The sequence below is a fragment of the Blastococcus litoris genome, from assembly GCF_003075095.1.
GTDB classification, from domain to species: domain Bacteria; phylum Actinomycetota; class Actinomycetes; order Mycobacteriales; family Geodermatophilaceae; genus Blastococcus_B; species Blastococcus_B litoris.
Genome location: NZ_QCZF01000006.1, coordinates 328413 through 384442, shown reverse-complemented (window position 1 = coordinate 384442; position 56030 = coordinate 328413). Strand labels below are relative to the sequence as shown.

At 73.2% G+C, this 56030-nt stretch carries 55 protein-coding genes (2 of these 55 cut by a window edge); 30 read left to right on the top strand and 25 right to left on the bottom strand.

From position 1 onward, the window contains the following. On the top strand, positions 1–318 hold the final stretch of the coding sequence (locus tag DCS98_RS15435) for a Cache 3/Cache 2 fusion domain-containing protein (protein ID WP_241038071.1). 768 nt of this gene lie to the left of the window's left edge; the window shows 318 of its 1086 coding nt (coding positions 769–1086); its start codon lies beyond the left edge, outside the window; its stop codon occupies positions 316–318. Between the two features lie 7 nt (positions 319–325). Here DCS98_RS15435 and rpsD read toward each other — a convergent pair whose 3' ends face one another. Beyond that, positions 326–928: a 30S ribosomal protein S4 gene (gene rpsD, locus DCS98_RS15430; RefSeq protein WP_116452226.1), complete on the bottom strand. Its 603-nt coding sequence runs from the start codon at positions 926–928 to the stop codon at positions 326–328. Positions 929–990: 62 nt separating this feature from the next. Between rpsD and DCS98_RS15425 the strand changes: the two genes are divergently transcribed. Next, positions 991–1746, top strand: a complete 756-nt coding sequence (locus DCS98_RS15425; protein WP_116452225.1) for a DUF2470 domain-containing protein — start codon at positions 991–993, stop codon at positions 1744–1746. Between the two features lie 14 nt (positions 1747–1760). On the opposite strand, the gene DCS98_RS15420 is transcribed toward DCS98_RS15425, so the two are convergent. Together DCS98_RS15420 and DCS98_RS15415 are read right to left on the bottom strand one after the other, a co-directional pair. Continuing rightward, positions 1761–3167 carry a YlbE family protein gene (locus tag DCS98_RS15420; RefSeq protein ID WP_116452224.1) on the bottom strand — a complete coding sequence of 469 codons (1407 nt, stop codon included), beginning with the start codon at positions 3165–3167 and terminating at the stop codon, positions 1761–1763. After that, positions 3164–4648, bottom strand: a complete 1485-nt coding sequence (locus tag DCS98_RS15415; RefSeq protein WP_241038069.1) for an FdrA family protein — start codon at positions 4646–4648, stop codon at positions 3164–3166. Before DCS98_RS15415 ends, DCS98_RS15420 begins: the two co-directional genes overlap by 4 nt. 227 nt (positions 4649–4875) lie before the next feature. On the opposite strand from DCS98_RS15415, the gene DCS98_RS15410 reads away from it, so the two are divergent. The 6 genes from DCS98_RS15410 (at position 4876) to DCS98_RS15385 (ending at position 13091) form a co-directional block, all read left to right on the top strand. Continuing rightward, a complete protein-coding gene (locus DCS98_RS15410) occupies positions 4876–6315 on the top strand; it encodes a uracil-xanthine permease family protein (RefSeq protein WP_116452223.1) in 1440 nt (479 codons plus the stop codon). Positions 6316–6491: 176 nt separating this feature from the next. Continuing rightward, on the top strand, positions 6492–7367 hold the full coding sequence (locus DCS98_RS15405; RefSeq protein ID WP_116452222.1) for an FAD binding domain-containing protein: 876 nt from the start codon (positions 6492–6494) through the stop codon (positions 7365–7367). Continuing rightward, a complete protein-coding gene (locus tag DCS98_RS15400; protein ID WP_116452221.1) occupies positions 7364–7882 on the top strand; it encodes a (2Fe-2S)-binding protein in 519 nt (172 codons plus the stop codon). The genes DCS98_RS15405 and DCS98_RS15400 overlap by 4 nt, the downstream gene beginning before the upstream one ends. Next, complete coding sequence (gene cutA, locus DCS98_RS15395) at positions 7879–10299, top strand: aerobic carbon-monoxide dehydrogenase large subunit (RefSeq protein ID WP_116452220.1); 2421 nt, start codon at positions 7879–7881, stop codon at positions 10297–10299. Before DCS98_RS15400 ends, cutA begins: the two co-directional genes overlap by 4 nt. Further along, positions 10296–10973 (top strand): SRPBCC family protein, encoded by a 678-nt coding sequence (locus DCS98_RS15390; RefSeq protein ID WP_116452219.1) that lies wholly within the window; start codon positions 10296–10298, stop codon positions 10971–10973. Before cutA ends, DCS98_RS15390 begins: the two co-directional genes overlap by 4 nt. A gap of 90 nt (positions 10974–11063) precedes the next feature. Beyond that, positions 11064–13091 (top strand): GNAT family N-acetyltransferase, encoded by a 2028-nt coding sequence (locus DCS98_RS15385; protein WP_116452218.1) that lies wholly within the window; start codon positions 11064–11066, stop codon positions 13089–13091. Between the two features lie 1879 nt (positions 13092–14970). Here DCS98_RS15385 and DCS98_RS15375 read toward each other — a convergent pair. From DCS98_RS15375 to DCS98_RS15365, 3 genes are read right to left on the bottom strand one after another with little or no spacing between them, the layout of a single operon-like run. Beyond that, positions 14971–15906 carry an oxidoreductase gene (locus DCS98_RS15375; protein WP_116452216.1) on the bottom strand — a complete coding sequence of 312 codons (936 nt, stop codon included), beginning with the start codon at positions 15904–15906 and terminating at the stop codon, positions 14971–14973. Continuing rightward, a complete protein-coding gene (locus DCS98_RS15370) occupies positions 15903–16469 on the bottom strand; it encodes a hypothetical protein (protein WP_116452215.1) in 567 nt (188 codons plus the stop codon). Before DCS98_RS15370 ends, DCS98_RS15375 begins: the two co-directional genes overlap by 4 nt. A 34-nt stretch (positions 16470–16503) precedes the next feature. Then, positions 16504–17631: a serine hydrolase domain-containing protein gene (locus DCS98_RS15365; RefSeq protein ID WP_116452214.1), complete on the bottom strand. Its 1128-nt coding sequence runs from the start codon at positions 17629–17631 to the stop codon at positions 16504–16506. Between the two features lie 152 nt (positions 17632–17783). Here DCS98_RS15365 and DCS98_RS15360 point away from each other — a divergent pair, with 152 nt between their 5' ends. After that, the gene (locus DCS98_RS15360; RefSeq protein WP_116452213.1) at positions 17784–18428 is read left to right on the top strand and encodes an NAD(P)-dependent oxidoreductase; all 645 of its coding nucleotides are present in this window, start codon (positions 17784–17786) and stop codon (positions 18426–18428) included. An 18-nt stretch (positions 18429–18446) separates the two neighbouring features. Here DCS98_RS15360 and DCS98_RS15355 read toward each other — a convergent pair whose 3' ends face one another. Genes DCS98_RS15355 through DCS98_RS15345 form a run of 3 tightly spaced genes read right to left on the bottom strand, consistent with a single transcriptional unit; the run spans position 18447 to position 21336 of the window. Next, entirely contained in the window at positions 18447–19190 is a 744-nt protein-coding gene (locus tag DCS98_RS15355; RefSeq protein ID WP_116452212.1) for a thioesterase family protein, read from the bottom strand. Then, positions 19187–19885, bottom strand: coding sequence for an SDR family oxidoreductase (locus DCS98_RS15350; protein WP_116452211.1), 699 nt, complete (start codon positions 19883–19885; stop codon positions 19187–19189). The genes DCS98_RS15355 and DCS98_RS15350 overlap by 4 nt, the downstream gene beginning before the upstream one ends. Before the next feature lie 20 nt (positions 19886–19905). Then, complete coding sequence (locus DCS98_RS15345; protein ID WP_116452210.1) at positions 19906–21336, bottom strand: DHA2 family efflux MFS transporter permease subunit; 1431 nt, start codon at positions 21334–21336, stop codon at positions 19906–19908. Between the two features lie 85 nt (positions 21337–21421). Here DCS98_RS15345 and DCS98_RS15340 point away from each other — a divergent pair, with 85 nt between their 5' ends. Both DCS98_RS15340 and DCS98_RS15335 read left to right on the top strand, forming a co-directional pair. Continuing rightward, the gene (locus DCS98_RS15340) at positions 21422–21862 is read left to right on the top strand and encodes a winged helix-turn-helix transcriptional regulator (protein WP_116452209.1); all 441 of its coding nucleotides are present in this window, start codon (positions 21422–21424) and stop codon (positions 21860–21862) included. A 40-nt stretch (positions 21863–21902) separates the two neighbouring features. Then, on the top strand, positions 21903–22733 hold the full coding sequence (locus DCS98_RS15335; protein WP_116452208.1) for an SDR family oxidoreductase: 831 nt from the start codon (positions 21903–21905) through the stop codon (positions 22731–22733). 67 nt (positions 22734–22800) lie between these two features. Here DCS98_RS15335 and DCS98_RS15330 read toward each other — a convergent pair whose 3' ends face one another. Together DCS98_RS15330 and DCS98_RS15325 are read right to left on the bottom strand one after the other, a co-directional pair. Continuing rightward, positions 22801–23541 (bottom strand): SDR family oxidoreductase, encoded by a 741-nt coding sequence (locus DCS98_RS15330; RefSeq protein WP_116452207.1) that lies wholly within the window; start codon positions 23539–23541, stop codon positions 22801–22803. 53 nt (positions 23542–23594) lie between these two features. Continuing rightward, complete coding sequence (locus DCS98_RS15325) at positions 23595–24077, bottom strand: SRPBCC family protein (protein ID WP_116452206.1); 483 nt, start codon at positions 24075–24077, stop codon at positions 23595–23597. Positions 24078–24167: 90 nt separating this feature from the next. Here DCS98_RS15325 and DCS98_RS15320 point away from each other — a divergent pair, with 90 nt between their 5' ends. Then, entirely contained in the window at positions 24168–24665 is a 498-nt protein-coding gene (locus tag DCS98_RS15320) for a winged helix-turn-helix transcriptional regulator (protein ID WP_116452205.1), read from the top strand. 67 nt (positions 24666–24732) lie between these two features. Here the strand turns inward: DCS98_RS15320 and DCS98_RS15315 are convergent, their stop codons facing one another. After that, a complete protein-coding gene (locus tag DCS98_RS15315; protein WP_116452204.1) occupies positions 24733–25491 on the bottom strand; it encodes a hypothetical protein in 759 nt (252 codons plus the stop codon). A 50-nt stretch (positions 25492–25541) separates the two neighbouring features. Then, a complete protein-coding gene (locus tag DCS98_RS15310; RefSeq protein ID WP_116452203.1) occupies positions 25542–26414 on the bottom strand; it encodes an ABC transporter ATP-binding protein in 873 nt (290 codons plus the stop codon). 191 nt (positions 26415–26605) lie between these two features. Here DCS98_RS15310 and DCS98_RS15305 point away from each other — a divergent pair, with 191 nt between their 5' ends. The 6 genes from DCS98_RS15305 to DCS98_RS15280 all read left to right on the top strand — a co-directional run bounded on the left by DCS98_RS15305 (position 26606) and on the right by DCS98_RS15280 (position 35376). Then, positions 26606–27748 (top strand): sensor histidine kinase, encoded by a 1143-nt coding sequence (locus DCS98_RS15305; protein WP_116452202.1) that lies wholly within the window; start codon positions 26606–26608, stop codon positions 27746–27748. Next, positions 27745–28404, top strand: coding sequence for a response regulator transcription factor (locus DCS98_RS15300; protein ID WP_116452201.1), 660 nt, complete (start codon positions 27745–27747; stop codon positions 28402–28404). Before DCS98_RS15305 ends, DCS98_RS15300 begins: the two co-directional genes overlap by 4 nt. A 148-nt stretch (positions 28405–28552) precedes the next feature. Continuing rightward, positions 28553–31213, top strand: a complete 2661-nt coding sequence (locus tag DCS98_RS15295; RefSeq protein WP_116452200.1) for an FtsX-like permease family protein — start codon at positions 28553–28555, stop codon at positions 31211–31213. Positions 31214–31233: 20 nt separating this feature from the next. Further along, the gene (locus tag DCS98_RS15290) at positions 31234–33915 is read left to right on the top strand and encodes an FtsX-like permease family protein (RefSeq protein WP_116452199.1); all 2682 of its coding nucleotides are present in this window, start codon (positions 31234–31236) and stop codon (positions 33913–33915) included. Then, a complete protein-coding gene (locus DCS98_RS15285) occupies positions 33905–34735 on the top strand; it encodes an ABC transporter ATP-binding protein (protein WP_116452198.1) in 831 nt (276 codons plus the stop codon). The genes DCS98_RS15290 and DCS98_RS15285 overlap by 11 nt, the downstream gene beginning before the upstream one ends. Continuing rightward, entirely contained in the window at positions 34732–35376 is a 645-nt protein-coding gene (locus DCS98_RS15280) for an ABC transporter ATP-binding protein (RefSeq protein WP_116452197.1), read from the top strand. Before DCS98_RS15285 ends, DCS98_RS15280 begins: the two co-directional genes overlap by 4 nt. 25 nt (positions 35377–35401) lie before the next feature. On the opposite strand, the gene DCS98_RS15275 is transcribed toward DCS98_RS15280, so the two are convergent. After that, a complete protein-coding gene (locus tag DCS98_RS15275) occupies positions 35402–36022 on the bottom strand; it encodes a dihydrofolate reductase family protein (RefSeq protein WP_116452196.1) in 621 nt (206 codons plus the stop codon). Positions 36023–36148: 126 nt separating this feature from the next. Here DCS98_RS15275 and DCS98_RS15270 point away from each other — a divergent pair, with 126 nt between their 5' ends. After that, positions 36149–37357: a sensor domain-containing phosphodiesterase gene (locus tag DCS98_RS15270; protein WP_116452195.1), complete on the top strand. Its 1209-nt coding sequence runs from the start codon at positions 36149–36151 to the stop codon at positions 37355–37357. A gap of 3 nt (positions 37358–37360) precedes the next feature. Here DCS98_RS15270 and DCS98_RS15265 read toward each other — a convergent pair whose 3' ends face one another. Continuing rightward, positions 37361–37705 carry a thioredoxin family protein gene (locus DCS98_RS15265; protein WP_116452194.1) on the bottom strand — a complete coding sequence of 115 codons (345 nt, stop codon included), beginning with the start codon at positions 37703–37705 and terminating at the stop codon, positions 37361–37363. 20 nt (positions 37706–37725) lie between these two features. Next, positions 37726–38151, bottom strand: a complete 426-nt coding sequence (locus DCS98_RS15260; RefSeq protein WP_164704585.1) for a winged helix-turn-helix transcriptional regulator — start codon at positions 38149–38151, stop codon at positions 37726–37728. A 278-nt stretch (positions 38152–38429) separates the two neighbouring features. Between DCS98_RS15260 and DCS98_RS23940 the strand changes: the two genes are divergently transcribed. Continuing rightward, positions 38430–39452, top strand: coding sequence for a PKD domain-containing protein (locus tag DCS98_RS23940; RefSeq protein ID WP_116452192.1), 1023 nt, complete (start codon positions 38430–38432; stop codon positions 39450–39452). A gap of 65 nt (positions 39453–39517) precedes the next feature. After that, positions 39518–40180 (top strand): class E sortase, encoded by a 663-nt coding sequence (locus DCS98_RS15250; RefSeq protein WP_241038067.1) that lies wholly within the window; start codon positions 39518–39520, stop codon positions 40178–40180. Positions 40181–40270: 90 nt separating this feature from the next. Here the strand turns inward: DCS98_RS15250 and DCS98_RS15245 are convergent, their stop codons facing one another. The 3 genes from DCS98_RS15245 to DCS98_RS15235 form a co-directional block, all read right to left on the bottom strand. Beyond that, positions 40271–41167, bottom strand: a complete 897-nt coding sequence (locus DCS98_RS15245; RefSeq protein ID WP_116452190.1) for a GGDEF domain-containing protein — start codon at positions 41165–41167, stop codon at positions 40271–40273. A gap of 148 nt (positions 41168–41315) precedes the next feature. Beyond that, entirely contained in the window at positions 41316–42398 is a 1083-nt protein-coding gene (locus DCS98_RS15240; RefSeq protein ID WP_116452189.1) for an alkene reductase, read from the bottom strand. Positions 42399–42459: 61 nt separating this feature from the next. Beyond that, positions 42460–42954, bottom strand: a complete 495-nt coding sequence (locus DCS98_RS15235) for a MarR family winged helix-turn-helix transcriptional regulator (RefSeq protein ID WP_241038066.1) — start codon at positions 42952–42954, stop codon at positions 42460–42462. An 85-nt stretch (positions 42955–43039) separates the two neighbouring features. On the opposite strand from DCS98_RS15235, the gene DCS98_RS15230 reads away from it, so the two are divergent. Both DCS98_RS15230 and DCS98_RS15225 read left to right on the top strand, forming a co-directional pair. After that, complete coding sequence (locus tag DCS98_RS15230) at positions 43040–43450, top strand: nuclear transport factor 2 family protein (RefSeq protein WP_116452188.1); 411 nt, start codon at positions 43040–43042, stop codon at positions 43448–43450. Next, positions 43447–43911: an SRPBCC family protein gene (locus DCS98_RS15225; RefSeq protein ID WP_116452187.1), complete on the top strand. Its 465-nt coding sequence runs from the start codon at positions 43447–43449 to the stop codon at positions 43909–43911. Before DCS98_RS15230 ends, DCS98_RS15225 begins: the two co-directional genes overlap by 4 nt. Here DCS98_RS15225 and DCS98_RS15220 read toward each other — a convergent pair. Beyond that, positions 43860–45698: an ABC transporter ATP-binding protein gene (locus DCS98_RS15220; protein ID WP_277394620.1), complete on the bottom strand. Its 1839-nt coding sequence runs from the start codon at positions 45696–45698 to the stop codon at positions 43860–43862. The genes DCS98_RS15225 and DCS98_RS15220 overlap by 52 nt on opposite strands. Positions 45699–45766: 68 nt before the next feature. Between DCS98_RS15220 and DCS98_RS15215 the strand changes: the two genes are divergently transcribed. Together DCS98_RS15215 and DCS98_RS15210 are read left to right on the top strand one after the other, a co-directional pair. Beyond that, positions 45767–46183, top strand: a complete 417-nt coding sequence (locus tag DCS98_RS15215; protein ID WP_206340283.1) for a MarR family winged helix-turn-helix transcriptional regulator — start codon at positions 45767–45769, stop codon at positions 46181–46183. A 39-nt stretch (positions 46184–46222) separates the two neighbouring features. Then, positions 46223–47305, top strand: a complete 1083-nt coding sequence (locus tag DCS98_RS15210) for a winged helix DNA-binding domain-containing protein (RefSeq protein WP_116452288.1) — start codon at positions 46223–46225, stop codon at positions 47303–47305. 64 nt (positions 47306–47369) lie between these two features. Here the strand turns inward: DCS98_RS15210 and DCS98_RS15205 are convergent, their stop codons facing one another. Further along, the gene (locus DCS98_RS15205) at positions 47370–47879 is read right to left on the bottom strand and encodes a hemerythrin domain-containing protein (protein ID WP_116452186.1); all 510 of its coding nucleotides are present in this window, start codon (positions 47877–47879) and stop codon (positions 47370–47372) included. Between the two features lie 86 nt (positions 47880–47965). Here DCS98_RS15205 and DCS98_RS15200 point away from each other — a divergent pair, with 86 nt between their 5' ends. Further along, positions 47966–50038 (top strand): hydantoinase/oxoprolinase family protein, encoded by a 2073-nt coding sequence (locus tag DCS98_RS15200; RefSeq protein ID WP_116452185.1) that lies wholly within the window; start codon positions 47966–47968, stop codon positions 50036–50038. Then, a complete protein-coding gene (locus tag DCS98_RS15195; RefSeq protein ID WP_116452184.1) occupies positions 50035–51909 on the top strand; it encodes a hydantoinase B/oxoprolinase family protein in 1875 nt (624 codons plus the stop codon). The genes DCS98_RS15200 and DCS98_RS15195 overlap by 4 nt, the downstream gene beginning before the upstream one ends. A 37-nt stretch (positions 51910–51946) precedes the next feature. Here DCS98_RS15195 and DCS98_RS15190 read toward each other — a convergent pair whose 3' ends face one another. Then, the gene (locus tag DCS98_RS15190) at positions 51947–52519 is read right to left on the bottom strand and encodes an NADPH-dependent FMN reductase (RefSeq protein ID WP_116452183.1); all 573 of its coding nucleotides are present in this window, start codon (positions 52517–52519) and stop codon (positions 51947–51949) included. A gap of 110 nt (positions 52520–52629) precedes the next feature. Between DCS98_RS15190 and DCS98_RS23935 the strand changes: the two genes are divergently transcribed. Further along, entirely contained in the window at positions 52630–52764 is a 135-nt protein-coding gene (locus DCS98_RS23935; protein WP_277394619.1) for a hypothetical protein, read from the top strand. A 3-nt stretch (positions 52765–52767) separates the two neighbouring features. On the opposite strand, the gene DCS98_RS15185 is transcribed toward DCS98_RS23935, so the two are convergent. After that, positions 52768–53550, bottom strand: coding sequence for a helix-turn-helix transcriptional regulator (locus DCS98_RS15185; protein WP_116452182.1), 783 nt, complete (start codon positions 53548–53550; stop codon positions 52768–52770). 86 nt (positions 53551–53636) lie between these two features. Here DCS98_RS15185 and DCS98_RS15180 point away from each other — a divergent pair, with 86 nt between their 5' ends. Then, positions 53637–54056 carry a hypothetical protein gene (locus DCS98_RS15180; RefSeq protein WP_116452181.1) on the top strand — a complete coding sequence of 140 codons (420 nt, stop codon included), beginning with the start codon at positions 53637–53639 and terminating at the stop codon, positions 54054–54056. 12 nt (positions 54057–54068) lie between these two features. Continuing rightward, on the top strand, positions 54069–54437 hold the full coding sequence (locus DCS98_RS15175) for a nuclear transport factor 2 family protein (protein WP_116452180.1): 369 nt from the start codon (positions 54069–54071) through the stop codon (positions 54435–54437). 7 nt (positions 54438–54444) lie between these two features. Here the strand turns inward: DCS98_RS15175 and DCS98_RS15170 are convergent, their stop codons facing one another. Next, complete coding sequence (locus DCS98_RS15170) at positions 54445–55437, bottom strand: immunoglobulin domain-containing protein (protein WP_116452179.1); 993 nt, start codon at positions 55435–55437, stop codon at positions 54445–54447. Beyond that, on the bottom strand, positions 55434–56030 hold the 3' portion of the coding sequence (locus tag DCS98_RS15165) for a hypothetical protein (RefSeq protein ID WP_116452178.1). Its footprint extends 84 nt past the window's final position; 597 of the gene's 681 nt are visible here — the last part of the coding sequence; its start codon lies off the right edge, out of view — the gene reads right to left on this strand; it ends in the stop codon at positions 55434–55436. The genes DCS98_RS15170 and DCS98_RS15165 overlap by 4 nt, the downstream gene beginning before the upstream one ends.

The following is a 56030-nucleotide window of genomic DNA, read 5'->3' as shown; positions in this document are numbered from 1 at the left end:
GACGACGTCGTCGCGCAGGTCGGGGGCAGCTGCACGGTGTTCCAGCGCCTGGATGCCGCGGGCAGCATGGTGCGGGTGGCCACGAGCGTCGTCACGCCGGCCGGCAAGCGGAACGTCGGCACCTACATCGCACGGACGAATGCCGACGGCACCGCCAACCCGGTGCTCGCCGCCGTCCACGCCGGGCAGACGTACACCGGCGCGGCCACCGTGGCCGACCGGCCGTACTTCACCGCCTATGCCGGCCTGCGGTCCTCGGCGGGCGAGCTGATCGGGATGCTGTACGTCGGGATCCCGCTGGACTCGCTGCCCGCCTGAGGCCGGGTCAGCGGGAGTAGTACTCGACGACGAGCTGCTCCTCGCAGATCACCGGGACCTCGTCGCGGCCCGGCGTCCGCTCGACGCGCGCCACCAGGTCGGCCAGCCGCACCTCGAGGTACTTCGGAGCCTCGGCGTGCGCACCGGAGGCGGCGACGAGGAACGGCTCTTTCTTCTTCGACTTCTCCGCGACCTCGATGAAGTCACCAGGCGTGAGCCGGTAGGAGGGGCGGTCGACCCGCTTGCCGTTGACCAGCACGTGCTGGTGGGTGACGAACTGCCGGGCCTGGTAGATCGTCCGTGCGAAGCCGGCGCGCAGGACGGTGGCGTCCAGGCGTGACTCGAGGTCCTGGATCAGCGCCTCACCAGTCTTGCCACCGGAGCGCTTCGCCCGGTCGAACGCCGCCCGCAGCTGGGTCTCGCTGATGTCGTACTGCGCCCGCAGCCGCTGCTTCTCCTTGAGCCGGGTGGAGTAGTCGCTGTCCTTGCGGCGCTTGCGACCGTGCTCACCCGGGGGGTACGGCCGGCGCTCGAAGTACTGGACGCACTTCGGGGTGAGCGGGATGCCCAGCGCGCGGCTGAGCCGGACCTTGGGGCGGGGCGTGTTCACATGACCTCCGGTTTGGTTAGGCTCACCTTACTACTCGTTTCACCGAACCTCCGAGGTGGTCCATGACGGCCGGTCCGACCCACTCGTCCGCGACCACGGACCACCAGCCACCGGTGGCCGAGCGCGCCCGCACGGTCGCCGCCCGACCAGTGGCCTCGCTGTACTGCGCCGGCCTCGGCATCAGCCAGCTGTGGGGAGCCACCACCACCCGCGGCGGCGAGGTGCTGCTCGTCGTCCCCACGTCCGGCGAGGTGACGACGGCGCTCGGGCACTCCCCCGTCGGTGACGTGCCGGCCCGCCTGACGGTCACCGGCCGCGCACCCTTCCCGCTCCGGCACCCGGTGCGTGGTCTGGTGCAGCTCTCCGGGTGGGTCGCCCCGGTGCCGGAGGAGGACGTCGCCCGGCTGGTCCTCGACTTCGCCGACAGCCACCCCTGCGACAGCCTGTTCGACGTCGGGCTGAGCGCGACGCTGCTGCGGATGGACCTCGCGGAGGTGCTGCTGGAGGAGGCAGGCGTGTCGAGCGACGTCGAGCCGGAGGACTTCCGCGGCGCGCGGGCCGACGGCGTCAGCGCCTCCGAGATCGAGCTCGTGGCGGCGGAGCGCGGGCCGCTGGACCGCCTCACCCGGCGCGTGCAGTGCTGGGCGGGACGGCAGGACGACGTCCGCCTGCTCGGGCTGGACCGCTTCGGCGTCCGCTTCCGGGTGGAGAGCCGGAACGGCTGCTACGACCTGCGGGTGCCGTTCGCCTCGCCCCTGCCGTCGCCGGCGGACTTCGGAGCGGCGCTCGGGCACCTGCTCGCCTGCGGCCCTGCCTGACGCTCGTCGGCGGCTCAGGCCCTGCGGGTCTCCTCGGCGAGGGCGACGAGCGCCTTCTCGAAGCACTCCTGCGGCGGCTGCACGAGACCGGCGCCGACCTGACCGGTGCCGGCGATCCGGCCGGCCATCCCGGTGTTGATCTGCGGCAGCCAGCCGGTGCGCGCCACCTTGAGGACGTCGATCCCCGTGGGCGAACCACGGAAGCCCATGATCGGGATCGCCATGGCGGGGTTCTCGGCCAGCGTCACCTGGTACATGCGCTCGGTCGTGGCCAGGGCGTCGGGCACGGTGCCGCCGACGAAGCGCACGATCGCCGGGGCCGCGGCCATCGCGAACCCGCCGATGCCGTAGGTCTCCATGATCGCGGAGTCGCCGATGTCGGCGTTGGCGTCGTCCGGGCCGTAGTCGCCCAGGAAGAGGCCGACCGGGGTGTTGGCGGGGCCGGTGAACCAGCGGTCACCGGTGCCGGCGGTCTGGATGCCGAACTCGGTGCCGTTGCGGGCCATCACGGTGACCATCGACGAGCCCGGGACGTCGCGGGCGGCGTCCATCGCGAGCTTCGCCGTCGGCATGCCCAGGTTGAGGAAGAAGTGCTCGTTGCCGCCGATGAACTTCAGGACGGCGGCGATGTCCGACGACGGGGCGTCGACCTCGACCAGCGCCGGCGACAGCTCGCGCAGGGTCATCAGGGACCCGGCGCGGTTGCGGTTGTGCGCCTCGTCGCCCATCTGCAGCATCTGCGCGAGCACGTTCTTGACGTCCAGCGGCTCGGCCATCGACCGGACCGCCGTGGACAGGACGGGCCCGAGAACGTCGCGCATCCACGCCAGCCGGTCGAGCACCTCCTGGTTGAAGGCCCCGTAGCGCAGCACCTTGCCGAGGCCCTCGTTGAGGTTGCTGAACGCCTTGCCGCCGTGGACCGGGTCCTCGAGGTACCACATCCACATCGACGGCGAGGTCACCCCGGCCATCGGGCCGACGGTGCGGTGGTGGTGGCAGGGGTCGAGCGCGATGGCGCCCGACGACAGCAGCGTCTCCGCCTCCTCCACGTCGTCGGCCCAGCCCTCGAAGAGGCACGCGCCGATCAGCGCACCGCGCATGGGACCCGAGGCGGTCTCCCAGGTGAGCGGCGGGCCGGAGTGCAGCAGGGTGCGGTCGGCCAGGCCGATCACCTCGCGGGCGGGCCGGACGTCGACCAGCCGCGAGCCGGCGGCGAGGATCCGCTCGACGGCCACGCGGTTGGCGGCGTTCCGGCGCGGGTCCAGGGCGAGCGCGGCGAGGTCGGCCGGGTCGCCGAAGCCCGGCGGCCGCCAGTCGACGTCGTGCACGTCGGCGCCCTGGGCGCGCAGCGCGTCGGAGAAGACGTCGACGCCCGCGGCGACGATCGCCGGGGGCGCGGAGAGCAGTCCGCCGAGTGTCACTTCGAGGCTCCCAGCAGGTCGAGGGCGTACCGCGTGGCGGCGGCGTTGGAGGCGAAGACGGCGGCGCCGGCCTCCGCGAGGGCGTCGGCCTGGCGCGACCAGCCCTGCGGGTCGGCCTCGGTGCCGATCAGGGCGATCACCACCGGCAGGGTGCCTGCCCGGCGGGCCGCGGTCAGCGCCGGCACGAGCGAGTGGGCCGGATCGGGGTCCGCCCCGTAGCCGAGGACGACGTCGAGCAGCAGCACCGCGGGCTCGCGGCGGGCGGCCAGGTTGCTGATGGCCTCGAGCCGCAGCGTCGGGTCGATCATGGGGTGCGCGCGGCCCACGGTCAGGGCGTCGTCCCCGAAGTCGACGACGACGTGGCCGGGGGCGGACAGGTCCGTCCCGAGGTCCAGCTCGGGCTTCAGCGGCGTGTTGGAGCGGATGTCGCCGAGCACCGGGGCGGCCAGCAGCATCGTCTCGTCGGCCAGCGTCCCGCCGGAGTAGAAGCCCTTGAGCACGGCACCGGGCACCGCGGCCTCCGCCGGCCCGGGCCGCGACGGCCAGACCGGGACGTCGAGGCCCATCTCGGTGAGCAGGCCCTCGACCGCGACGGTCAGGTCGGGCGTCCCGGGCGAGAGGACGGCGCTGCTGACCGGCACCGACAGCTTCCCGGCGGCCTCCGCCACCGTGGCGGCGACCGACGGCGCGGGCGGCTTGGAGACCACCATGACCCGCTCTGTGCCCTCGTCGGCGTCGAGCGCGGCGAGGGCGTCGAGGGTGGCGAGCCCGCCGACGGCCTCCGACAGGTCGCGGCCGCCGACGCCGAGCACGTGCGAGACCCCGACGCCGGCCATGTCGAGCAGGCAGGAGATCTGCTGCGCACCGGTGCCGGACGCGGCCACCAGCCCGACCGGCCCGGGGCGGACGACGTTGGCGAAGCCGAGCGCGACGCCGGAGACGATCGCCGTCCCGCAGTCGGGGCCCATGACGAGGACGCCGGCCTCGTGTGCGGCCCGCTTGAGGGCCACCTCGTGCTCGACGGGGACGCCGTCGGAGAAGACGAGGACGCTGCGGCCGGCGGCGATCGCGTCGGCGGCCTCGGCGACGGCGTATTGCCCCGGCACGCTCACGATCGCCAGCGCCGAGCCCTCGAGCTCGTCGAGGCCGGCGCCGATCGTGCGCTGCGGGACCGCCTGCGCGGAGCCGGTCGAGCGCTCGCGGGCGGCGAGCGCCGCGTCGACCGCGGCGACGGCAGCGGTGAGCGCGGCGTCGTCGTCGGCGCGGATCGCGATCAGCAGCTGCTCGGGCGAGGCCGGCTCGTCGGGCGAGAGACCCATGTTCGCGGCCAGCTCAAGGTTGAGCGGCGTGGCCATGGCGACCACGACGGCGCTGACGCCGTCGGTGGCCCCCACCTCCCGGCTCACCTGCATCAGGCGGACCGAGTCGGCGTAGACGCCGCTGCGCAGGGAGACGTGCCGGACACCCGCGGGAGCGCTCACCCGGCGGACGCTACCGCACAACTGCCTTAGCGGTAAGAGATGTTCTGCAGTCCCACGAGAAGCCCCCGGCATCACCCGTTCCAGTGGCATTCACCTGCAATAACGATTTAGCACTGAGGCACTTCCGCCGTGTGCCCGGCGGTGCGACAGTGGCGCCTCCCAGTCCTGACAACGCCCGTTGTCCGGCATGGATCCGTGTCGGAAGTGCACGCCGAGGAGGCACTCAGATGGCGTTCGGTTGGAAGCTCTACGGGGACGGCAAGACGCCGCCCCTGGGTGAGGCGGTAGCGCCCGACGAGCGGCTGTCCTGGCCGCTCACCGTCGGCATCGGCGCCCAGCACGTGGTCGCCATGTTCGGGGCGACCTTCGTCTTCCCGCTCATCATGGGCCTGGACGCGAACCTCGCGATCATGATGAGCGGCGTCGCGACGATCCTGTTCCTGCTCATCGTCAAGAACCGGGTGCCGAGCTACCTGGGCACCAGCGCCGCCTTCGTCGGCGGTGTCGCCGCGATCCGCACCAACGGCGGTGAGTCCAGCGACGTCGTGGGCGCGATCCTGGTCGCCGGCGTCGTGCTCGCCCTCGTCGGCCTGCTGATCCACTTCGCGGGCCTCGACCTCATCAACAAGGTGCTGCCGCCGGCCGTGACCGGCGCCGTCGTGATGCTGATCGGCTTCAACCTGGCGCCGGTCGCCGCGAGCGTCTACTGGCCCCAGGACCAGTGGGTCGCGCTGGCCGTCATGGCCTTCGTCATCGTCTGCTCGCTGGCGCTGCGGGGCTTCATCGCCCGCATCTCCATCCTGCTCGGCCTGGTCTTCGGCTACCTGCTGTCGGTCCTGCTCGACGCCACCGCCGGCCAGATCACCTCGCCGGACGGCACGGGCGTCGTGTCCACCCGCGACCGGATCAACTTCGACTCGGTCGGCGACGCCGACTGGTTCGGATTCCCCGACATCACCACGCCGACGTTCTCGCTGAACTTCAGCCTCCTGGTGCTGCCGGCGGTCATCGCGCTCGTGGCCGAGAACGTCGGTCACGTCAAGGCCGTGGCCGAGATGACCAAGCGCGACCTCGACCCGTACATGGGCCGCGCGGTCGCCGCCGACGGCATCGCGACCGTGATCGCCAGCTCGGTCGGCGGTTCGCCCACCACCACCTACGCCGAGAACATCGGCGTCATGGCCGCCACCCGCGTGTACTCGACGGCCGCCTACTACGTGGCCGCGATCGTGGCGATCCTGCTCGGGCTCATCCCCAAGTTCGGCGCGCTGATCAACATCGTCCCCGGCGGGGTGCTCGGCGGCATCACCGTCGTCCTCTACGGGATGATCGGCCTGCTCGGCGCCAAGATCTGGAAGGAGAACCGGGTCGACTTCGCCAACCCGATCAACCTGGTGCCGCTCGCGGCCGGGATCATCATCGGCATCGGCCCGGTCAACCTGCAGATCACCGACGACTTCTCGCTGAGCGGCATCGCGCTCGGCTCGATCGTCGCCGTCGCCGGCTGGCACGTCGCCCGGGCGCTCGCCCCGGCCGACATGAAGGCCGCGCTGCTCCGCGAGGGCACCCACCCGGCCGCCGCGTCGTCCCTCGGTCACCACGGCGCGCCCGACCCGTCCTCGGTCGACGAGGTGGGCCGTCCGGGGGTCCCGGGCGCCACCCGGTAACCCTGCTCCGCCTGCTCCACGCGCACGCCGTCCCCGGTCCGTCCGGGGGCGGCGTGCGTCGTTTCCGGGTCACGATCGGGCGCAACGAAGATTTAGCGGTGAGGTACTTTCGCCGCCCCTCTGCGCGGTGACAGAGTGACTGCTTCGCACGTCTCGTACGGAGGTGACCGCAGCCGGTGAAGCCCGCACCGTTCCGCTACGCCGATCCCGGCACGCTCGACGAGGCCCTCGCGGTCATGTCCACCGAGGGTGACGGCGCAAAGGTGCTCGCCGGCGGGCAGTCCCTGCTGCCGCTGCTGTCCATGCGGCTGGCCGCGCCCACGACCCTCGTGGACATCAACCGGGTGCCCGGCCTCGCCTCGGTCGAGGTGGACGATGCCGGCGTGACGGTCGGGGCGCTCGTCCGCCACAACGCGCTGCTGCACGACGACGCCGCCGCGGGCGTGCAGCCGCTGCTGGCCCGGGCGACGGCGAACGTCGCCCACCCGGCCATCCGCAACCGCGGCACGACCGTCGGCTCGATCGCGCACGCCGACCCGTCGGGCGAGATGACCTCGGTCCTCGCCCTGACCGACGGCTCGGTCTCGGTGGCGACCCCCGCGGGCGTCGAGACCGTCGCGTGGCGCGACTTCTTCGTCGGCCCGCTCGAGACCTCGGTCCACGGGCCCGCCGTCGTCACCTCCGCCTTCTTCCCCGCCCTGCCGGCCCGCTCGGGGACGGCGTTCGCCGAGGTGGCCCGCCGCAAGGGCGACTACGCCGTCTGCGGCGCCGGCGTCGTCGTCACGCTGGACGACGACCGCCGGGTCGCCGCCGTCCGGGCCTCCTACGTCTCGGTGGGGCTGACCCCCGAGGTGCACGACCTGACCGACGCCGTGATCGGCGCGCCCGTGGAGAAGGCCGACTGGGCCGCCGCCGGCGAGCTGGCGCGCACGCTGGTCGACCCGGACACCGACATCCACGCCAGCGCCGACTACCGGCGCCTGCTGGTCGGCGTCCTGACCGAACGAACTCTGGCCGAGGCGGCAGCCGAGGCAGCTGGGAGGGCCGCGTGACCGCCTCCGTCGACGTCGAACGGACCATCACCGTCACGGTGAACGGTGTCCGCCGCGAGGCCACCGTGCCGGTGCGCCGGCTGCTGTCGGACGCGCTGCGCCACGACCTCGGGCTCACGGGCACGCACGTCGGCTGCGAGCACGGCGTCTGCGGGGCGTGCACGGTGCTGGTGGACGGCGACCCGGTGCGCTCCTGCCTGATGCTCGCCGTGCAGGTGGACGGGCACGAGGTGACCACCGTCGAGGGCCTCGCGCGGGAGGACCACCAGGGCGGCCAGGTGCTGCACCCGGTGCAGGAGGCCTTCCGCGAGTGCCACGCGCTGCAGTGCGGGTTCTGCACGCCGGGCTTCCTCACCACGATCGCCGCGGGCCTGGAGAAGCGGGACAACTCCGCCGACCTGACCGAGGAGGAGGTCGACGAGATGGTCGGCGGCAACCTCTGCCGGTGCACGGGCTACGCCAACATCAAGAAGGCCGTCCACCACGCCAACGCCGCCATGCGGGACGCCCGATGACGACGAAGCTGTTCGGGGAGCCGGTCCGCCGGCGCGAGGACGCGCGGCTGATCGTCGGCAAGGGCCGGTACCTCGACGACATCGGGCACCGGGCGTTGGCCGCGGCCTTCGTGCGCTCGCCGCACGCGCACGCCCGCATCGTGTCCATCGACGTCGACGACTGCTTCGACGTCGAGGGCCTCGTCGCCATCTACACCTACGAGGACCTGCACGGCCCGATGGCCGAGCCGCTGCCGGTGCTCATCCCCCACCCGCAGCTGACCGAGCCGCGCACCGCCTACTCCCTCGCCCGCGACGTCGTCCGGCACGTGGGCGAGCCGGTGGTGATGGTCGTCGCGACCGACCGGTACGTCGCCGAGGACGTGTGCGAGCGCATCGTCGTCACCTACGAGGAGCTGCCCGTCGTCGTCGGCGTGGACGCCGCGCACGAGGCGACGGCCGCCGTGCACGACGACGTCCCCGACAACGTGGCGGCCCGGCACCACCAGGAGACCGGCGACGTGGAGCCGGCGCTGGCCGCCTCGCCGCGGACGCTGAGCTTCACGCAGTACATCGAGCGCAGCGCCTCCATGCCGATGGAGGGCAAGGGCGTGCACGCCAAGTGGGACGCCGACGACCGGTCGCTGCGGGTCTACACCAGCACCCAGGCGTCGACGTCGGTGCGCGCGGCGATCGCGGCGAAGCTGGAGCTGTCGCTGGAGAAGGTCGAGGTGATCGCGCCGGACGTCGGCGGCGGCTTCGGCGTGAAGATCGTGCACCCGTGGCCGGAGGAGCTGCTGGTGCCGATGGCGGCCATCGCGCTGCAGGCCGAGGTGAAGTGGGCCGAGGACCGGCGCGAGCACTTCATCTCCTCGGCGCACGAGCGGCAGCAGCGCCAGGACATCACCGTGGGCTACGACGACGACGGCCGGATCACCGCCCTGGACGTCCACGTGCTGCACGACAACGGCGCGTACACGCCCTACGGGATCATCGTCCCGATCATCACCGCGACCCAGCTGGTCGGGCCGTACGTGATCCCCGTGTACCGGGTGCGCGTGGACAGCGTCTACACGAACACCGTGATCGTGACGCCGTACCGCGGCGCCGGGCGGCCGCAGGCCTGCTACGCGATGGAACGCACGATGGACCGGATCGCCGACGCCCTCGGGCTCGACCGGTCCGAGGTCCGCGAGCGGAACCTGATCCAGCCCGACCAGTTCCCCTACGACCACCACCTGACGTTCCAGGACGGCCGGCCGGTCATCTACGACTCGGGCGACTACCCGGGTCTGGTGGAGAAGCTGAAGACGCTGGTGGGCTGGTCCTCCGTGGACTCCCTGCGCGCCGAGGCCGCCGCCCGCGGCAAGCACCTGGGCATCGGCATGGCGCTGTACGTCGAGGGCACCGGGCCCGGGCCCTACGAGGGCGGGCACGTGCAGGTGCTCGGCAGCGGCAAGGTGCTGGTCTCGACCGGGCTGACCTCGCAGGGGCAGGGCCACGAGACGGCGTTCGCGCAGATCGTCGCCTCCGAGCTCGGGGTGCCGATCGAGGACGTCGAGGTGACCACCGGGGACACCCGGCGCTTCGGCTACGCGGTCGGGACGTTCGCCTCGCGCGCCGCGGTGATGAGCGGCAACGCGATCGCGCTGGCTGCCCGCGGCGTGCGCGAGAAGGCGCTGCGGATCGCCGCCGACGTGCTCGAGGCGGCGCCGGAGGACCTGGAGATCGACGAGGGCCTGGTGCAGGTCAAGGGCGTTCCCGGGACGTCGATCCCGCTGCGGACCGTCGCCGTGCTGTCCAACCCGCTGCGCTACGCGTTCGACGAGGCGGCCAAGCAGGCCACCCAGTTCACGACGCACGACGACTCGAAGCCGCCGGTGGCCGAGGGCGATGCGCCGGGGCTGGAGCACCGCGACTACTACTCGCCGCTGCGGTCGACGTTCGCGTCGGGCGCGCACGCGGCGATCGTCGAGATCGACCCGGCGACGTGGGAGATCGACGTCGTGAAGTACGCCGTGGTGCACGACTGCGGCAACGTGGTGAACCCGATGATCGTCGAGGGCCAGGTGCACGGCGGCGTGGCGCAGGGCGTGGGCGGGGCGCTCTACGAGCGGATGGTCTACGACAAGGACGGCCAGCTGCAGAACGCCTCGTACATGGACTTCCTGATGCCGTACGCGTCCGAGGTGCCCGACGTCGACATCGACCACCAGCAGACGCCGTCGCCGCTGAACCCGCTGGGCATCAAGGGCGCCGGCGAGGCCGGGGTCATCCCGGGGACGGCGGCGATCGCCTCGGCGATCGAGGACGCGGTGGGACGGCGGATCACGTCGATGCCGATCTCGCCCACGGAGCTGTACGACCTGGTGCGCTCCCCTGATTCGGAGATGACCGCAGCGGCCGCCGGCCGCGCGGGGACTGGAGTGATGGCGTGAACCTCGACGGCTCGGCAGTTCTCTCGGGTTCGCCGGAGCAGGTGTGGTCGGTGATCACCGACCCGGCCGTGCTGGCGCGGACCATCCCGGGCTGCGAGACGCTGGAGCAGGTCGGGGACGACGAGTACAAGATGAACGTCTCCGTCGGCGTCGGGGCGATCCGCGGGACGTACGCGGGCGAGGTGAAGCTCTCGGACAAGCAGCACCCGAAGTCGTACGTGATGCACGCATCGGGTGCCGGTGCGCCGGGGAACGCGCGGGCCCAGGTGACGATCAACCTGGACGACGCCGGTGACGGGAAGACGAACCTGACCTACTCGGCGGACGCCGTGATCGGCGGGCCGGTGGCGGGTGTGGGTCAGCGGATGATCACCGGCGTCGCCAAGCGCATGGCCGGCCAGTTCTTCACGGCGATCGACGCCGAGCTGACCGGCACCGTGACGCCGATCAGCGCTGCTCCTTCTGTTGCCGCTGTGTCGGCCAGTGACGCGTCGCTGGTGGCCGGCGGCGCGCCGGTCGCGGCACCGGGTCGGCAGGTGTTCGCGGGCAAGGCCGGCGTTTCCGCGGGAACGTCGGGGGACGCCCAGACCCTCCTCGTGGGCGCCGTCGGCGGGGCGCTCCTCACCCTGATCGGCGTCCTGGTCGGCTACCGCCTCGGCCGCCGGGCTCGGTAGCGAAGCACGCGTTACCCCAGCCAGGGAAGACGGCCACGCTGGGGCATTCGGCTCCTGGCGCATCACCACTGAACCGGTAACCATCAGTCCGTGAACATCGTGCTCCGGTGGGTCGACCCAACGGATCAGTCGTTGATCGATCGCATCGTCCAACTGGCGGACCGGAACAAGGCAACGCTGGGCCCGATGCCCAGGGGGGCCTTTCCAGAGTTTGCCCTGCAACGGACGCTTCTAGCTGCCACGACGGGGAGCGAGAGCGAGGTGGCCGGATACGCCCTTTTCGCTTCAGCCCTCGGGCGTATCCGCCTGATACACCTGTGCGTGCGCGAGGAGTCTCGGAGGCAGGGAATCGCCAAGTTGTTGGTGGACGAAGTGAGCCGCCACTACAGTCATCTGCCCGGCATCCGGGTGCGCTGTCGTTCGGACTACGCCGCCAAGGACGCCTGGCCCGCCCTCGGCTTCACGGCGATGAACGAGGTAGCGGGACGAGGGAAGGATGGATCAACCCTCGTAGTCTGGTGGAAGTCGCACGGCTTGCCAGACCTATTCAACGTGGATGACGAGGCGACCACTGCCTTGACGGTCGCGATCGACCACAATATCTTCCTTGACCTAGCTGTGCATCGGAACCGTCCAGGAGCTAGTGAATCTCAATACCTTGAGGCCGACTGGCTCGCCAGTCAGCTTCAACTGTCGTTGACTCCCGAGACATTCAACGAGATTCATCGCCTCGGTGACGCCTCCGAACGTAGGCGGCAACGAAGCGCTGCCACGAAGTTTCCGCTCCTGAATCCGTCGACCGATTCATTCGAGAGGCACCTAGCGGATCTACAGGCCAATATTCCAGAACTCCGGCCGCAGCATGACTCAGATGTGAAGCATATCGCTTACGCGGCAGCTTCCGGCGCAACCATTTTCGTTACTAGAGACACTGAGTTGATTGAGATTGCAGGCGATGCGGCCTCCTCGTCCGGTGTTCGCGTCCTGCGCCCATCCGACGTTGTCCCTCACCTCGAGGAACTTCGAGACGCATTCCGCTATCGGCCGGCCGCGCTCCGAGGCACAGAATATACGGTCGAGGACCTTCCGGCCGGATCAGAGAACGAACTCCGGTCTCTTATAGATATGGCGGGAGGGGAACGCCGCGCCGCGTTCGCCGCCCTTTTAAGGTCCTTGGCCAGTTCGCCATCAATACGGCACAAGGCAGCGCGCGCGCCCTCAGGAGACATTGTCGCCACGTGGGCACATGAAGCAACCCGGGACGCCATCGTCGTTCCCCTCCTTAGGCACACGCGACATAGTCTTGCATCAACCATCATCCGGCTCATCCTTGCTGAAATGCGACGAACAGCGGTCTCTCTTGGCGCGCCGAGGATAGTCATCACCGATTCCCACGTCAGCGCAGCATGTCGAGAGGCGTTGAGCGACGATGGCTACATTCTATCTGGGGGCACCTACGTGGCGTCGGTGCTCGATATCCGCGATGCCGATGATGCTCTGCGCGCGCTCGATCTTAGGCATCCGCTCCACAACGAAGTAGCACTGGCACGAAGGACAGACTCCCCTGCAGTCACAGCTGCGCTCGAGCACTTCCTGTGGCCCGCGAAGATTCTTGACGCTTCCCTTCCCAGCTATATTGTTCCGATCCAACCGAGGTTCGCGCTCGAGCTATTCGCGATGCAAGACACTTTGTGGGCAAGGGATCCTCTACTCGGAATCAGCCCAGAGCATGTCTATTACCGAAGCGCGCGGATGAATCCGTCGGCCCCCGCCCGCATCCTCTGGTACGCGAGCGGCACAGGGAGGGACCGGATCGGCGGTGTCGTCGCCTGCTCCCAACTAGTCCAGGTTGTGGTTGACGAGCCGAGGGTCCTGCATCGGCGCTACAAGCACCTCGGCGTCTATAGGCTTGTCGACATACAGAACAGCGGCAAGGGCAGTCATGCGACAGCCCTGCGTTTCAGGGACACGGAGCGCTTCGACCGGCCTGTGACCTTCGAGCGACTCCGCGAGTTGGCCGGAAACCGTCGGATGGGGACGCTACAGTCCCCGACCATGATCAGCGCAGAACACTTCGGAGCGATCTACAACGAAGGCACGCGTCGCGGTGCTCGGTGACCGTGCGATTCTTCTCAGCATTCGGCCTCGCTTCGCTGACGCGATTCTAGACAAGACGAAGACGGTTGAATTGCGGCGAAGGTTCCCTCAGGCAGCGATGGGCTCCACTATCGTCCTGTATAGCTCAGCCCCCACAAAGGCGGTTGTGGGATTGGCCGAGTTGTACCGCGTGACACAGGCGGATCCGGATGAACTGTGGGTCGGCGTGCAGGGAAAGTGTGGGGTAAGTCGACAGGAGTACGACTCCTACTTCAAGGGTGCCCATCGAGCCTTCGGCGTCCATATGCGGAATGTGGAGCGATTCTTGGATCCCCTACCTCTGGACGTTCTTCGTTCCCACTTCCGCCTACAGCCTCCACAGAGCTTCCGTTACCTGTCGCCTCACCAAGTACGAGGGATGGCCGGCTGGATCGGTAACCCGAAAGCGGCATAGGCTCGCGTTTAGCACCTACGTTCTACGGTTTCCCGCAGTCTAATTGCTCAGGTCCTCGGAATGTTCGCCAACGCGACGACTACCGGTCTGGCGCTTTCTCAAGCCGGTCGAGGTCGATCCAGTAGGTGTTCCGCATCCTCCGGTAATCGAAGTCTTGCCCCTGCGGAATTCGCCCTATGGTCAGTAGCCCCGCGTCTCTGAGCTCAGCGCTGGCCCTTGTCCACGTGTCATCGGATATCCCGTACTGAGGGCGCCGCGCACCGGGCAGCCATGGCGGGTCCTCGACCGTACGACCACCTTGCATTTCGAGAATCACTAAAAGCAGGGCCACCGCTGATCCCGACAGGTGGACGATCCACTCCTCGCGCCAGAAGCCGAGTGGAATCCGAATCCATCGGCCCGTCGGGCGCACGAAAGCACCTCCGGAACCAGCTTGGTCGAGCAGTCGCAGAGGAGAGGGCATACCCCTCCTCGGTGTGACCTCAAGGAGCTGCGCGTGGCGCAACCACGTCAGCGCGTCTGCCACCCGCCGCGCCCCCTTGCCACCCGGGTCGGGGAGCCCGAGCGCTTCCGCCATCGCACGACTCGGCACGCCTGCGCGTATGTCGTACGGCTCGTCCGTCGCCAGTAGGCAGAGCGTCAAGTACGTCTTCAGCCGGACTTCGCCCCCTCGACCACCGCGAAGGATCCGGGCCAGCGGCGGAGCGGCGGCGTCGCTGCTCCGAACGAAGCCGATGTCCAGCGCTACGCCGGTCCGTCGATGAGATCTCGCGACCGCCGCGTGCAGTTGGCGACGCGACTCGGCAGACCGCGAACCTGAGGATGCAGCCACCTCGGCGCCTTTCTAGCGGGGGATCTGGGGGTCCAGGGGGTCCGGGGGGTCCAGGGGGTTCCCGGTACTCCTCCTATTACTTTCCTGCACCGGCACATGGTCTGGCAAGCAGGATAACGACGTGAACCATCCAGGAACAGTGTGTGACCGACGCACGAGCGTGAGGTCCGACCGCTACAAGGGCTGGGTTTGAGGCTTGCGCGCGGGCTTGCTCGAGGGGAGTCTGAGCTTCGCCCCGGAGCACGGGGTGGCGCAGAGGCCCCGCCCGGTGCGAGCGGGCGGGGCCCCTTGAACCCCGAAGGGAGGTGGTGCTCGTGAAGCGGGGATTCCGACTGACGATCAGCTGGACGGCGACGTCGGTCAGTATCACGCTCGAGCCCAGGTAGCTTGGGGGGCCGGCCCGCATGGGCCGGCCCCCCAAGACCGCCACAACCATTGAAGAGTGCTCAGGGGGATGCTGGCAAGTCGCCCGGCTCAGCTGAGGGTGATCTCAAAGAGGTCTCGCGGTGCAGAAGCGGGGTCATCGGCGGCGCGCTCAGTCGAACTGCACCAAGCGACGACGGGTAGGCGCCTCGACGGTATGACGTATCGCTCGGACAACTGAGTGCAGCCGGTCAGGGGCGCCCCGGAGCTACACCCAAGCGAGTCCCTGTGTCGCGCTCGGAAATATGCCAAAGGCGCTCTAACTGTTTCTGCAGGTCCCAGCGGCGGAGGACCGGGCGGCGGACGGCGGGGCCGTGCGAGCCGAAGCGCGGCGCGTAGAGCTCGCCGCCCTTCGCCCGCGGATCGGTCGCCGCTCGGAGCTGGGGCCGCGCGCCCTCGAACGGCGTCATCCCCGACCGCGCCGTCATCGTCTCGAAGAAGGCCCCGAGCCAGCCGGCGCCGCCCTCCCGCACCGACCGTGCCTGCAGGTCGCTGTTGGTCAGCCCCGGGTGCGCCGCCAGGCTCTGCGCCGCCACCCCGGCCCGCTCGAACTGCTGCTGCAGCCCCAGCGCGAAGTGCAGGTTCGCCATCTTCGACCGGGCGTAGGACGCCCAGGCCCCGTAGTTCTTCCGCAGGTGCGGGTCGGCCGGGTCCAGCCGCCCTGCCCGGTGCCGGGCGGTCGACGTCACGGTCACCACCCGGGCAGCCGGCGCCGCCCGCAGCGCGGGCATCAGGTGCGCCGTCAGCGCCCAGTGCCCCAGGTGGTTGATGCCGAACTGCATCTCGAAGCCGTCGGCCGTCTCCCGCTGCGGCATCGCCATCACCCCGGCGTTGTTCACCAGGATGTCGATCCGCTCGTGCCCGGCCAGCACGGTCGCAGCAGCCGCCTTCACCACCGACAGGTCGCCCAGGTCCAGCGGCACCACCTCGAGCGACGCCTCCGGGTAACGCTCCCGCAGCCGCGCCTCCGCAGCGGCGGTCTTCTCCGGGTCCCGCGCCGCCATCACCACGTGCGCCCCGGCGCCGGCCAGGGCCAGCGCCGTCTGGAAGCCCAGACCGCCGTTCGCCCCGGTCACCACCGCCGTCCGGCCGGTCAGGTCCGGGATGTCCTTCTCGGTCCAGGTCACGCGGCGGCGGCCTTCGCCCGCGCTTCGGCCCTCAGCTGCACCGCCGTAAGCACCTCCCAGCGGATCGCCGTGCTGCCCGGCTGCACGACCATCCAGTACCAGCTGAACCGGCCCCGCGTGTTCGGGTCGGTCGCCAGCACCCGCGTCTCCGACGAGAGCTCCGTCCCGCCCCGCACCGGCTTCAGCCGGAAGTCCATGACCGCCTTCACCCAGCCCGGCTGGATGAAGCGCTCCAGCTCCTCGGCGTCCAGCTCCGGCGGCTCCTCGCCGCCCCGCAGCCGCCATGCCTGCAGCGCCCCGCCGAACACCACCGACTCGTTGTCGGTCGAGGACAGCAGCGGCACGGGCAGCGCGTCCAGGAACGGCCGGTCGTGCACCTGCTTCAACCCGGAGCCCGACAGCAGGACCGGCAGGAAGCGCGCGGCACTCAGCACCACGGTCACCGGCAGGCCGGACAGCTTCACCTCGTGCAGGGCCTCCCACACCACCTCCGGCGGGGCGTCGATCCACCGCGACTGCCGGGTGACGTAGTGGCTGTTGGGCAGCACGTCGTCGAGTTCCACGCCGAGCTACCTATCCCGCCAGGTCAGCGGGCAATCAGAGTGCGTCGTACACCGCACGGACGTAGGCCTCCGACCGCGCGGACCCGAGGATCCCCTGCGCCATCGCGTTCATCATGTACGTGATCGTGAGCCGGCGGTCGAGGTCCATCACGGCCAGCGACCCGCCCCAGCCGCCCCAGTAGAACGTGCGGCCCGACGGCACGTACGGCACCACCGGCGACCCGAGGCAGTAGCCGATCCCGAACCGGAACGGCTCCTCCAGCACCAGGTCCTTGCCGTCGGACTGCTGGTCGAACACGAGCTCGATCGTCTTCGAGGACAGCAGCCGCACGCCGCCGGCGGTCCCGCCGAGCGAGAGCACCCGCAGCACGTCGAGCACGCCCCGCGCGTTCGAGTGCCCGTTCAGCGCGCCCAGGTCGGCGGCCCGCCACTCCGGCGTCTCCGTCGCCTTCACCGACATCACCGGCGCCGTGAACGTGCGCACCGAGATCGACGCCGGGTCGGGGTCGCCTGCCGACTCGGGCCGCGGGGGCGCCACCAGCGAGGCGACCCGGTCCCAGTCGGCGGGCCGGGCACCGAGCTGGAAGTCGGCCCCCAGCGGCTCGGCGATCTCCTCCCGCACGAACGTCGAGAACGTCTTGTTGGTGATCCGCCGGACGACCTCGCCGACCAGGAATCCCTGGGTCGCCGCGTGGTAGCCCGACGCCGTCCCCGGCTCCCACCACGGGCGCTGCCCGGCCAGCCGCTCGCACGCCGTCTCCCAGTCGTACATGTCGCGGACGGAGAACGGCTGCTCCCAGCCGGAGACGCCGGACGTGTGCGACATCAGGTGCCGCACCTCGACGTCCTTCTTGCCCTTGGCCGAGAACTCCGGCCAGTAGTTGCCCACCGGCGCGTACGGGTCGAGGTCGCCCCGGTCGATCAGCATCAGCGCGGCCAGGTTGAGCACGCACTTCGTCGTCGACCAGACGTTGACGATCGTGTCCTGCGTCCACGGGGTGGTCCGCTGCTCGTCGCGGTAGCCGCCCCAGATGTCGACGACGGTCTCGCCGTCGAGGTCCACCGCGACGGAGGCGCCGACCTCGTCGCCGTCCAGGTGCTGCGCCAGCGCGTCCCGCACCCCGGCGAACCGCTCGTCGAAGCTGCCGTGGACCTCGGCCATGAGCCCCCCTCGTCGATCGCGCGGCGCCGTTGCCACGCAGACAGCGATCAGACCACGACCACAAGATCGCGACAACGACTGCTCGAGGTACTGGAATGTTCAAGTACCTGGGCCGGTTGCCCGGAGCACCACCAGCAACCGGAGGAACAGACATGGCACGGATCAGCGTGTTCGGCGGGACCGGCTACGCCGGCAGCAACATCGTCACCGAGGCGGCGCGGCGCGGGCACTCGGTGACGTCGATCAGCCGCAACCTCCCCGAGCAGCGCGTCGACGGCGTCGACTACGCCCAGGGCTCCCTGCTCGACGCCGACACCCGCGCCAAGGTCCTGGCCGACTCCGACGTCGTCGTCGTGAGCGTCGCCCCCCGCGGCGACATGGAGGGCCGCGTCGCCGCCGGCATCGCCGAGCTGGCCGCCGAGGCCGAGCGCGCCGGCGTGCGCATCGGCGTCATCGGAGGCGCCGGCTCCCTGCACGTCGCCGAGGGCGGACCGCGCCTCTTCGACACCCCGGACTTCCCGGCCGAGTACAAGCCGGAGAGCCTGGAGATGGCGGCTGCGCTCGACGACCTGCGGAACTCGCCGGAGAGCCTCGACTGGTTCTACCTCTGCCCGCCCGCCGGCTTCGGCGGCTTCGCCCCCGGCGAGCCCACGGGCACCTACCGCGTCGGCGGGGACCTCCTGCTCGCCGACGAGGAGGGCAACTCCTTCATCGGCGGCGCCGACTTCGCCACCGCCGTCGTCGACGAGATCGAGCAGCCGGCCCACCGGCGCGCCCGCTTCACCGTCGCCTACTGAGCAGGCTGCGCGCGGTCGTCAGGCCGGCGGCATTCGGCGGGTCTGCCGCCCCCGCGCCACCAGCGAGCCGTCGACCGCGCGCAGCTCGACGTCGTCCACCGCGACGTCGGCATCCGTCCACACCGTCCGCTGGTCCACGCGCACCCACGCACCGGTCTCCGGCGGCTCCCCGGCCAGGTGGGCGGTCAGCTCCACCGTCGGCATGGCCGCCGGCACCGTCCGGACGGCGAACAGCGACGGCGGGAGCGCGTCGAGCAGGACGCCGACCTGCACCAGCGGCGCCAGGCCACCGCGCATCCGCACCCACGCGTGCAGCCGCGGCTCCGGACCGCCGGCCAACGGCCGCGACGGCCCCAGCGCCCGGATCTCGGTGTGCTCGGCGATCGGCACGTAGTCGCGGGGAAGCTCGAACGGGACGCCGTCCTCCGGCCGGTAGCCGCCCACCGGCGGATAGGGCTCGTGCACCGGTGTCGCCGGCCGCGCCAGCGTCAGCACCTGGGCGACGGCCCGCAGGTCGCCGTCCTGCCACATCTCGCTGCGCACGCTGCCCGTGCGGCCCTCCCGGTCGGACGACGTCGCGACGTGCGCCGGCAGGTCGGCGGTGACGCCACCCAGCAGGTGCGCCGTCACCGCGCGGGGCGGTGCGCCGGCGTGCGCGGCGGCCGCCTCGAGCAGGTGGCCGACCACCAGCCCGCCCTGGATGCTGCTGAACGACCGCCAGGTGGGGCCGAAGACCAGCCCGGCCTGCTGCGCCGTGGTCATCGCAGCTGCCCGTAGAGCGCCGTCACGTCGGCCGACAGCCCGGCACGCACGTTCCGGGAGACGTCGTCGGCCACGATCTCGTGGTCGCCGGCGGCGATCCCGTCGACCGCGAGCCGCGCGACGTCGGCCGGCGCGGACTTCGGCGCCCGCACGTCGGCCGCCATGTCGGTGTCCATGTAGCCGACGTACAGGCCGGCCACCCGGATCGAGCGCGGCGCCAGCTGGACGCGCAAGGCGTTCGTCATCGACCAGCCCGCCGACTTGGCGGCGCAGTAGGCGCCCGTGCCGGGGAAGCTCACCCACGCCAGCACCGACAGGACGTTGAGGACGGAGCCACCGCCGTTGGCCTCGATCTGCGGCACGAACGCCCGGGTGACCGCCAGCGGGCCGAGGAAGTTGGTGGCCAGCTCGGCCTCGATCGCGGCGAGGTCGCCCTCGAGCAGGTCCAGCCGGCTGTCGACGCCGGCGTTGTTGACCAGCAGCGTGACGTCGCCGGTCGCCTCGACAGCGGCGGCCACGGACGCGGGGTCGGTGATGTCGAGCGCGATCGCCTTGGCGCCGGGCAGGTCGACGGTGTCGGGGTTGCGGGCGCCGGCGTAGACCGTGGCGCCGCGGGCGAGCAGCTCTTCGGCGAGGGCGCGGCCGAGGCCGCGGTTGGCGCCGGTGACGAGGGCGGTGGTCGAGGCGATGTCCATGGGCTCCTCCGGGAGGGCGGTCAGGGGGCGGTCGCCGGGGCGGCGGCCGGGGTGGGCAGCAGGTCGGCGTGGTGGGCCCGGCCGACGGCGAGAGCGAGGGCGCTGGCGAGGACCGACAGCCCCGCGACGAGCAGCCAGCCCCGGTCGGCGCCGGCGAGCGAGGCGCCGTCCCCGGCGACGACGGCGAGCAGCAGCGCGACCCCGAGCGTCGCGCCGAGCTGCCGGGCCGCCCCGAAGGTCGCGGTGCCGGTGGCCAGGGCGGCGGGCGGCAGCGCCGAGGAGGCCGCCGCCGACAGGTTGGTGAGGGTCAGGCCGACGCCGATCCCGGCGAGCAGCTGGCCGGGCAGGAAGCCGGTCAGGTACTCCGGCTCGGGGCCGACCTGCGCCCACCACCACAGGGCGCCGAAGGCGAAGAGCGCCGTCCCGGCCGTCGCGACGATCCCGCAGCCCACCCGGGCACCGAGCCGCCCGGCCGGCACCGCCGTGATCGCGGCGAGCAGCGGCCCGGGCACCAGCGCGAACCCGGCGGTCACGGCCGAGTAGCCCCAGCCACCGGTCAGCCAGAGCACGTTGCCCAGCAGCATCGCCGCGAAGGCCGCCATGAACACCGCGGCGGACAGGCACCCGAGCGCGAAGGCCCTCGCCCGGAAGAGCGGCAGCGGGAGGACCGGCACGGTCCCGACCGGGGCACGGGCCGCCCGCAGGACCACCAGCACACCGGCCAGCAGCGCCCCGACCAGGGCACCGAGGACGACGGCGTCGTCCCAGCCGCGCTCGGGTCCGGCCACCAGGCCGTACGCCAGCAGGCCGACGGCGGCGACGAGCAGAGCGGTGCCGACGAGATCGGGACGGCGGGTCTCCCCCTCGTCCCTCGACTCGGGCAGCACCCGCAGGCCGACGACGAAGGCGGCGATCCCGACCGGCAGGTTGACCAGGAACACCCACCGCCACGACGCCTCGACCAGCAGTCCGCCGATCGGCGGCCCGAGCGCGGCGGCCACCCCGCCCACGGCCGACCAGACCGCGATGGCCTGCGCCCGCCGGGCCGGCGGGAACGTGTGCAGGAGCAGCGCCAGCGACGTCGCCGTCACCATGGCCGCGCCGACCGCCTGGACGACGCGGAAGGCGACCAGGCTGCCCACGCCCCAGGCGAGCGCGCAGCCCAGCGACGCCACGCTGAAGGTGACCAGCCCGGCGAGGAAGACCCGCCGCCGGCCGATGCGGTCGGCGATCCGGCCGGCGGGGGCCAGGAGCGCGGCGAAGGTGATCGTGTAGCCGTTGAGCACCCAGGACAGCGCGCTGGTCGACGCGTCCAGCGACCGGCTGAGCTCCGGGAACGCGACGTTGACGATGAACAGGTCGAGGCTGGCGAGGAACACCGCGGCCGAGACCACGAGCAGCACGAGCCCGGGGCGGGTGGCGGTCGTCGTCCGGTGCTCGGTCGTCGTCATGCGCCCCCGCCTCCTGCATGGTTCGGATGTCGAACCGACTGGGCAGGACCGTACACGAGTGGGTTCGATATGCGAACCTTGTGGCATGACGACACGGCTGGACGACCTCCCGGGACGGCGCTGCTCCATCGCGGGCGCGCTCGACGTGGTCGGCGACCGGTGGGCACTGCTCGTCGTCCGCGAGGTGTCGCTCGGTGCGCACCGGTTCAGCGAGATCCTCCGCGGCACCGGAGCGCCCCGTGAGCGGCTGGCCGCGCGGCTGACCGCCCTGGTCGACGCCGGCGTGCTCGAGCGGCGGGAGTACAGCCAGAACCCGCCCCGCTCGGACTACCACCTGACCAAGGCCGGGCGCGACCTGCTGCCGGTCCTGCAGGCCCTCATGCAGTGGGGCGACCGGTACGTCGCCGACGTCCCGCCGGTGGAGCTACGCCACCGCGGGCACCGGATCCAGGCGTCCTGGGTGTGCGACGTCTGCGGCGAGCGGGTCGGCCGGGACACCGAGCGGCACGCGACCCACGAGAGCTGAGCTCCGGAACAAGACCGGCGCCGCGCGACTTGTCGCCGGCATGCCGAAGACCTGGTTCATCACCGGCGCGTCCCGCGGCTTCGGCCGCGAGTGGACCATCGCCGCCCTCGACCGCGGCGACTCCGTCGCCGCCACCGCCCGCGACCCCAAGACCCTCGACGACCTCGCCCAGCAGTACGGCGACCGACTGCTGCCCCTGCAGCTGGACGTCGACGACCGCGACGCGGTGTTCGCCGCGGTGAAGGACGCCCACGACCGGTTCGGCCGGCTCGACGTCGTCGTCAACAACGCCGGCTACGGCCAGTTCGGGATGATCGAGGAGATCTCCGAGGCGGAGGCCCGCGCCCAGTTCGACACGAACGTGTTCGGCGCCCTCTTCGTCACGCAGGCGGCGCTGCCGTACTTCCGCGAGCAGGGATCGGGCCACTTCCTGCAGGTCAGCAGCATCGGCGGGATCAGCGCGTTCCCGAACATCGGGATCTACAACGCCTCCAAGTGGGCGCTCGAGGCCTTCAGCCAGTCGCTCGCGGCGGAGGTCGCCGACTTCGGGATCACGGTGACGATCATCGAGCCCGGCGCCTACGGCACCGACTGGGGCGGCTCGTCGGCCAAGCACGCCGAGCAGAACCCCGCCTACGACGCCTTCCGCGAGAAGGCCGCCGAGCAGCGCAAGGCGCGCGCGGGCAACCCCGGCGACCCGCTGGCCACCCGCGAGGCCGTCCTCCAGCTCGTGGACGCCGAGCAGCCGCCGCTGCGGGTCTTCTTCGGCGACGGTCCGCTGGGGATCGCCGAGCGCGACTACGAGTCGCGGCTGGCCACCTGGCGCACCTGGGAGCCGCTGTCGGTCGCGGCGCACGGCCCGAAGAGCTGAGCGCGTTCCTGCGGGAACGCTCGGGCAAGCCGGCAGGCTTGCTCAGACGTTCCCGCGGGAACGCCCGTCAGCCGGTCCGGCCGGCCAGGTGCTCCTCGAAGGGGACTCGGCCGTAGGGCGGTCCGGCGACCAGGTTGTGCCCGGCCCGGTAGCCGGCGAACACCCGGCCGGGCCACCTGACCGGCACGACCGGCCGCCGCACCCCACGCGCCCCGGCCCAGGCACGGGCCAGCTCGCGCAGGGGTCGGACGGCCGGTCCACCGATGTCGGCCACGCGGCCGGCCGGCCCGGACGACGACAGCTCGACCAGCCGCTCGGCCACGTCCACCGGAGCGATCGGCTGCACGGCGAAGGCGGGCGACAGGAGGACCGGCAGCCGCCGCTGGACGGTGAACAGCTGGTCGACCAGCGTGTGGAACTGGGTCGCGCGCAGGATCGTGTGCGGCACCCCCGACGTCGACACCAGGCGCTCGATCTCCAGCTTGTCCCGGTAGTAGCCCAGCGGGATGTGCTCGATCCCGACGATCGAGACGAGCACCAGGTGCTCGACGTCCGCCCGGCGTGCGGCGTCGAGGAGCGTCCGCGCGAGGACGACGTCCTTCCGGCGCAGGCCCGTGGCCAGGTGGAGCACCGTGCCGGCTCCGGCGATCGCGGCCTCGATGCCGGCGCCGGTCAGCAGGTCGCCGGTCACCAGCCCGGGTCCGCTGCGCCGGCTCAGCGCCCGGACGTCGTGCCCGGCGGCGCGGAGCCGCTCGACTGTCGGGACGCCGAGCGCACCGGTCGCCCCGGTGACCAGGACCGTCGCCACCAGGCGAGTCTGCCATCACCAGGGGCGGCGGTCGGCTCGTCCGAGGGCGCCCGTCAGCCGGCGCGCGCCGCCTCCTCGCCCAGGCTGATCGCGTCCGGGTCCGACGGCTTGCCCTCACCGGTCTCGATGAGGCTGCGCAGGCTGTCCCCGACGTAGAAGGTCCAGGCGTTCCGGCAGACGTCGAAGCACTCGTAGGCCGGCACGAGGCCGTCGTGGGTGAAGCGGAGCTCGGTCCCGCCGTCCCGCTCGGACAGCTCGAAGCGGATCTCGGTGCCCTTCCACTCGCTCTGGTCCTCGATGAAGCCCATGTGGTTGTCGACGACCTGCCACACCACCCGCTGCCCGGGGACCAGTTCGGTCACCCGCATCCGGCAGTAGTGGATGCCGGGGACCCGGTAGGAGAACTCGTCGCCGACGGCACGGTTGTCGCCGTCGACCTTCGTCATCCACCAGCTCCGCACGTCGGTGATGGCGTCGATGACCTGGTCCGGCGAGCGGCCGGCGGTGAATGACGTGGTGTAGCTCGGGTTGCTCATGACTCCTCCAGGGGAACCGGCTTGCATGACGCAAGTCACCGTAGAGACGTGGGCTTTCGTGATGCAAGTGCCTTCGCTACGATCGGTCCCGTGCTGGGGAAGACGTATGACGCGGAGGTGTGCTCGATCGCCCGGGCGCTGGAGGCGGTGGGCGAGCGCTGGAGCGTGCTGATCGTCCGCAACGCCCTCTTCGCCGGCTCGACGCGGTTCGCCGACTTCCAGCGCAGTCTCGGGATCGCGACGAACGTCCTGGCGTCGCGACTCGACGGGTTCGTCGCGGCCGGGATCATGCGGCGGCAGCGGTACTCCGAGCAGCCCGAGGCGTACGAGTACCTGCTCACCGAGAAAGGGCGCGACCTCGCGCCCGCCCTCATCGCGCTGACCGCGTGGGGCGACCGCTGGTCGGCTCCCGACGGGCCCCCGGTCCTCTACCACCACCGCCCCTGCGGGGGCGACCTCCGCACGCAGACCGTGTGCACGTCCTGCGGCGAGGTACACGACGCCTCCGAGGTGGACGCGCTCCCCGGTCCGGGGATGCCGGCCGATCGAGCGCGGCGGATGGAGGAGCGCCTCACCGGCGGACGGTGACCCCGGCAGCACGACCGGGAGCCCTTCCCCACGAGGGGAAGGGCTCCCGGCGTCTCGCTGGTCCGGGCTACGCGACCGCCCGCCGGCGGGTGACGGCGATCCCGGCGATGGTCGAGACGACCACCCAGGCGGCGATGACCGCGATCGGCGTGGTCGCCGGCCCGTGCTGGGCCAGCGTGACGATGCTCGATGCGGGGTCCAGCTTCTCCGCGATGGCCGGCTTGACCGAGTTGAGCACCGGCAGGACGCCCAGCACCACCAGGTAGGTCCCGGTCATCGCGGCGGCCGAGTTGCCCACCGCGGCCCCGATCCCGGCGCCGATGACGGCGAATGCCGCCCCGGAGGCGATCACGGCGACCACGGCCTGACCGGCCGCGAACCAGGTGACGCCGCTGGTGAAGAGAGCGAGCGCCCCGACGGCGAGACCGACCCCGACCGATGCGAGCACCAGCCCGAGCAGAGCCATCGCGAGGGCCTTGGCGGCCAGCACGCGCCCGCGCTGCGGGACCAGCAGGTAGGTCGTCTGCACGCTCCTGTGCGTCCACTCACCCGCGGTCGACAGCACGCCGAGGGCCAGCAGGACCAGGGCGATGAGCATGCCCATGATGCCCAGCGCCATCGCGGCCGCGACCCCGCCGCCGCTGGTCATGGTGGCCAGCAGGACGCCCAGCGGGCCCACCAGGACGGCGAGCCCGGCGACGGTGCGGCCGGACCGGGTGGACAGGGACTTCCGGATCTCCAGGCCGGTCAGCGCCGGGAAGGAGGGACCGGTCCGTCGCGCCGGCGACCCGGCGGCCGGGAGGGTGGGGCTGAGGGTGGTGCTCATGACTGCTGCCTCTCGAGGTGACGTGGTGGGGAGCTGGGTCGTGGTGGTGGTCATGACGCGTCCGTGAGCTGGAAGAAGAGCTCCTCGAGGCCCTGCTGCGCCGGTCGCAGGTCGATCAGCGCGTGCCGGCCGGCGGCCGCCAGCGCGCCGACCCGTTCCGGCGAGGCACCGGGCACCACCAGGACGCCGTCCCGGTGCTGGACCTCGAGCCCGGCAGCGGCCAGCTCGGCCTCGAAGGACACCGGCTCGGCCGGCCGCACGGCGGTCCCGTCGCCGGCCAGCAGCTCTCCGATGGGTCCGTCGGCGACGATCCGGCCCGCGCCGATGACGAGCAGCCGGTCGACGGTGTGCTCCACCTCGCCGAGCAGGTGCGAGGAGAGGAGCACCGTGCCGCCGCGGGCCGCGTGCCCGCGGAGCAGGTCGCGCATCCAGCGGATGCCTTCCGGGTCCAGGCCGTTGGCCGGCTCGTCGAACATCAGCACCGGCGGGTCGGCCAGCAGCGCCGCCGCGATCCCCAGCCGCTGCCGCATGCCGAGCGAGTAGCCGCCGATCCGCCGTCCGCCCGCGGAGGCGAGGTCGACCAGCTCGAGGACCTCGTCGGCCCGCTGGGCCGGCACGCCGATCGTGGCGGCGATCAGCTGCAGGTGCGTCCGGCCCGTCCGGCCGGGGTGCACCGCCGCCGCGTCGAGCAGCGTGCCCATGACCGCTCCCGGGTTCGGGAGCGCCGTGTAGGGGCGGCCGTCGATCAGCGCCGCGCCGGACGTCGCCGGGACCAGGCCGGTGATCATCCGCATCGTGGTGCTCTTGCCGGCGCCGTTCGGGCCGAGGAACCCGGTCACGGTGCCCGGCTCCAGCTCGAAGGACACCTGGTCGACGACCGTCCGGTCGCCGTACTTCTTGGTCAGTCCGCTGACCGTGATCATCTCGGTTCTCCTGTCCGTCCCGGTCGCTCCGGTGTCGATGCACAGAGAACCGCCGCGGCCCCCTCGCCCGCGTCAGCCGAACGCCTCGAATGCGCTGGTCAGAGGTCGATCGGCTGTCATCCGAAAGTTGACCGGCGGAGTCATCGCGCGGCCGACCCGGACGGGCAGGACGCCGTCCTACGCTGCTGCCCATGGGGCTCCGCGCGCGTCTGTGGCCGGGCCTCTCCACGCGCAGCGTCTGGTTCGAGGTGCTCCTCGCCGTCCTCGGCGGGCTGAGCGTCAGCGCCGTCTCCTGGGCGCCCGGCCCCGCGCAGGTCTCCCTCCCCGTCGCGGCCGCCGCGTCGGTCGCGGTCAGCCTGCTGCTGCTCTTCCTGCGCCGGCGGGCTCCTCTGATCCCGTTCCTCGCGGCCGCCGCCGTGGGCGCGGTGGCCCCCGCGATCGGTGGCGCGATCCCGCTGGGCGCCTACGCCGTCGGCCGGTACACCGACCGCTGGTGGGTGCGGGTGGTCGCCGGAGTGGTCGGCTCGGTCGCGGTCAGCCAGTTCTGGACCGAGCAGTCCCTCGGCGAGGTCATCGGCGGCCTCGCCGGGGTGGCGTTCGTCGTCCTCCTCCCCGGGGCGATCGGTGCGTGGGTGCGGGCCCGTGCCGACCTGATGACGGCGCTCACCGAGCGCGCCGAGCGGGCCGAGGCCGAACGCGAGCTGCTGGCCCGCGAGGCGATCGCCGGCGAGCGGGCCCGCATCGCCCGGGAGATGCACGACGCCGTCGGCCACCGCGTGAGCCTCATGGTCCTGCAGGCGGGTGCCATCGAGATGGCCGCGACCGACCGCGACCGGGTCGAGCAGCTCGCCTGCCAGGTCCAGGTCGCCGGCCGCCAGGCCCTCGACGAGCTGCGGCAGGCGGTCGGGGTGCTCCGCGCAGGTGAGGACGACGGAGCGCCGCTCACGCCCCAGCCCGGACTCGAGGACCTCAAGCGCCTGGTCAAGGAGTGCCGCGCGGCCGGGATGACCGTCGACCTCACCTGCCCGGCCCCCGATCACGCGCCGATCGAGCCCGCCGTGTCGCGCGCCGCCTACCGGATCGTGCAGGAGGCGCTGACCAATGCCGGCAAGCACGCCCCGGGCGCCGAGGTGACCGTGGTCGTCTCCCGCGAGCCCGACCACCTGCTCCTCCGCGTCGTCAACGGGCCGCCGGTCGGGCCCTCGTTCAACCGCCAGGGTGGCGGGTTCGGACTGGTCGGCCTGGCCGAGCGGGTGCGCACGCTCGACGGCACGCTGCGCACCGAGCCCCGATTGGACGGCGGCTTCCTCGTCGAGGCGGTGCTGCCGACGTGACCATCACGGTGCTCCTGGTGGACGACGAGGAGCTCGTGCGCTTCGGCCTCCGCACGGTGCTCGAGGCCTCGGGCGACTTCGACGTGGTCGGCGAGGCCTCGAACGGGCTGGCCGGCGTGCACGCGGTGGAGGAACTCCGGCCGGACGTCGTCCTCATGGACATCCGCATGCCGGTGATGGACGGCCTCAAGGCGACGCGGGAGATCCTCGCCAGACCGCATCCGCCGCAGGTCGCCGTCCTCACGACCTTCCACGCCGACGAGTACGTGTACGCGGCACTGGCCGCCGGAGCGGCCGGCTTCCTGCTCAAGGACACCCCGCCCCGCGAGATCGCCGCCGCCGTGCGAGCGGTCGCCGACGGCACCGCGACGCTGTCGCCCAAGGTCACGGCGGCGCTGATCGAATCGTTCGTCGACAAGCGGGCGGCGCCACGCAAGGCCCAGGCATTGCGCAGGATCAGGGAACTGTCCGACCGCGAGCGCGAGGTGCTCACCCTGCTCGGCAGCGGCGAGTCCAACGCCGAGCTGGCGAAGAAGCTCTTCGTCAGCGAGGCGACGGTGAAGACCTACGTCTCGCGACTGCTCACCAAGCTGGACCTGGCCAACCGCACCCAGGCCGCGATCCTGGCGCACGAGGCCGGCCTGCTGGAGCGATGACTGCGTCCACCTGGGCACGTCGTGCGCTTGCCCACGTCATCGGGCGCACCTCCGGTGGGTCAGTGCACGGTCGCGGCCGGCATCGGTCCGGTCACGCCACCCGGACGGGCACTCCCACGGAACGCGGCGCACCGATACGTTCCCGGCGATGACCTCGGGCCGAGGCGGTGCGCGCCCGGTCCTGCGCCGGCTGCGGATCGGGCTCCTCCCGCTGCCTGGGCAAGCTCTCGGCCTTGCCGTGCTGGTGGCGGTGCTCGCCGCGGCCCTGGCCTCCGTGCCGCTCATGACCGGCTCGGCAGAGGAGGGCGCCTGGCAGCACGAGCGCGCCCGGCACGCGGAGTCCTCCATCGGCGCCACCTTCTTCTCCTCCTCCCTGCCGGGCGGCCTCGAGCTGATCGACGGGCGGGTGCTCAACGCCGCCGAGCTGGACGACGCCGTGGGCGCAGCCGCGGTCGCCCTCGACCTGCCCCGGCCCCTCGCGCAGGCCAGGCTCCGCGACCCGCTGTTCATCACCACCCCGTCCGGCCCGGCCCGGCTCGTGCTGGTCTCCCGCACCGGCGCCGAGGAGCACCTCGACCGGGTCGCCGGGACGCCCGGGCTGCTGGCCAACAGCCGGCTGGTCGAGCTGATCGGCCTCCGGCCCGGTGACGTCCTGACCGGCGGCGCCGACTCGGGCACCCCCGCCGCCCTGGCCGTCACCGGCATCTACCAGGACCCGGCGGTACCCCTCGACCCCTACTGGGGCGGCGTCGAGAACCTCTTCATCCCCCCGCCGGACCCGGGCACCAAGGACCCGGAGTTCCCCACCGTCGCGCTCTTCGCCCCGCGGGACGACGTGCTCGCGACCGCCGACGCCGTCGGGGAGGACGTCGAGCTGGAGTGGTACCTGCCGCTGCCGACCGGGATCGGCGTCGACGAGGCCCGGCGCACCGTCGACCGGGTCGCGCAGCTGCAGGCCGACCTCGTCGCCCCGCGCTCGCCCTCCGTCCGCATCACCAACCTGTTCGGCTTCGACCGGCCGGCCCCCGACTCCGAGCTGCCCGACGCGCTGGAGCGGGTCGACGAGACCGTCGCCCTCCTCGCGCCGCCCGTCCGCGCGGTCGGGTCGGGCGCCGCCGCGGCCGCCCTGGTCCTCGTCGGCGCCTGGGCCGGTCAGCGGGTCCGCCGGCGGGACGACGAGCTGCGCTCCCTCCTCGCCCGCGGGCTCCCTCCGTCCCGGGCCGGCGGCCGAGCGCTGCAGGAGGCGCTCCTGCCCACGGCCGGCGGGCTGGCGGTCGGTGGTGCGGCGGGGTGGCTGCTCGTGCGCGCATTCGGCCCCTCCCCGGAGCTCCCGGACGCCGCGTTGCCCGCCGCGCTGGTCGCGCTCGCCGTCGCCGGCGTCGCCGCGCTGCTCGCCGTCGCGGTCGTCACCACCGCCCTGGTGGCGCGCCTGGACTCGCCGGCCCGACGCCCCGACGCCCTGTTCGCGCGCATCCCGTGGCTGCCGGTCACCGCCGCCGTCACCGTGGTCGTGGCCGTCCCGGTGCTCACCGGCGAGGCCGACGGCGGCGGCATCGACCTCCTGCAGCTGGTCCTGCCGCTGCTGGTCACCGCCGTCGTCGCTGGCGCGCTCACCGCCGCGCTCCCCCGCGTGCGGGTGCGCCCGGCCCGCCTGGCCCCTGCGCCGTTCCTCGCCGTCTCGCGGGTCCTCACCGGCCGCGCCGCCGCCCGCCTCGTCGTCGTCACGACCGCGCTCGCCCTCGGGCTGATCGTCTACTCGGGCGCGCTGGCCGACTCGACCGACCGCACCATCGGCGCCAAGCAAGGGGTCGGTACCGGCAGCGACGTCGTCGTCCCGCTGCTGCGCCGGACCGTCGAGGCGGGCCCGCCACCCGAGGGCACGACCATCGTCGGCGTCGGGCAGCGGGCGCAGCTGTCGACCGGCGAGGAGGCCGACGTGCTCGTCGTCCGGCCGGAGGAGATCCCGACGGTCACCCGGTGGCACCCCGCGTTCGCCGACCAGGACGTCGACGAGCTGATGGCGGCCCTCGCCCGGCACGACGGTGGCGGGGTGCCCGTCGTCGTCGCCGGAGAGGCCGGGGCCGGCGTCGGCGCGGAGCTGGTGGTCGAGTTCGGCCGGGTCTACCGGGTCCAGGTGGACGTCGTCGGCACCGCCCACGCGTTCCCGGGCCAGCCCGGCCGGGCGCCGATGGTGATCGCCGACTGGGACCGGTTCACCGGCGCCGTCGAGGCGGCAGGCCGCGACCCGGAGACGGTCCTCGACCGGCAGCTCTGGGCCCGGGGCGACGACGCCGGGCTGCTCGACGTGCTGACGGCCAGCGGCTACGCGTTCGACCTCGACCAGGTGCGCACCACCGGCGACTTCGCCGCGCGGCCCGAGCTCAGCGCGCAGTCGTGGTCGTTCGGCTACCTGCGGGCGGTCGCGCTGGCCGCCGGGCTGCTCGGGCTCACCGGCATCGCGATGCACGCGCTGGCCCAGCAGCGCCGCCGCACCGTCGCCGCCCTGCTGCTCCGTCGCATGGGCATGCGCCGCCGCGATCTCGACGCCGCCACCGCGCTGGAGATCGGGTTGCTGTCCGGCCTCGGCGTGCTGGTCGCCGTCGCGGTGGCCGTCCCCGCGTCGGCGCTGGTCCTGCAGCTGCTCGACCCGGTGCCCGACCTGCTCCCCGGGCCGCTGTTCGCCGTGCCGTGGGGCAGCGTCGCCGCCGTCGTCCTCGGCGTGGCCGTCCTGACCGCCGCCACCGCCCTGCTGGTCGGGCGGGCGGCGCGGTCGGGCGACCCCGGTCAGGTCATGCGGGGTGCGCCGTGACCCGCGGTAGGTTCCGCCCGATGGCCACCTCGGGAGCACTGCGCCGGGCGCGCATCCGGCTGCTGCCGTTGCCCGGTGCCGCGCTCGGGCTCGCCGTGCTGGTCGCCGTCCTGGCGGCGGCCCTGGTCTCGGCACCCCTGTTCGTCGCCTCCGCCGAGCAGGGCGCGTGGGAGCAGAAGCAGGACCGGATCAGCCGGGTCTCCCTGGGCGCCACCATCCTCGCCTCGACGATCAACGGCCGCGGCGGACCCACGGCGGACCGGGTGGCGGAGGTGGACGAGCTCGACGCCTCGGTGATCGAGGCGGCCGGCGACGTCGGCCTCGGGACGCCGTCGCTGCTCACGATCCTCCAGGACCCCGTCGCCGCGACGACCGCGGAGACCGTGGACCTCGCCCAGGTGGTGTCCCGGCCCGGTGCCGCCGACCACGTCGAGATCCTGGCGGGCGAGGTCACCGACGACGGCGTGCTCGTGCCGGAGGCGCTGCTCCCGACCGGCTCGCTGACCGCCGCCAGCACCGTCGCCGTCCGGAGCGAGGGCGGCGCGAGCACCGAGGTGCCGGTCAGCGGCGTCTACCGCACGCCGACCGCGCCGCTGGAGGAGTTCTGGGACGGGCTCGGCTTCCTGTTCCTCCCGACCCGCGACATCAGGACCGGCGACCCGGTCTTCCCGCCGGCCGCGATCATCGCCCCCCAGCCGGTCGCGCAGTCGGTCGCGGGCACGCTCGGCGAGGACCTGTTCCTCAACTGGGCCATCCCGCTCGACGACTCCGTGGGCATCTCGGCGGCGCGCACCGCAGCGGACCGCTACGAGGCCCTGCAGGCAGCGCTGACCAACCCCGACGGTCCCGTCGCGGGCGTGATCGTGGAAGGCGGGTTCGAGACCGCCGCGGTGCGGACCGGGCTGCCCAACGCGCTCGAGTCGGTCGAGGAGACCGTCGACCTGCTCGCCCCTCCGGTGCGGGCGGTGGGGATCGGGGGAGGCGTCGCCGCGCTCGTCCTCGTCGGGGCCTGGGCCGGGCACCGCATGCGCCGCCGGGACGACGAACTGCGCTCCCTCGTCGCCCGCGGGCTCTCCCCGGCGCGGGCCGCCGGCGACGTCGTCCGCGAATCGGTGCTCCCCGTGCTCCTGGGCGGTGCGGCCGGCGGTGCGGCGGGCTGGCTGCTGGTCCGGGCGCTCGGCCCCTCGTCGGACCTGCCCGCCGGCGCCACCGACGCCGCCCTCGTCGCGCTCGGGCTCGGGATGCTGGCCGCCTTGCTCGTCCTCGCCGCGGTCACCGCCGCGCTGGTCACCCGGCTGGACCAGATCGGCCGCGGGCAGGCCGCCCAGCTGCTCGGCCGGATCCCCTGGCTGGCCGTCGTCACCGCCGTCACGGTCGTCACCGTGGTGCCGCTGGCGACCCGCGAGAACTCCGGCCGGGTCGACGTCCTCACCCTCGCCGTCCCGCTCCTGGTGACCGTCGTCGTCGCCGGCGCCGTCACCGCCCTGCTCCCGCGGCTGGGCTCCCGCGCCGACGCCCGGCTGCGGCGCCTCCCGACCGGCGGCTACCTCGCCGCGCGCCGGGTGCTGGCCGGCTCGGGCACCGCCCGCCTCGTCGTCGTGACGACGGCGCTGTCGCTGGGCCTCGTCGTCTACGCGGGCGCGCTGGCGTCGTCCACCGACCGGACCATCGCGGCGAAGGCGTCCGTGGCGACCGGCAGCGACGTCGTCGTCCAGCTGCCGCGGGCCCGTGCGGTCGAGGGCCCGCTGCCCGAGGGCGCCATGGTGGTCGGCGTCGAGCCGGGCGTGGAGGTGCTGCCGGGCGGCACGACGGCGAACGTGCTCGTCGTCCGCCCGGAGGAGGTGGCCGGCGTCGTGCGCTGGAACGACGCCCTCGCCGACCGGCCGCTCGCCGAGCTCATGGCCGCCCTGAGCGGCTACGACGGGGACCGGGTGCCGGTGATCCTCTCCGGGGAGCTCCCCGACGGCGTCCTCGAGGGCACCGGCGACGAGCTCACCGCGGACTTCGGCTACTTCGACCTGCCGGTCGAGGTGGTCGCCCGGGCCGACGCCTTCCCCGGCCAGACCGAGCGCCGGCCGCTGCTCGTCGCCGACCGGGACCGCTACGCCAGCGCGCTGGAGGCCGCCGGCCGCGACCCGGAGCTGGTGATCGCCCAGGAGCTGTGGGCCCGCGGCGACCGGCAGGCAGTGCTGGACAGCCTCACCACCGCGGGGATCCAGCCGCCCGACGAGGAGGACGTGACCACGGCGGCGGAGTTCGCCGACCGGCCCGAGCTGTCGGCGCAGACCTGGTCGCTGGACTACCTGCGCGCGGTCGCCCTCGCCGCCGGCGCGCTCGGCCTGGTGGGCCTGGCCATGCACGCCATGGCGCAGCAGCGGCGCCGGACCGTGGCGGCACTGCTGCTGGGCCGCATGGGGATGAGCCGGCGCTCCGCCGACGCGTCGGCCGGCGCGGAGATCGGCCTGCTCGCCGCGGTCGCCGCGCTCGTCGCCGTCGCGGTGGCGCTGCCGGCGTCGGCGCTGGTGCTGCGGGTGCTCGACCCGGTGCCCACGCTGCGCCCCGACGCGCTGTTCCAGGTGCCGTGGAGCAGCCTCGCGATCGTGCTGGCCGGCGTCGTCGTCGTGACTGCCGGCAGCGCCGTCCTCGTCGGGCGCGCCGCCCGGCGGGCCACCGGAGGGCAGGTGATGCGCGATGCCTCCTGAGGGCACCCCCGCGGCCGTGTGCGAAGGACTGGTCCGCATCTACTGGTCGCCCAGCGGCGAGGTGCACGCGCTCAAGGGCGTCGACGCCGTCGTCCCGGCCGGCCGACTGACCGCCATCACCGGGCCGTCGGGGTCGGGCAAGAGCTCGCTGCTGCGCATCCTCGCCGCGCAGGACCGGCCCACCGCCGGCCGCGCCGAGGTCGCCGGCCACCCGCTCACCGGGCTGTCGGCGCACCGGCTGCGCGCGCTGCGCCGACGGCACATCGGCTACGTGTTCCCCCGGCCGCCGCAGAACCTGCTGCCGCACCTGACCGCGGCCGAGCACCTCGCGATGGCCGGCAAGCTCCGCGGCGTCGGCCGGGCCGAGGTGGCCCGGGAGACCGGCGAGCTGTTCGACCTGCTGGGCATCGCCGACCGCGCCGACCACCTGCCCGGCCAGCTCTCCGGCGGGGAGCAGCAGCGGCTGGCGTTCGCGCAGGCCGTCGTCGGCCGGCCGGCGCTGGTGGTCGCGGACGAGCCGACCAGCGAGCTGGACAGCCGCACCACCGCGGACCTGCTGGGCGCCGTGGCGGAGCTGACCCGCACCGGCACCACCGTGGTCATGGCCACGCACGACCCGCTCGCCGCGGAGGCCGCCGACCAGGTGATCCACCTGCGGTCGGGCACGGTCGCGCACGAGGAGGTGGCCGGGCGGCGGCTCGCGGTCATCGACGGCGACGGCCGGGTGCAGCTGCCCGAGGAGGCGCTGGCCCGGTTCGCCGCCCGCCGCGTGCTGATCGACGTCACCGAGGACGGCGTCGTGCTCCGGGAGCCGTCATGACGCTGACCGCCACCGACGTGTCGAAGACCTACCGCCGCGGGCGGGAGCAGGTGCACGCGCTGCGCGGGGTCTCCATCGCCGTCCGGCCGGGCGAGGTGGTGGCGCTGCTGGGCCGCTCGGGCTCCGGGAAGACCACGCTGCTCAACTGCCTGCTGGGCTGGGAGACGCCCGACGCCGGGTCGGTGCAGGTGCCCGGCGCCCCCACGCCCGCGGCCGCCGACTGGTCGACCGTCGCCGTCGTCCCCCAGCGGTTCGGCCTGCTCGACGAGCTGTCGCTGGCCGACAACGTGGCGCTCCCCGCGCGCCTGGCCGGGGCGCCCGACCCGCGCGAGACCGCGGTGGCCACACTCGGGACGCTGCGGCTGGCGCACCTGGCCGACCGCATGCCCGACGAGGTGTCGCTGGGGGAGCAGCAGCGGACCGCGATCGCCCGCGCCCTCGTCGTCCGGCCGTCGTTCCTCATCGCGGACGAGCCGACCGGCCGGCTGGACGAGGAGCTCTCCACCCACGTGCTGACGACGCTGCGCGAGGTCTACGCCGCGGCCGGCACCGGGGTGCTGGTGGCCAGCCACGACCCGGTGGTGGTCGCGGCCGCCGACCGCGTCGTCCGCCTCAGCGACGGCCAGGTCGTCGACGACTGAGGGGCTTCGTTGCCACGAAGGCCGCTCAGGCCCGCTCAGGGCCGACGTAGCCGAGCTCGACCTCGCCCACCCGCTGGTAGGTCGCCATGATCACGCCGCTGCCGGACACCTCGTGGGCGGTCAGCCGCCACGACCGCGGGATCGTTCCCTCGCCGAAGAGCCGCTTGCCCTCCCCCAGCGTCACCGGGAAGACGACCAGCCGCAGCTCGTCGACGAGGTCCTCGCGCAGCAGCGTCTGGATCAGCCCGGCCGATCCGTGCACCTGCAGCTCCCCGCCGTCCTCGGCCTTGAGCGCCCGGACGGCGTCGGCGACGTCGCCCTGCAGCAGCTCCGCCGTCTCCCACTCCACCGAGGTCAGCGTCCGCGAGGCGACGTGCTTCTTCCTGAAGTTGAGGCCCTGGGACACGGGAGAGTCGTCGATCATCTGCGGCCACGAGGCGTAGAAGATCTCGTAGGTCGTGCGCCCGAGCAGGAAGTCCTGGGCGCCGGTGAACCAGTCGTTCATCTGCTCCCCCAGCGCCTCGTCGAAGAACGGCGGGAGCCAGCCCTCGTGCGAGAACCCTCCCGAGGGGTCCTCCCCGGCTCCTCCGGGGGCCTGCATGACCCCGTCGAGGGTGACGAACGTGGTGACGACGAGCGGACGCATGGCGACTCCTCCGGTATGCGGGCCGCGGTCCGGCCCCTCGGTAGGACGTCGAACGGGCACCGGTCTGATCGACACGTGCGGAGGAATTTCCTCCAGGAAGTCCCGCGGCCTGTCGATGGGGACGACGTGGGGAGGAAGCGCTCGGAGGCGGAGCAGCAGGTCGCGGACCTGCTGCGGACCGCGCGCACGTCGCTGCAGATGAGCGTGGCGTTCCTGAGCCGGCTCGACGGCACGACCCAGCACCTCGAGGTCGTCGACTCCCGGATCCCGCTGATCTTCCGCGACGGCATCACGCAGCCCCAGGAGACGACCTTCTGCCAGGCCATCCTGGACGGCCGGCTGCCCGCGGTGATCCCCGACGTCCGCGACTTCCCCGCGGCGATGGCGCTGCCGACGGCGAAGATCCCGCGGATCCGCAGCTACGTCTCCGCCCCGGTCCGGCTGTCGGACGGCGAGCTGTACGGCACCTTCTGCGCGTTCGGCCTCACCACGGACAAGGAGCTCGCCGAGCGGGACAAGGCGCTGATGGAGGTGCTCGCCTCGGCGGCCGCCGTCATCATCGAGCCCGGCCTCCGCGCCGAGGAGCAGCGCACCGAGATCGTCGACCGGCTCGACCCCGTCCTCGCCGCGGGCGGCCCGACCGTCGTGCTCCAGCCGATCGTCGAGCTCGCGACCGGCCGGCGGACCGGCGCCGAGGCGCTGAGCCGCTTCCCCGCGGAATGGGGGATGCCCCCGGACGTCGTCTTCGGCCAGGCGCACGGCGTCGGGCTCGGCCACCGCCTGGAGCTGCTCGCCCTCGACCGGGCCGCCGCACACCTGGACGCCGTCAGCGGCTACGTCTCGATGAACGTCTCCCCCGCCACCCTGCTCACCGCGGAGTGCCGCCGGCTGCTCGCCCGCCTGCCGCTGGACCGGGTGCTCCTCGAGCTCTCCGAGCACGACCGCGTCGAGGACTACGACGCCCTCGCGGCCGTGCTCGGCCCGCTGCGCTCCGACGGGCTGCGCCTGGCGATCGACGACGTCGGCGCCGGCTTCTCCTCCCTGCACCACATCGTCGTCACCGCCCCCGACGTCATCAAGATCGATCGCAGCATCGTCAGCGGCCTGCACGCCGACCCGGTGCTGGCCAAGCTCGTGCGGTCGCTGGTGGAGTTCGCGCACGGTTGCGAGATCGAGGTGGTGGCCGAGGGCGTCGAGACCGCCGACGAGGCCGCCGCCCTGCTGGTCTCCGGGGTGGACCACGGCCAGGGGTGGCACTTCGGCCGCCCCGGCCCCGTGGGGGCGCTCACCGACGGCGTCCCCGTGGCGACCCCCCGCCCGCGCGTCCCCGCCTGACGTTCAGCGGGCGGCCGCGGCCGCCAGGTGCGGCTCGACCGTCTTCAGGATCACGGCCTGCGGGCGGGCGCCGGTCAGGGTGGTGACCACCTCGCCGTCGACGAACAGGGCCATCGTGGGCATGCCCATGACTCCGTAGGCACGGGTGGTCAGCGGGTTCTCGTCGACATCCATCGCGACGATCCGCAGCCGGCCGGCCAGGTCGGCGGCGATCCGCGCGAGCACCGGGGCGAGCATGCGGCAGGGCGGGCACCAGGTCGCGGTGAACTCGACCAGGACCGGGAGGTCGCTGGTGAGGACGTCGTCGCGGAAGGTCGCGTCCGAGGTGGTGGGCAGCGTGCCGGCCATGGGTCTCTCCTGTCGGGGGATCAGCGGTTGACGGCGGCGATGAGCCGTTCGCGCGGCGCGGTCTGCTCGCCGCACTCGCAGAGCAGGCGGGCGGTGACCCGGCCACCGCAGCCACCGTGCCGGTAGTCCACGCCGGGGGTGGCGTCCCCGCCGAGGTGGCGCTGCGCCCAGTCCGACATGGCCGACAGCACGGGCACGAGGTCGTAACCGGCGTCGGTCAGCACGTACTCCGTGCGCGACCGGCTGCCCGGCACCTGGTAGGGCCGGGTCTGCAGCACCCCCGCGTCCACGAGACGCCGCAGGCGGTCGGACAGGACCGTCCGAGGGGCCGCGGTGGCGGCCTCGAGCTCGTTGAAGCGGCGGAGCCCCAGGGACACCTCGCGGACGACCAGCAGGGCCCAGCGGTCGCCCACGAGTTCGAGCACGCGAGCCACTCCATCGTCCACGGTGCTGAGTATGGACTCAGGACTCAGACAACGTCAATGTCGACACGGCGGCGGGCTCCGGTGACGCAGCGTCATGGAGGAGTGCTCTCTGACCCTTCGGGAGGTCAGTCGTTCAGGGGAAAGCCCTGTGTTCCCGACCACGCAGAGTCAACGCTCGGCGGGCTCACAGGGGCGAGACCCCTGCGTAGTCCTCCTCCCCGCGGGGCCTGGTGACTACCGGACCGACGTCGACGAGGACGCCGGTCCGGAGCGATTCCCTCTGACGAAGAGAGAACCGCATGAAGCGCACGACCTCTGCCCTGCTCGCCGGCGCCCTGGCCACCGGCGGCACGGTCCTCCTCTCGGTCGCCGTGCCGGGGGTCGCGTCGGCCGGAGCCTGCGGCACGACGACGGTCGACCAGTTCGCCTTCGAGGACTGGGACCAGTCGCAGACCCGCTCCGCCGGCTCGAACACGGTCGTCGAGGGCGGCCTGCACGTCGTCACCACCCCCTCGCCGCCGAACAACTCGCAGTCCAAGGCGGCCGCCTACTACGACGTCGACGTCCTGCTCTCCTCGCAGACCGCGGCCTCGAACTACGGGCTGGCGCAGACGCTGAACAGCGGCTCCCCCAAGGCGGGCTACAACCTGAAGGTCGACCTCGACGGCGCCGGTCCGCGCCCGGCCCAGTACCTCGTCAACGAGGACGGGCTGTACGGCGGCAACTGGTGGTCGAACACCGCGGCCCCCGGCGTCCCGGCCGGCAACGGCTACCCCGCGTCGGCCCCGCTGCAGAAGTGGTCGGCCGAGTACCCGGACGCCGTCATCCAGCAGTTCGGCTACAGCCTCGGGTCGGGCGTGGTCGCCGACGTGACCATCGACTCGATCACCTTCGGCTGCAACGTCTTCGAGTTCGACTACGCGAACCAGGCGCCGACGGCGGCCTTCACCGTCAACGACGCCGGCGACAACAAGTACCGGACCTACGCCTTCGTGGACCAGTCGAGCGACCCGGACGGCGACACGCTGACCTACGCGTGGGACTTCGGTGACGGCACCACCTCCACCGAGGCGAACCCGACGCACACCTTCGCCTCGACCGGCTCCTACAGCGTGACGCTCACGGTGACCGACCCGGGCGGTCTGACCGGCACCTCCGCGCCGTGGGTCGTCACCGTGGCCCTGCCCGCGGAGACGGTGCAGGACGAATGGCTGCCCAACACCGGTGCCGGCGTCATCGGCCTCGCGGCCGTCGGCGGTCTGGCGCTGGTCGGCGGTGGGACCGGCGTGGCGCTGAGCCGCCGCCGCAACCGCACCGCCTGATCCGTCCGCGCCCCGCCCGCCTCCCCCGGCGGGCGGGGCGCGGCACCACCACCGAGGAGGACGCCGTGGTCCGCAAGCTGGTCAGCGTGCTGTCGCACGCCGTCCTGGCCGCGGGCGTCGTCGTCCTGCTGTTCGTGGCGTACCAGGTGTGGGTGACCGACTGGGCCTCCGACCGGGAGCAGGAGCGGATCGCCGACGACCTCCGCCACGACTGGACGGCGCCGGTGCCGCCGCTGGAGCAGCCGGAGTTCGGCGAGGCGTTCGCCTTCCTGCACATCCCCTCGTTCGGCCCCGGCTGGGAGCCGCGCGCGGTCGTCGAGGGCACCGACCCGGAGGAGCTGGCCGACGGGCCGGGGCACTACGTGCACTCGGCCATGCCCGGTGAGCCCGGGAACTTCGCCATGGCCGGGCACCGCGTCGGGCTGGGCAGCCCCTTCCTCGACCTCGACCGGCTCCGGCCCGGGGACGCGGTGCTCGTGGAGACGGCCGACAGCTGGTTCACCTACCGGGTGACCGGCGCGGAGGTCGTGCACCCCAGCGACGTCTCGGTCGTGGCCCCCGTGCCCGGCGGGCCGATGGACGCCGAGCCACGGGGCGCCTTCCTGACGATGACCACGTGCAACCCGAAGTTCTCCAACCGGGAGCGGCTGGTCGTGCACGCCGAGCTGCGCAGCGCCCTCAGCAAGGCCGACGCACCGTCCGGGCCGCCGGCGCTCCGCGAGGTCTGACCCGGCCTCGACCACGCCGTTCGGCACCCGGGCACGCGGTGTGCCGCGTGTTCGAGTGGGCGGCGCGCGGTCGAGTCGCGGGTGCGCGCCTCAGTCGGCGCGGCGGTCCCGTCCGCCGTGCCGGTGCGGGTGGGTCTTCGCCCCGTACATCGCACGGTCGGCGCGGCTGATCAGCTCGTCCGCGTCGTCGCCCGGGCGGCCGACGGCGATCCCGACGCTCACGCCGATCGACAGCGGGCCCTGCGGCCCGGCGAACGGCACACCGACGGCGTCGTGCACCCGTGCGGCCAGCGCGGTCAGCTCCTCCTCCGGACGCCCGCTGCACAGGATGACGAACTCGTCGCCGCCGAAGCGCGCCACGAGGTCGCCGGGACCGGCCACCTCGGCCAGGCGCCCGGCCACCTCCGCCAGCAGCGTGTCCCCGACGGCGTGGCCGTGGCGGTCGTTCACGACCTTGAACTGGTCGAGGTCGCAGAACAGCAGCGCGCAGCCCGGACCGTCACCGACCCGGGCCCGGAGCGCGTCGAACAGGGCGCCCCGGTTGGCGATCCCGGTCAGCAGGTCGGTCTGGGCGCGCAGGTGCAGCGCCGCCTCGCGCCGCCGGTCGTCGGTGACGTCGAGGCCCACGCAGCCCACCGCGTAGGGGCGGCCCTGGTCGTCGCGCAGGACGGTGTTGCGCATCGCGACGCGTCGCCGCTCGCCGCTCCCGGTGAGCCAGTCGCCCTCCTGCGGGTAGGCGACCCCGGTCTCCATCGCCCGCGCCACGGCGTCCTGCGCGAGCGCCACGTGCTCGGGGACGACGTAGACGTCCCAGAACGGCACCCCGGACATCTCCTCGGCGGTGCGCCCGGTGAACCGCTGCAGCGCGGGGTTGGTCATGAGGATCCGGCCGTCGCCGTCGACGATGCAGAGCAGGGCGTCACTGGCGTCGACGAAGTCACGGAGGAGCTGGTCCGGCAGCTGTGCCACCTCGGGCTGCGCGGTCATCCGGACACCTCCCGCCCTCGGATCGGTCCACGTCGTCGTCCCGCCGGCGTGTGGACCGGACGGCTCGGCGCCGCGTCCCACGTGTCCCCCCACCGACGATTCTGCGGTCATACACGCAGGAGGCCGCAAGTGTTACCGGAGGTACGGGTCAACTGCGGCTTCCCGCGAGCGTCGGGTAGTCGACGTAACCGATCGGCCCCGAGGCGTAGAAGGTCGCGGGGTCGGGCTGGTTCTCCGGGTGCTCGCCGGCCCAGCGCTCGACCAGGTCGGGGTTGGCCAGGACCGGGCGACCGACGGCCACCGCCTCGGCGTGCGCGTCCTCGATGAGCCGCACGGCCTCGTCGCGGGTGGTCACCGTGCCGAAGCCGCTGTTGGCGATCAGCGGGCCGCCGAAGCGCCGGCGCAGGTCCTGGACGAGCTCGCCGCCCGGCTCCCGGTGCAGCACGCTGAGGTAGGCCAGGCCGAGGGGGCGCAGACCGTCGAGCAGGGCGCCGTAGGTGGCGCGCAGGTCGTCGGGGTCGGTCTCGAGGGCGTCCTGGATGTTGTGCTCGGGGGAGATGCGGATGCCGACCCGGCCGGCGCCGATCGCCGCCGCGACGGCGGTGGCGACCTCGACGCCGAGGCGGGCGCGGTTCTCCGGGGAGCCGCCGTAGCGGTCGGTGCGCTGGTTGGCCGCCGGCGAGAGGAACTCGTGCAGCAGGTAGCCGTTGGCGCTGTGCAGCTCCACGCCGTCCAGGCCGGCGGCGACGGCGCGCTCGGAGGCGGCCACGATGTCGTCGCGGGTCCGCTCGACCTCCGCCGTCGTCAGGGCGTGCGGCACCGGGAAGGGCTCCTTGCGGCCGCCGCCCACGTGCACCTCGCCCCGGATCGCGATCGCGCTCGGGCCCACGACGCGGGTGCCGGTCAGCTCGGGGTGGGACACCCGGCCCCCGTGCATCACCTGCATGACGATCCGGCCACCGCGCGCGTGCACGGCGTCGGCCACCCGGCGCCAGCCCTCCACCTGCTCGTCGGTGACGATGCCGGGCTGCCCCGCGTAGGACCGCGACTCGCCGTCCGGGAACACGCCCTCGGTGATGATCAGGCCGACGCCGGCCCGCTGCGCGTAGTGCTCGACGACGAGGTCCCCCGGCACGCCGGCCCGGCCCGACCGCAGCCGGGTGAGCGGCGCCATGACGACGCGGTTGGCCAGCTCGAGGTCGCCGAGGCGGACGGGCGTGAAGAGGTCCATGCCCGGGGCAACCCGGGCTCCGGAGCCGGCGATTCCGGAACGGGCCCGGATGCGGCGATCGTCACTCCCCGGCGTTGCGCTCGACGGCAGCCAGCAGCCCGGTGAACGCCTCGCGGTCGGCGCCGCGGAGACCGCCCAGGAGCCGGTCGAGCGTGGCCACGTGGTCGGTCACCGCCGCGTCCACCACGGCCCGCCCCGCCCCGGTGAGCTCGACGACGCCGAACCGCCCGTCGGCAGGGTCCGGCCGGCGCACGACGAGGCCCCGCTCCTCCAGGCGCTGCAGCCGGTTGGTCGTCGCCGCGGGGGAGAGCACCATCGCCCGCGCCAGGTCGCCCGGGGAGAGGCGGTAGGGGGCCGACGAGCGGCGCAGGGACGCGAGCAGGTCGAACTCCCCGCGGTTGAGGCCGTGGGCGCCGAGGGTGGCCTCGATCGCCCGGGTGGCGGCCAGGTGCGCCCGGGTCAACCGGGCGAAGACGGCCATGGACGACGGATCCACGTCGGGACGTTCCCGTCGCCACTGGTCCACCATCTGCTCCACCGCGTCGCCGTCGGGCACGGGAAGAGTTTGACATCGAAATATCTCCGGGTCCATCATTTCGACGTCGAAACGAGTAGCGGGGGACCACCCTCTGGAGGACCGGATGACCTCACCCCTCACCGCCTGGTACGACGCGCTAGCCGCGGGCGACCTGGTCACCGCTGCGCAGAACCTCACCGAGGACTCGGTGCTGCACGTGCCCGGCCGGAGCTCGAACACCGGCACCTACACCGGCCGCGACGCCGTCGTCGGCTTCGTCGCCCACGCCGCCGAGGTGACCGGCGGGACCCTGGACCTCACGGTCCACCGGGTCCTCGACGACGGCGAGTGGGGCGTGGCCCTGTGCACCTACACCGCCACGCGACCGGACCGTGCGCACCCGCTGGAGAACAACCTGGCCCACGTCGCCCGCCTCCGGGACGGCCGGATCGCGGAGTCCTGGCTGCACAGCCGCGACCAGTACGCCGTCGACGAGTTCTGGGGCGAGCAGGCGCCGCAAGAGGTGGCGTCGTGAGCCGGGACGTGCAGCGCGTGCGGCTCCCCGGAACCGCGACCGAGGTCGCCGGGCTGGTGCTCGACTGGTCGCGGGACGCCGAGTGGCGCCCGACGGTGGTCGCGATGGTCGCCGACCCGCCCGGACGGGCACGGGTGGGTCAGCGGATCACCGAGGAGCTGCGGACCGGCGGCCGCACGTACGTCACGCCGACGACCATCACCGACGCCGACGAGCTGACGGCGTCGTTCGCGGGCGGCACCTCCACCCTCGTGGTCGAGGGGCGGCGCACCGTCGTCCCGGAGCCCGACGGCGGCTGCACCGTCGTCCTGGAGGTGGACGTCCGGATGACCGGGCTGCGCGCGGTGCTCAACCCGGTGCTCGCCCGGATGAACCGGCAGCGGCTGGCCCGCGAGGCCGCCGCCCTGGCTCAGGCGACGAGCTCGACCGCGCGCTCGGCGGAACCGACCAGCCGGGCGTAGCGCCCGCGACGGGCCAGCAGCTCGTCGTGCGAGCCCTGCTCGACGACGCGGCCGGCGTCGAGGACGGCGATCAGGTCGGCGTCGCGCACCGTCGAGAGGCGGTGGGCGATCGTGATCGTCGTCCGCCCGCGGGCCGCCTCGTCGAGCGCGGCCTGCACCGCCCGCTCCGTCTCGTTGTCCAGGGCGCTGGTCGCCTCGTCGAGGACCAGCACCCGCGGATCCCGGAGCAGGGTGCGAGCGATCGCGAGCCGCTGCTTCTCCCCGCCGGAGAAGCGGTGTCCGCGGGCGCCGACGACGGTGTCGTAGCCGGCCGGCAGCGCCGTGATGACGTCGTGCACCTGGGCGCGGCGGGCGGCGTCCTCCATCTCGGCGTCGGTGGCGCCCGGCCGCGCGTGCCGCAGGTTCTCGCGGATCGTCCCGTGCAGCAGGTAGGTCTCCTGCGAGACGACGCCGACGACCCGCGCCAGGTCGGCCAGGGCCATGTCCCGGACGTCGACGCCGTCGATGAGCACCCGCCCGGCGGTCGGGTCGGCCAGCCGCGCCACCAGCGAGGCCAGCGTGGTCTTGCCCGATCCGGTCTCCCCGACCAGCGCGAGCGTCGTCCCCGCCGGCACCGCCAGGTCGACGCCGGCGAGCGCCGGGCGGACGCCGTCGGGATAGGTGAAGCCCAGGCGCTCGAAGCGCACCTCGCCGCGCACGGCCGTCGGGTCGACGGGCACGGGGTCGGCGGGGTCGTCGATGTCGACCGGCAGGTCGAGGTACTCGAACACCCGGCTGAACAGCGCCATCGACGCGGTGAGCGAGACCCCGATGTCGAGCAGCTGCATCAGCGGGCGGAACAGCGCGCCCTGCAGCGTGGTGAAGGCGACCAGGGTGCCGATCGTCATGCCGCCGGACGTCGCGGGCAGTCCCGCCGCGAGGTAGATCAGCGCCGGGATGCCGGCGAAGACGACGCTCATCGTCGCCATGCGCCAGCGGCCGGCCAGCTGGGAGCGCACCTCGAGGGCCACGAGGTCGTCGGAGGTGGTGGCGAACCGCTGCGACTGGGCAGGGCCGGCGCCGAGGGTCTTGCCGAGCAGCACCCCGCTGATGGAGAGCCCCTCCTCGACCTGCGAGTGCATGTCCGCGAGGGAGCGCTGCCGCTGGGCGGTGATGGTCCGGCGCATGCGGGCCACCCGGCGGGTCAGCCAGATCGCCGGCGGCAGCACGATCAGCGAGAGCAGGGACAGCCGCCAGCTCAGGGCGACCATCGCCACGGCGGTCCCGACGACGGTGGTGGCGCTGGAGGCGAACGACGTCGCGGTCGAGGTGACCACCGACTGCATGCCGCCGATGTCGTTGGTCAGGCGCGACTGCACCTCGCCACCCTTGGTGCGGGTGAAGAAGCCGAGCGACTGGCGCTGCAGGTGCGCGAAGACCGCCGTCCGCAGGCCGTGCATCACCCGCTGGCCGACGGTGGTCGAGAGCCAGGTCTGGACGACGCCGAGGACGGCGGTGACCACGGTGACGGCGAGCATGCCGCCGACGGCCCACAGCAGGAGCGGCACGTCCTGTGCGGGGATGGCCTCGTCGATGACGAGGCGGATCAGGAACGGGGTGGCCAGGGCGACCAGGGAGGACGCCACGATCAGCGCCACCACGACCGCCAGCTGCCACCGGAACGGGCCGAACAGCCCGGCGACGCGGCTCCACCGCACGGGCGAGCGCTCGAGCTGCGCCGTGTCGGCCGGGTCGGGCCGACGGCCGCCGCGACCGCCGCCCTTCGTCATCTCGTCGATGCCGACCACCTCCTGGTCTCAGATGCTGAGGTTACCTCACGGTGTGGTAACCGCAGTACGAGCGCTACCATTCCGCCGTGGGCGACGAGGGGACCGGCGAGCTCGGCGAGCTGCTCATGCGGGTCTTCCGCGCGCAGCGCCGCCGCTGGCGCGAGGCGCTCGCCCCCTGGGACCTCTCCCCGCACCAGGCCCGCGCCCTGAAGGTCGTCTCCGAGCGGGCCGGAGTCCGGCTGTCCGACCTGGCCGAGGCCCTGCGCATCGCCCCCCGGTCGGCGACCGAGGTGGCCGACGGCCTGCAGGAGCGCGGGCTGGTCGAGCGGACGCCCGACCCGGGTGACCGCCGGGCGGTGCTCCTCCGGCCGACCGACGAGGGGCGGCAGGTGCGCGGGGAGATCGACGCGGCACGGGCGGCCGACTCCTCCGAGCTCTTCGCCCGCCTCTCCCCCGCCGACCGCGACGCCCTCGCCCGGATCCTGCGCACCCTCGCCGATTGAGGACAGGTTCGGGTGCGGACCGGCGCTAGCGTGACCGCCGTGCGGACGGTGACCAGGCGGGGGGTGCTCGGGCTGCGGCTGCGGGCGCAGCAGCTGGGCCGGGACACCGGGTCGCTCGACGACACGGCCGTCCTCGACATCGGCGTCCAGGACACCGGCCCGGACGGCGCGCGGTGGGCGCTCGCCCTGCGGGGCGTCGAGTCCCCGCCCGAGGCGGAGCTGGCCACCGTGTGGACGATCCGCGGCGCGCCGCACGTCTACCGGCGCACCGACCTCCCCGGCGTGGCAGCGGCCACGGCCCCCTTCTCCGACGCGGACGCCGGCAAGCGGATCTTCGACGCGAGCCGGCCGCTGAAGGCCGCCGGCATCCCGAACCTGGCCGCGCTGGACACCGTCGCCGGCGCGATGCGCTCGATCGTCACCGGGCCGATGGTCAAGGGCGAGATGTCGTCGCGGCTGACCGCCGTCCTCGACGAGCCCTATATGCGCTCCTGCGTGCCCTGCGACGCGACGCACACCTACGAGCAGCCCTTCCGGCTCGCCGCCCTGCGCGCCGGCCTGGAGCTCGTGCCCGGCACGTCACCGCCGGTCCTCCGGCCGATCCCGGGTTTCGCGCCGGCGTCCGCGGTGCCCGTGCGCCTGGACGTCGTCCGGGCCTACCTCCGCCTGCTCGGCCCGGCGACGCCGAAGCTCGTGGCCGACTACCTGGACGCCACGGTCAAGGACGTGCAGGCGCGCCGGCCCGGGGACGCGGTCGAGGTGGACGTCGACGGCGAGCGCCGCTGGCTCCTCGAGGAGGACCTCGACCGCCTGGGCGACCCGCCGCGCGGAACGCTGCTGCTCGCCCCGTTCGACCTGCACCTGCAGGCGCGCGACCGCTCGCTGCTGGTCCCCGATCCCGTCCGCGCCAAGGACCTGTGGCGGACCCTCGGCCGGCCCGGCGGCGTGCTGGTGGACGGCGAGGTCGTCGGCACCTGGCGCGCGCGGAAGAGCGGCGCGTCGGTCGCCGTCGAGGTCGGGCTCTGGGACGGCGCCGCGGACCGTCGCGGCATCACCGAGCAGGCCGAGCGGCTTGCCGCGTTCCGGGGCCTGTCGCTGAAGGGCGTCCACTTCCCGGAGTGAGCGGTCCGCCGGTGACCGATCCCGTGCCCCCACGATCGGCGGCTCTCGGGGCGGCCGCGCCGGCTCAACCGTTCTCGGCCACGTACTCCGCCGGGTCCTTGTCCCGGATCGGGATGCCCGCGTGGTGCTTCGCCTCGTAGACCAGGAACTGGACCGCGATGTCGTGGCGGGTCTGCAGGTCCGCGTGGTGGCGGAAGTCGAGCAGGTCCTCGCGTTCCTCCTCGGCCATGTGGTCGTCGTTGGCCTTGCGGGCGTCCCACACCGCCGTCCACCACTCCGGCGAGCCGACCTCCTTGCCCTCCGTCGCCTTCACGGCATCGCGGATCTCGTTGTGGTCCTTGACCGCGTCCTCGACCTCGTCGTCGACGTCCCCGTCGGGGTTGCCCTTCCCCAGCTCCAGCAGCCGCGGGTAGAAGTACTTCTCCTCTCCCTCCGCGTGCACCTCGAGGAAGGCCGCGAGCCGCGCCCACACCGCACCGAGGGCCTCGGTGTCGTCTCGGGGGAGCTCGTCGAGGACGGCGAACATCCGCCGCTGCTCGGCGTGCTGGTGGAGGATGACCTCGGTGATGTCCATGCTCGCCAGCCTCGCCCTGCCCGCGGGTCCCCGCAGGTCGGCTCCGGGGCTTCCCGGAGCGATATCTCACCGCTAAGGTTTCTGGCATGAGCGAGCGCCGGGTCCGCATCGGCATCGACACCGGCGGGACGTTCACCGACGTCGTCGCGGTGGACGAGGAGACCGGCCGGACGACGACCACCAAGACGCCGTCCACCCCGGCCGACCCGGCGGAGGGCTTCCTCAACGGCGTCCGCAAGGTCCTCGACCTGATGGACCTCGACGGGTCGTCCATCACCGCGGTCAGCCACGGGACGACGGTGGCCACCAACCAGCTGCTCGAGGGCAAGCTGGACCGGATCGGCTTCATCACCACCGAGGGCTACGAGTCGGTCCTGGAGATCGCCCGGCAGTCGGTGCCCGACGGCTACGGCAACAGCTACTTCTGGGTCAAGCCGCCGCGGATCGTGCCCGCCGACCTCGTCCGCACCGTGCGCGGGCGGCTGGACCACACCGGCGCCGAGGTCCGGCCGTTCGACGAGGACGACGCCCGCGCGGCCGCCCGCTTCTTCCGGGACGCCGGCATCACCACGATCGGCGTCTGCTTCCTGCACGCCTACGCGAACGACGCGCACGAGCGCCGCATGCTCGAGGTCATCCGCGAGGAGCACCCCGGCTCCGTCGTGAGCATCAGCTCCGAGGTGCTGCGCGAGTACCGCGAGTACGAGCGCTCGGTGACCACCCTGGTCGACGCCGCCGTGAAGCCCAAGGTCGGCGCCTACGTCACCAACATCCGCACCCGGCTCGACGAGATCGCGCCCGGCGTGCCGTTCTACGTGATGAAGAGCAACGGCGGCGTCCTCTCCGCCGGCGAGGTCGTGCACCAGCCGATCACCACGATGCTGTCCGGTCCCGCGGCCGGGGCGCTCGGTGCCGCGCTCATCGCCGGGACGGCGGGCTTCGACCGGGTGCTCACCTGCGACGGCGGGGGGACCTCCACCGACGTCACCGTGGTCATCGACGGCGAGCCCGCCCTGACCACCGAGGGCTCGGTCGGCGACTACCCGTCGAAGATCCCGATGATCGACGTCGTCACCGTCGGCGCGGGCGGCGGCTCGATCGCCTGGCTGTCCCCCGAGGGCACGCTCAAGGTCGGGCCGAAGTCGGCCGGCGCCGACCCCGGCCCGATCTGCTACCCGAACGGCGGCGACCAGCCCACCGTCACCGACGCGCACGTCGTCCTCGGCCGGATCCCTCCCCACCTGCTGGGCGGTGAGATCCCGTTGTCGGCCGACGCCGCCCGCGACGGGCTGCAGCAGCTCGGCGCGAAGCTCGACATGGACCTCGAGCGCACGGCCACCGGGATCCTGGAGATCTCCGCGTGGAACCAGGCCAACGCGCTGCGGCAGGTCACGGTCGCCAAGGGCCTCGACGTCCGGGACTTCACGCTCACCACGTTCGGCGGCTCGGGCTCCCTGCTGGCCTGCCGGCTCATGGACATCCTCAACCTGCCGCGCACGCTGGTGCCGCCGAACCCGGGCAACGTGAGCGCGTTCGGCCTGCTCACCGTCGACGTCCGCAACGACTACGTGCAGACCCTGGTGTCCAAGCACCTGGACCTCGACCTCGCCCGCGTGCGGTCGGTCTTCGCCGACCTCGAGGCGCAGGCGCAGGTCGCCCTGGACGGCGAGGGGTTCGAGCGCGGCCAGCAGCGCATGCAGCGGACGGCGGACCTGCGCTACGTCGGCCAGGCCTTCGAGGTGCGCGTACCCGTGGCCGACGGGGAGCTCGACGCCGCCGCGGCCGAGGAGGTCGCCCAGGCGTTCCACGCCGCGCACCGCCAGCTCTACGGCTACGACTTCGCCACCGACCCGCGCCAGGCCGTCGAGTGGGTGAACCTCCGGGTCAGCGGGATCGGGCCGATCCGCCGTCCCGACCTGGTGGAGCTGCCCGCCGGCGAGGGCGGGACGGACCGGGCCGTCTCGGGCTCGCGCCGCGTCTTCTTCGACGACTGGGTGGACACCCCGACCTACAACCGGCCCGACCTAGCCCCGGGCGACGTGGTCAGCGGACCGGCGATCATCGAGGAGTTCGGCTCCACCGTCCCGGTGCACCCCGGCTTCGCCGCCACCGTCGACGCCTACGGCAACCTGCTGCTCACGAAGGAGTCGGGCCAGTGACCGAGACCCAGAAGGTGGACGCCGACCCGGTCCTCGTCGAGATCGTCGCCGGCACGCTGGCCGCGATCGAGAAGGAGGTCGAGACCTCGATCGGCCGCACGTCGCGGTCGCCGATGATCCGGGATGCCCACGACTTCCGCGCCGGCATCCACGACCGGCAGCTGCGCAAGCTCACCGGCCGCTCGTACTCGGCGCTCGTGCACCCGGTGGTGCGCGACTACCCGATCGAGACCATGAACGTCGGTGACGTCTTCTTCCACAACGACGTCTACGCCTCCGAAGGCGGCATCGGCCACCTGCCCGACCTCTGCGTGACCGTGCCGGTCTTCGCGGCCTCCGTCGAGACCGGCGAGCCCGAGGTCGTGGCCTTCATCCAGGCGTTCGGCCACCACGACGACATCGGCGGCGCGGTGCCGGGCTCGATGCCGTCGGCGGCCACCAGCGTGTACGAGGAGGGCCTGATGGTCCCCCCGATCAAGCTGTGGGACCGCGGCGTGCCCAACGAGAGCGCGCTGAAGATCATGACGCGCAACTCGCGCATGCCCGACTCGCTGGCCGCCGACCTCGACGCCGAGTGCTCGGCCTGCCTGGCCGGCGCGCGCCGCCTGGGCGAGCTGTTCGACCGGTACGGCGTGGCCGCGGTCGAGGCCTGCTTCGACGCGATCCTGGCCAGCTCCACCGAGGTCTACCGGCGGGAGATCCTGTCGCAGATCCCGGACGGCACCTACGTCTGGGAGGACTACGCCGAGCACGACGGCGTCGAGGAGCCGCAGCTGCACCGCCAGCGGATCACGCTGACCATGGACTCCTCCCGGGAGACCCCGCTGGTCATCGACTTCACCGGCACCGGCCCGCAGGCCAAGGGCCCGATCAACCACTGCGGCGACTACGCCGACGGCAACTTCCTCAAGAAGTGGCTGGCGCCGATCCTGCGCAACCTCGCCGAGACGCCCGAGCGGATGGCCCAGCTCGACGTCAACGAGGGCGTCGTGCCGCTCATCGAGATGCGCTTCCCCGAGAAGGGCACGCTGCTCACCCCGATCTTCCCGGCGCCCACCAACGCCCGGACGTTCGTGATCCTGCGGCTGCTCGGGGTGCTGGCCGGGGTCCTGGCCAAGGCCACCGGCGGCCGCATGCCCGCCGACCAGGAGACGATCCGCTACACCGGCGTCTACGGCACCGACCTCGACGGCGAGCCCTACCTCATGCGCGAGGTGCTCGGCGGCGGCTCGGGCGGCCGGTACTACGCCGACGGCGAGGACACGATCCACGTCGTCCCCGACTCCCGGAACCTGCCGACCGAGTTCACCGAGTCCCGCTTCCCGCTGCGGGTGGAGCGGCTCGGACTCGCGATGGACTCCGGCGGTGCCGGGCGGTTCCGGGGCGGCTGCGGCTACGAGAAGCACATCCGGGTGCTGCGCGACGCGCACTTCATGTCGATCGCCGACCGGTCGATCCTCGCCTGCTGGGGCGTCAAGGGCGGCAAGGCGGGCAAGCCGTTCCAGATCACCGTCGACCCGGGCGGCCCGGACGAGCACGAGGTCGACGCGCTGGCCGACGCCGAGCCGCTGAGGGCCGGCACCGTCGTCCGCATCCGGACGACGGGTGGCGGCGGTTGGGGTGACCCGCTGGACCGGCCGGTCGACGAGGTGCTGCGCGACATCGCCTGGCGCAAGGTGTCGGTCACGGGCGCCCGCGAGGACTACGGCGTGGTCGTGCGCGAGGACGGCACCGCCGACGAGGCGGCCACCGAGGCGCTGCGGGCCGAGCTGCGGGCGAACCGGACCGGCGAGGAGCCGTTCTTCGACCGCGGCCCCGGCTACGCCACGCTCTCCGGCGGCGCTGCCTTCAACGAGTTCGACGTCCTCTGAGGACTGCTTCCGGCACGCTCGTGCTCGGAAGGGGTCGTCAGGCGGCGCGGAGCGTGCGCAGGGCGCCGGTGAGGCGCTCGATCTCGCCCAGCATCGCCTTGGCGCCCACCTCGAGCTCGGCGTTGGGTACGAACTCGTCGTCCTCGTCGAGGAACTGGGCGAAGAACGGGATCGACACCGCCTCCACCACGGGGACGGTGCGCAGCGCGGCGAGCACCGGCTTGAGCGCCGTGGCGGCGCGCAGGCCGGCCGAGACGCCGCCGTAGGAGACGATGCCGGCCGCCTTGTCGGCCCACTCCACGGAGAGGAAGTCCAGGGCGTTCTTCAGCGAGCCGGGCAGCGAGTGGTTGTACTCCGGCGTGACGAAGACGAACGCGTCTGCCCGGGCGACCGTCGCGCTCCAGTCGCGGGTGTGCTGCTGCGTGTACTGCTGCAGCCGCGGGTGGTTCGGCTCGTCGAACACCGGCAGGCCGACCTCGGCCAGGTCCACCAGCTCGACGTCGAAGCCGCCGTGCGACTCGGCCTGGCGCTGGATCCACCGCGCGACGGCGAGGCCCTTGCGGCCGGGGCGGGTGCTGGCGGCGATCACCTGCAGGACAGGGCGGGACATGACGGGCTCCTCCGGTTGCTCGGTACGACCAGGAGCCAGCGCCGGGGCGGCCCGCGTTCGTCCCGGCGGCCGCGTGAGCGTGCTCACGTGCGGAGCGCGAGACTGGTCCGATGAGCGAGCCGCGCGAGGACGACGAGCACGAGAACAACCTGCACCCCGGCCAGCACGACCACGGGGGCCACGGCGGCATGGCCACCCGCGAGCAGGAGGCGCGCGAGGAGGACGGCGAGCAGCAGCCCGGCTGACCCCTACGGAGCCAGGCCCCGCAGCACCTCGGCGGTGCGCGGATCGGCGGGCAGGAACGCCTCGATGCTGAGCTCCGCCGCCGTGAGGTCGACCGCGGTGCCGAACGTGGTCACCGTGCTCAGGAAGCTGAGGACGTCGTCGCCGGCCCGCACGCGCAGCGGGACGGCGATCCCGTCCGGCGGCGTGCGGTCGGTGCCCCCGGGCAGCGCGGCGAGCTCGCGGTGCAGCGCGCGCAGCTGCGGGTCGCCGGTGAGCTGCGCCTCCCGGTCCAGCCGGTGCAGCACGTGCCGTCGCCACTGCGGCAGGTTGAGGATCCGGGGAGCGAGCCCGTCGGGGTGCAGGCTCAACCGGAGGACGTTGGCCGGCGGGGCCAGCAGCTCCTCGGCCACGCCCTCGGTGAGCAACGCGACGCTGCGATTGCCCGCCACCAGCTGCCAGGACCGGTCGACGACGACCGCCGGGTACGGCTCGTAGGCCGCCAGCACCAGGTCGACGGCACGCCGGACGGCGGACATGTCCGGGTCGTCGAGCGCCCGGCGCCCGTAGACCGGGGCGAACCCGGCGGCCAGCAGCAGCTCGTTGCGCTCGCGCAGCGGCACCTCCAGCTGCTCGGCCAGGTGCAGCACCATGTCGCGACTGGGACTGGCCCGGCCCGTCTCGACGAAGCTGAGGTGGCGCGCGGAGACGCCCGCGTCGCCGGCCAGGTCGAGCTGGCTGAGCCGGCGTCGCAGCCGCCAGTCGCGCAGCAGCTCGCCGACGGCGGGACGGGTGGCGACCGAGGTCATGCCGTGGACGCTAGCCACACGTGGTCCGGCTGTCGCTTACCCGCGAGGTAATCGACCGGCGTCCGCGGCGGCGCCACGGTTGCGCCATGACCACCTCCACCGCCGCCCGGAAGGCGGCTCCTCCGTCCACCCGATCCGACTCCCTGCTCCGGACGGCGCTGCGTCTCGACGCGGTCGTCACCGGCGCCAACGGGCTCGCCTACCTGGCCGCCGCCCCGCTCCTCGACGACCTGCTGGGTCTGCCCGGTGCCCTCCTGCGCGGTGCCGGCGCCTTCCTGCTCGCCTACGCCGTCGCCGTCTGGCTCGTCGGCGCGGGGCCCCGCATCAGCCGGGCCGCCGTCGAGGCCGTCGTCGCCGCCAACGGGCTGTGGGCGATCGGCAGCGTCGTCGCCGTCGTCACCGGCGCCGGCTCCCCCACCACCGTCGGCGCCGTCTGGCTCGTGCTGCAGGCAGCCGTCGTCGCCGGGTTCGCCGCCCTCCAGATCACCGCCCTGCGCCACCGCTAGAGAGGAACCGACATGACCGCCACCCCTGATCTCGCCGACCGCTACCTCGCCGCCTGGAACGAGACCGACCCCCCCGCCCGCGCGGCGGCGATGGCCGGCCTGTTCGCCGACGACGTCCGGTACACCGACCCGCTGGTGGAGGCCGAGGGCCGCGACGCCCTCCACGCCACCATCGGCGCGGTGCACCAGCAGTTCCCGGGCTTCGTCTTCCGCCTCGCCGGCCCCGTCGACGCCCACCACGACCAGCTCCGCTTCAGCTGGGAGCTGGGCCCCGAGGGTCAGGAGGCGCCCGTCGCCGGCTCCGACGTCGCGGTGGTCGACGGCAGCGGACGGATCCGGACCGTGCTGGGCTTCCTCGACCGCGTCCCTGCCGCCGCCTGAGGGGCGATCAGCAGCTGGGCGGGCCCTCCGGGGCCGTCCGGAACTCCAGCCGCACACCGGGACCGCGGGGGATCAGCACCGCGGTCCCGGTGTCGCGTCTCCAGTTCGCGGCCACCAGCAGGTACTGGTTGCCGGCCTGGCGCACGAGGCGCAGCCCGTCGTAGCGGAACCGGTAGGCCGCGTCGGGATCCGCGCAGCGCACCTCGGTGACGCCCTCGGCGGTCAGGCTCAGGCTCTGCTCGCTGTAGAGGACCGCCGCCGGCTGGAACGGCAGGGCGCGCTGCAGCTGGAGCGCCCGGCCGGTGCCGACGCCCAGGGCGTACGCGCCGACCGCCCAGTAGAGGCCGATGCTGACCAGCAGGAACGCCGCTCCCCACTCGGCCAGCTCGGCCTGCTCCGACCGCGGGCGCGGGTGGTCCGACGAGAGCCTGATCAGCCGGAGCGCGTACACCAGGAGGAGCACCCCGGCGGCCAGGCTGAGCCCGGCGGCCTCGGACTCGCCCCAGAACAGGCGCACCGAGGTGAGCAGGTCGAGCAGGGCCAGTCCCAGCAGGACGGCGCCGGTGACGACGGCGGCCGGCACCAGCGCCCGGAAGAGCCGCTGGTAGGTGCCCGCGCGGACCCTGCCGAGCACCAGCCGGTGCAGCCAGAGGAGCACCAGCGCGAGCACGCAGGCCCCGGCCAGCGGGACGAAGAGCCCGTCGGCGCCGACGATCAGGAAGTCGGTGGTGCTCAGGTCCAGCACGGTGAAGTTGACGCCGAAGTGCCGGAAGTACCCGGCCGAGTGCAGCCGGCCGAACTGGAAGAGCAGCGCGGTGAGCAACGTCGCCGGGGCGACGACCTCGCCCGCGATGCGCACCAGGCGCGGCAGCGCCTCGCCTGCGCCGAGCCCGTCGTCGTCCGGTGCGCCGGCGGTGGCACGGGGCTGCTCCGGCTCGGGCGCAGCCGGTGGCGGTGGCCCGTCGGACGCGGGCGCCGCACGGTCGGCGGTGGCGGTCATCCGCCCGAGTCGTCCTCGGTCGTGCCGTCGGTGGACCCGTCGTCCGTGGCCCCGTCCCCGGTCGACCCGCCGGTCTCCGTCGACTCCTCGGTCCCGGTGGACTCCTCGGTCCCGGTGGACTCCTCGGTCTCGGTGGACTGCTCGGTCCCCTCGGAGCCCGATCCTTCCGGCGGGCAGGCGATGGAGACGGTGACCGTCGTGCCCCGCTGGATGAACTGGTCGGCCGGATCGGCACCCTCGGGCCGGGCCGCCGGGTCGTAGTCGAAGCCGGTCACCCGGCAGAAGTCCTCGTCCTCCGACTCGTACCGGTTCTCGACGAGGGTGCACCTGCCGCCACTGCACTGGTCGTAGCCGAACGGGAGGAATTCCTCCGCCGGCTGGCCGATCTGCTCGAACGCCTCGACGTCGAACGGCCCGCCCGGCCGGGGCCCGCCGTCGCCGCCGCCCCCGGGGTCGGGCCCGCCGGCGTTCCCGCCCCCGGCGCCCTCGTCGGTACCGCCGCCGGAGCCGGCGTCCTGGTCGGTCCCGGGGTCGTCGTCCTGCGGCTCGGTGCCCGAGGAGGCGGCCCCGGCCTCCGCGGCGCTCTCCTCGAG

Bases quoted from the DNA above. Each gene is read 5' to 3' on its own strand.
- DCS98_RS15425 (WP_116452225.1), top strand. From the start codon at position 991: ATGACGGCCGGTCCGACCCACTCGTCCGCGACCACGGACCACCAGCCA.
- DCS98_RS15410 (WP_116452223.1), top strand. From the start codon at position 4,876: ATGGCGTTCGGTTGGAAGCTCTACGGGGACGGCAAGACGCCGCCCCTG.
- cutA (WP_116452220.1), top strand. From the start codon at position 7,879: ATGACGACGAAGCTGTTCGGGGAGCCGGTCCGCCGGCGCGAGGACGCG.
- DCS98_RS15365 (WP_116452214.1), bottom strand. From the start codon at position 17,631: ATGGCCGAGGTCCACGGCAGCTTCGACGAGCGGTTCGCCGGGGTGCGG.
- DCS98_RS15360 (WP_116452213.1), top strand. From the start codon at position 17,784: ATGGCACGGATCAGCGTGTTCGGCGGGACCGGCTACGCCGGCAGCAAC.
- DCS98_RS15355 (WP_116452212.1), bottom strand. From the start codon at position 19,190: ATGACCACGGCGCAGCAGGCCGGGCTGGTCTTCGGCCCCACCTGGCGG.
- DCS98_RS15350 (WP_116452211.1), bottom strand. From the start codon at position 19,885: ATGGACATCGCCTCGACCACCGCCCTCGTCACCGGCGCCAACCGCGGC.
- DCS98_RS15345 (WP_116452210.1), bottom strand. From the start codon at position 21,336: ATGACGACGACCGAGCACCGGACGACGACCGCCACCCGCCCCGGGCTC.
- DCS98_RS15340 (WP_116452209.1), top strand. From the start codon at position 21,422: ATGACGACACGGCTGGACGACCTCCCGGGACGGCGCTGCTCCATCGCG.
- DCS98_RS15335 (WP_116452208.1), top strand. From the start codon at position 21,903: ATGCCGAAGACCTGGTTCATCACCGGCGCGTCCCGCGGCTTCGGCCGC.
- DCS98_RS15325 (WP_116452206.1), bottom strand. From the start codon at position 24,077: ATGAGCAACCCGAGCTACACCACGTCATTCACCGCCGGCCGCTCGCCG.
- DCS98_RS15315 (WP_116452204.1), bottom strand. From the start codon at position 25,491: ATGAGCACCACCCTCAGCCCCACCCTCCCGGCCGCCGGGTCGCCGGCG.
- DCS98_RS15310 (WP_116452203.1), bottom strand. From the start codon at position 26,414: ATGATCACGGTCAGCGGACTGACCAAGAAGTACGGCGACCGGACGGTC.
- DCS98_RS15305 (WP_116452202.1), top strand. From the start codon at position 26,606: ATGGGGCTCCGCGCGCGTCTGTGGCCGGGCCTCTCCACGCGCAGCGTC.
- DCS98_RS15295 (WP_116452200.1), top strand. From the start codon at position 28,553: ATGACCTCGGGCCGAGGCGGTGCGCGCCCGGTCCTGCGCCGGCTGCGG.
- DCS98_RS15290 (WP_116452199.1), top strand. From the start codon at position 31,234: ATGGCCACCTCGGGAGCACTGCGCCGGGCGCGCATCCGGCTGCTGCCG.
- DCS98_RS15285 (WP_116452198.1), top strand. From the start codon at position 33,905: ATGCCTCCTGAGGGCACCCCCGCGGCCGTGTGCGAAGGACTGGTCCGC.
- DCS98_RS15280 (WP_116452197.1), top strand. From the start codon at position 34,732: ATGACGCTGACCGCCACCGACGTGTCGAAGACCTACCGCCGCGGGCGG.
- DCS98_RS15275 (WP_116452196.1), bottom strand. From the start codon at position 36,022: ATGCGTCCGCTCGTCGTCACCACGTTCGTCACCCTCGACGGGGTCATG.
- DCS98_RS15265 (WP_116452194.1), bottom strand. From the start codon at position 37,705: ATGGCCGGCACGCTGCCCACCACCTCGGACGCGACCTTCCGCGACGAC.
- DCS98_RS23940 (WP_116452192.1), top strand. From the start codon at position 38,430: ATGAAGCGCACGACCTCTGCCCTGCTCGCCGGCGCCCTGGCCACCGGC.
- DCS98_RS15245 (WP_116452190.1), bottom strand. From the start codon at position 41,167: ATGACCGCGCAGCCCGAGGTGGCACAGCTGCCGGACCAGCTCCTCCGT.
- DCS98_RS15240 (WP_116452189.1), bottom strand. From the start codon at position 42,398: ATGGACCTCTTCACGCCCGTCCGCCTCGGCGACCTCGAGCTGGCCAAC.
- DCS98_RS15230 (WP_116452188.1), top strand. From the start codon at position 43,040: ATGACCTCACCCCTCACCGCCTGGTACGACGCGCTAGCCGCGGGCGAC.
- DCS98_RS15205 (WP_116452186.1), bottom strand. From the start codon at position 47,879: ATGGACATCACCGAGGTCATCCTCCACCAGCACGCCGAGCAGCGGCGG.
- DCS98_RS15200 (WP_116452185.1), top strand. From the start codon at position 47,966: ATGAGCGAGCGCCGGGTCCGCATCGGCATCGACACCGGCGGGACGTTC.
- DCS98_RS15190 (WP_116452183.1), bottom strand. From the start codon at position 52,519: ATGTCCCGCCCTGTCCTGCAGGTGATCGCCGCCAGCACCCGCCCCGGC.
- DCS98_RS23935 (WP_277394619.1), top strand. From the start codon at position 52,630: ATGAGCGAGCCGCGCGAGGACGACGAGCACGAGAACAACCTGCACCCC.
- DCS98_RS15185 (WP_116452182.1), bottom strand. From the start codon at position 53,550: ATGACCTCGGTCGCCACCCGTCCCGCCGTCGGCGAGCTGCTGCGCGAC.
- DCS98_RS15180 (WP_116452181.1), top strand. From the start codon at position 53,637: ATGACCACCTCCACCGCCGCCCGGAAGGCGGCTCCTCCGTCCACCCGA.
- DCS98_RS15175 (WP_116452180.1), top strand. From the start codon at position 54,069: ATGACCGCCACCCCTGATCTCGCCGACCGCTACCTCGCCGCCTGGAAC.
- DCS98_RS15170 (WP_116452179.1), bottom strand. From the start codon at position 55,437: ATGACCGCCACCGCCGACCGTGCGGCGCCCGCGTCCGACGGGCCACCG.